The sequence below is a fragment of the Mesorhizobium sp. ISC15 genome, from assembly GCF_037162615.1.
In the GTDB taxonomy this organism is placed as follows: Bacteria; Pseudomonadota; Alphaproteobacteria; order Rhizobiales; family Rhizobiaceae; genus Mesorhizobium; species Mesorhizobium mediterraneum.
Genome location: NZ_JAVSPX010000001.1, coordinates 2,801,143 through 2,858,813 on the forward strand (window position 1 = coordinate 2,801,143; position 57,671 = coordinate 2,858,813).

Sequence of the window (57,671 nt, forward strand, 5' to 3'; positions counted from 1 at the left end):
CGCTTCGGTGTCGAGTCGTCGACGAAGCTCTTGTCGATTTTGATCGTGTCGAAGGGGAAGCGCGTCAGATAGGCTAGCGATGAGTAGCCGGTGCCGAAATCGTCCAGCGACAGGCCGATACCAAGCTTCTTCAGCTTGTTCAGCACATGGGCTGTCTGCTCGGGATTGTCCATCACCAGCGATTCGGTGAGTTCGAGCCGGAAGCAGCGCGGCTTTAGATTGGCTCGCGCGATCACCGAGCGGACGTCGCTGACCAGATCGCGGCGGATGAGCTGACGGCTGGACAAGTTGACCGAAACCGACAACGGCGCATCGCCGATCTGCTTTTGCCAGCCCGCCAGATCTTCGGCGGCCTGCTGCATGGCGAACAAGCCAAGCTGCACGATCAGGCCGCAGCTCTCGGCGACCGGGATGAAATCGCCTGGTGGAATCATGCCGCGGCGCGGATGGTCCCAGCGCAAAAGCGCCTCGAAGCCGGCAACGCTGCCGTCTTCGAGCCGCACGATGGGCTGGTAGGCTAGTGTGAATTCGCGCCGTTCGATGGCGCGGCGCAGGTCGGACTCGAACTGCAGCCGGTCGGTGCCGACGGTCCGGAAGGCGGGGCGGAACGGCTCGATCCTGTCGCCGCCGAAACGCTTGGCCTGGTGCATGGCAAGCTCGGCGTCCTTGACCATGTCCTCGGCTGAGCTCTGCGCCGAGGTCCAGGTGACCAGTCCGATCGAGGCGGTCAGCACAATCTCGCGTTTGGCAAAGGTGATCGGATTGTTGATCGCATGCTTGATGGCGTCGGCGACCGCCGCGATGCGGGCCGGGTCCTGTTCAGAAAGCAGCATCAGCGCGAACTGGTCGCCGGCAAAGCGCGACAGCGAATCCTTCGGCTTGAGCAGCCGGTGCAGGCGGCGCGCAATGGTCAGCAGGATGGTATCGCCGGCCGAGATGCCGAGCCCGTCATTGACCTGCTTAAACCGGTCGATGTCGATGACGAAGACGGTCGGACGCACCTTCTCTTCCGTGCGCGCGATCGAGATGATCGCCTCCAGCCGGTTCATCAGCAATTCCCGGTTCGGCAGGCCGGTGAGATTGTCATGCACGGCATCGTGCAGCAGCCTCTCCTCTGACTTTTTCTGCTCCGTCACGTCGACCATGGTGCCGACGCAGCGGATGACCTCGCCGTCCGATCCGATCACCGGCCGAGCGCGCAGCGAAAACCAGTGATAGTGCCCGTCGGCGCCGCGCAGGCGGAAGTTCTGCGACACGCGGCCGCGCCGGTGTTCGAGCACCACGTCGAGCGTCGTGCGGAACGTGTCGCGATCGTCGGCATGCAGCACCGGCAGCCAGTTGCGGGCGGCCCCGCCCAGACTGTCGGGCGCAAGGCCAAGCTGGATGCTGACATCCGGCTTGGTGACGACGCGGTCGCGCATCACGTCCCAGTCCCAAACCGTGTCGCCCGATCCGGCGACGGCCAGCGCCTGCCGTTCGAGATCGGAGAAAAGGCCCTGATGCAGCGCGCCACCGGCAAAGGCGTGCTGCATGACGGTGAAGCCGATCAGCAGGATGATGAGGATCAGCCCGCCGCCCAGCGCCGGCTGGGCAATGTCGTTGTCGAGCATGCCGGTGATCGCCATCCACGACCCGCATAGCCACAACAAGACCATGACCCAACTGGGCACCAGCATGATGGCACGGTCGTAGCCGCGTATGCCGAGGAAAATGATCAGGCCGAGGCCGGTCAGGGCGGTGGCGGCGAAGGACAGCCTGGCGATGCCGGCGGCGACCGCCGGATCGACGATGGCCACACCCGCGATCAGCACCAGCCCAAGAATCCAGACCAGCGCGCCGTAGCTGAAATGGCCGTGCCATCGGTTGAGGTTGAGGTAGGCGAACAGGAACACCACGAAGGTCGCCGCAAGCGCCACCTCCGTTCCGGCTCGCCACATCTGCTCGTTGCCGGGCGATATTTCCAGGACCTTGTTGAGAAAGCCGAAATCGATGCAGATATAGGCGAGCACCGCCCAGGCGAGTGCAGCGGTAGCCGGGAACATCGAGGTCCCCTTGACGACGAAAAGGATGGTCAGGAACAGCGCCAGAAGGCCGGCGATGCCGATGACGATGCCGCGAAACAGCGTGTAGGAGTTGACCGAGTCCTTGTAGGATTCCGGATCCCACAGATAGACCTGCGGCAGTTTGGGCGAGGCAAGTTCGGCAATGAAGGTGATCACCGTTCCGGGATTCAGCGTCACCCGGAACACATCGGCGTCGGGGCTGGTCTGGCGGTCGAGCGCGAAGCCCTCGCTGGGCGTGATCGCGGCAATGCGGGTCGAGCCGAGATCCGGCCAGAAGATGCCGGAATTCACCAGCCGGAAATGCGGTGCGACGATCAGCCTGTCGAGCTGCTGGTCGGTGGTGTTGGCTAGCGCGAACACCGCCCAGTCGCCGGTCGAGCGCGCATCATTGGCCTCGACCTCGATGCGCCGCACGATGCCGTCCGGTCCCGGCGCGGTCGACACCTGGAAGTTCTCGCCCTGGTTGCGATAGATTTCGACCGCGCCCGAAAGGTCGAGCGCCACGTCGTCGCGGGCGATCTTGATCGGTTCGACGGCGAAGGCCGAGGACGCCGCGCAGAGCGTGACGATTGCCGTCAGGACAAAGGCGAACAGCGACCCGATTCGCAGGAAATTCGTCAAAAATCAGTCCTTCGTTCCCGCGCCGGGCAGATCGTCCCCGATCCGGGCGTAGAGGTAATGGTCCTGCCAGATGCCATTGATCCTGAGATAGGATCGCAGAAGTCCTTCGCGCCGGAATCCGGCTTTTTCAAGCACGCGGATCGACCGGGCGTTGTCGGGAATACAGGCAGCTTCGATCCGGTGCAACCTCAGCGTATCGAAGGCGAAGCGCGTCACCACCTTGACCGCGTCGGTCATCAGGCCGTGGCCGCTGTAGCGCTCGCCGATCCAGTAGCCGATATGGCCGCTTTGCGCGACGCCGTGGCGGATATTGCCGAGGGTGATTCCGCCGACAAGCTTGCCGCTGCTTTTGTCGAAGATGAAGAAGGCTATGGCCGTTCCCTGCGCGTAATCTTCGCGGTAACGGCTGAGGCGATGCCGCCAGGCCGTGCGGTCGAGCTCGTCGGGGTTCCACCGCGGCTCCCACGGCTCCAGGAAGCGGCGGCTTTCCCCGCGCAGCACCGACCATTCGCGATAGTCGTTGGTCAGCGGCACGCGCAGCGTGACGCGATCGCCCTTCAGTGCCGGCAGGTCACGGCGAAAGAAAGGGAGCGCGAACATGACGCTTTGATGGACTTAGCCGGCGAGCTTTCGGGCCGTGGTCTGCGTGCCCGAAAGCGACTCAAGGACCGCCTCATAGGGAGCGAGCGTGCCCACCGGTCCGACGGCAGTCAGCGTCGGCTTGGTCGAAAACAGCCGTGACGACAGGTCCGTCAACCGCTCGACCGTCAGCGCCGACAGCCGTTCCATCAGCTCTTCCTTGGCGATCGGCCGGCCGAACAGAAGCATTTGCCGGGCGATCTGCGAGGCGCGGCTGGCCGGGCTCTCGGCGGACATGATCAGGCCTGCGCGGTACTGGGCGCGTGCCCGGTCGAGTTCCTCCTGCAGGATGTTCTCGCCGGCCTTCTGCAACTCGTCGATGACCACCGGCACCAATTCGGCGATGTCGCTCTGCCCGGTCGCGGCATGGACGCCGAATATGCCGGTGTCAGAAAAACCCCAGTGGAAGGCATAGACCGAATAGCACAGCCCGCGTTTTTCGCGGACTTCCTGGAAAAGGCGCGACGACATGCCGCCGCCAAGGATCATCGACAGGACCTGCGAAGCGTAGAAGTCACGCACATGATAGGCGCGGCCCTCGAAACCCAGCACGATCTGCGCGTCCATCAGGTCGCGGTCCTCGCGGAAATCGCCGCCGACATATTGCGCATATTGCGGCATCGTGTTGTCGGACTTGCTGCGGAAGCCGCCGAGATGCTTCTCGACCTCACGCACGAAATTGTCGTGCTTGATGTCGCCGGCGGCGACGACCACCATGCGTTCGGCGCCATATTGCCGTTCGATGAATTTGTGCAGTTGCTTCGAGGTGAACGATTTGACGGTTTCCGGCGTGCCGAGGATGGAACGGCCGATCGTCTGGTGGCGGAAGGCCGTCTCGGTGAAACGGTCGAAGACGATGTCGTCGGGCGTGTCGTGAGCGGCGCCGATCTCTTGCAGGATCACATGCTGCTCGCGCTCTAGCTCCTGCGGGTCGAACTCGGATTCCTGCAGGATATCGGAGAGGATATCGACGGCCAGGGGCACGTCGTCGCTCAGCACCCTGGCATAATAGGATGTGGTCTCGACACTGGTGGCGGCATTGATCTCGCCGCCGACATCCTCGATTTCCGAGGCGATCTCGAAGGCGCTGCGCCTTCTGGTTCCCTTGAACGCCATGTGTTCAAGCAGGTGGGCCATTCCGTGCTCTTCGTTACGCTCGTTGCGGGCGCCTGATTTGACCCAGGCACCAAGAGCGACGGATTCGAGGCTTGGAAGGGTTTCGGTGGCGACTGTCAGGCCGTTCGACAGACGGCTTACCTCAACACCCATATAGCTAATACTCCCTAACTTGCCGCCCGCGTGTGACGGCTAACATAATCTTCCACCATTTTCAGGTCGGATGGAAGTACCGTGTATTTTTCCTCTGATGTCATCAACCCGCCTAGCCACGCGGGCAGGGCAGGCGACACGCCGCTGGCGGCTCCGACGGCAGCCGGGAATTTTGCCGGATGGGCGGTGCCGAGCACCACCATGGGCACGGCCTTGGTGGCCTTCGCACCCGCAACATGCATGGCCGCGGCCGTGTGCGGGTCGAGCAAATAATCACTGGCGTCGAGCGTCGAGCGGATCGTGGCGGCGACTTCGTCCATCGTCGAACGGCCAGCATCGAATTCGGAGCGGATCCTGGCGATCTCGCCCGCTTCGATGGCGAAGGCGCCGGACTGCTTGAGGCCGCTCATGTAGCGCCGCACGGTCGAGGCATCGCGACCGGCCGCCTCGAACAGCAGGCGCTCGAAATTCGACGAGACCTGGATGTCCATCGACGGCGACGTGGTCGAAAAGACGCCTTTCGTGCGGTACTCGCCGCTCGACAGCGTGCGCGCCAGAATGTCGTTGTCATTGGTCGCGATGATAAGCCGCTCGATCGGCAGCCCCATCTTCTTGGCGGCGTAGCCGGCGAAGATGTCGCCGAAATTGCCGGTCGGCACCGTGAAGGAAACCGGCCGGTCGGGCGCGCCGAGCGACAGCGCCGATGAGAAATAATAGACGATCTGGGCCATGATGCGCGCCCAGTTGATCGAATTGACGCCCGACAGCGACACCCGGTCGCGAAAACCGTGATCGTTGAACATGTCCTTCACCAGGCCTTGGCAGTCGTCGAAATTGCCTTCGACCGCCAGTGCATGGACATTTGCCGCGGTGGACGTCGTCATCTGCCGCTGCTGCACCGACGAGACCCGGCCGTGCGGGAAAAGAACGAAGATGTCGGTCCGATTGCGCCCGGCGAAGGCATCGATGGCAGCCCCGCCGGTATCGCCTGATGTGGCGCCGACAATGGTGGCGCGCTGGTCGCGTTCGGCAAGCACATGGTCCATCAGCCGGGCGAGAAGCTGCATGGCGACGTCCTTGAAGGCAAGTGTCGGGCCGTGGAAGAGTTCCAGAACGAACATGTTCGAGCCGGTTTGCACCAGCGGGCAGACCGCCTCGTGGCGAAAGGTCGCATAGGCTTCACGCACCAGGCGTTCGAACACCGGCATCGCGATCTCGTCGCCGAGAAACGGCGACAGCACGCGGATGGCGAGGTCGGGATAGGCAAGGCCGCGCATGGCGCGGATCTCTGCCGCCGAAAACTGCGGCCAGGCATCAGGCACATAAAGTCCGCCATCGCGTGCCAGACCCACCAGCACCACGTCGGAAAATCCAAGCACGGGCGCTTCCCCGCGGGTACTCACATATTGCATCGTTACATGTCCATTGCTGCCGGGCGGCTTCATCCGCGGCAAAGTGGTTAATTTCCGCGCTTGCTCAGTCGCATTTTTGCCGCGCGGTTGATATACGTCACCCGCTTTGCGAGAGGGAAGTGCAGTTCATGGCGTTTCATTCATTCAACGGTCGTTTTGTCGCGGGTCTGGCCCTCGCTGGCTTTATGCTTACCGCCGCCGGCTGCCAATCAGGCGGCAGTAGCATTCTGGGCTTCGGAAAAAAGGACTCGACACCGCCACCACCTCCGGACCCGAAGGTTCTTTCCAGCCAACTGCTGGCCTATTGTCCGAAAGTGACGCTGCGCGACGGCACCGCTTTCTTCAACACCTATGCCAAGGGCAACCAGAAGCCCAAGAAAAAAGCCGCCGCTCAGGACGCCGAGGCTGCTGCGCTCGACGCGAGCAGCGATCAGCAGGACGATTCGGCGAAGGTCATCTATCAGGCCTCGATCACCGATGTGACCCGCGACTGCAACCGTGCCAACGGCTCGCTGACGATGAAGATCGCCGTCGCCGGCAAGGTCGTTCCGGGACCGATGTTCAGCCCGGGCACGATCACAATGCCGATCCGTATCGCAGTGATGCATGGCACCGAGGTGCTTTACTCGCAGCTTCATCAACATCAGGTCCAGGTTACCAATCCCTCGAGTGCCACCCAGTTCGTCTTCACCGATTCGAACGTCGTCGTTCCCGAGCCCACTGCGCAGGACTATCAGGCGTTCGCCGGCTATGACGAAGGCCCGGCGAAGAAGACCGACAAGAAGATTGCCGCAGCCGAATAGCGGCGGCATTAGGGCCGCCTCCGGTCGGAGGCGTATGCATCACGCATCCGACCATTCCGACAGGGCGGCGATCACGCTTTTCAGTTCTGCCCAGCGGCGGATGACCGTTTCGGCGCCGGCCTCGGTCAGCGCGTCGGCATGCCCGGGATAGCTGTGCGCCGCGCCGGTAAAGCCGATAACGCGCATGCCGGCTGCCCTGGCGCCGGTCACGCCATGCACGGAATCCTCGATGACGAAGGTGTTGGCCGGATCGGCCTTGAGCTTTGCCGCGGCAAAGAGAAACACGTCTGGGGCAGGCTTGGACTTTCCGCTCGGTGTTTCCAGAGAGGAAAAAATCCGGCCGTTGAAAAACGGCAGCAGATGCACCTTCTCCAGCATGAATTCGATCCGCTCGGAGCGAGAATTCGAGCAGATGCAGCGCGGTGCAGTCACCGCGGCGACCGCCTCGTGCACCCCGTCGATGGCGCGCACATCGCTGCGCAGCCTGCGGTCGACCAGGTCTTCGGCGCGGTCGATCAACGAGGCTTGGAATGGGATGCGGGACTTCTCCTCGACCCGCATCATGATGTCCTTGAAGGTCAGCCCGGCATAGGTTTCGGAAATCTCCTCGGCCGATATCTCGTAACCGGCCGATGTCAAAAGCTCGGCTTCGATGCGCGCGGCGATGATTTCGGAATCGACGAGCACGCCGTCGCAATCGAAGATGACAAGGTCTGGCTGGGGCATTGGCGATCCGGAAAGCGGGAGGGAGGAGGCTGAGACGCTCAGGCGGCGCGGCATACACCAACAGGCCGGCCTTCGCAAATTACCTGTGGTCCGAACCCTCAACCTTCATCGAATATTTACGCTGATCGGTAACCATAACAGGGAGTAAACAGTAACGCGTGCTTTGGGTGTCACAATGTCTGCCGTGCGTCTTCTCGACGACCTTTCCCATGCTCCCCAGCAGTCCGAATGGCTGGATACGATCCTGAAGGGCGATTGCGTCGCCGCGCTCGACCGGCTGCCCGAAAAGTCCATCGACGTGATCTTTGCCGATCCGCCCTACAATCTGCAGCTCGATGGCGATCTGCACCGGCCCGACCAGTCCAAGGTCGATGCCGTCGACGATGACTGGGATCAGTTCGCGAGTTTTGAGGTCTACGACGCCTTCACCCGCGCCTGGCTGCTGGCGGCGCGCCGCGTGCTGAAACCGAACGGCACCATTTGGGTCATCGGCTCCTACCACAATATTTTCAGGGTCGGCGCCAAGATGCAGGATCTGGGGTTCTGGATCCTCAACGATGTTGTGTGGCGCAAGACCAATCCGATGCCGAATTTCCGCGGCCGTCGCTTCCAGAACGCCCATGAGACGATGATCTGGGCCTCGCGCGATCAGAAGGGCAAGGGTTATACCTTCAACTACGAAGCGCTGAAGGCGTCGAATGACGACATCCAGATGCGCTCCGACTGGCTGTTCCCGATCTGCACCGGCGGTGAGCGCCTGAAGAACGAAAATGGCGACAAGCTGCATCCGACGCAGAAGCCCGAGGCGCTGCTCGCCCGCATCATGATGGCCTCGACGAAGCCCGGCGATATCGTCCTCGATCCCTTCTTCGGCTCCGGCACCACCGGCGCGGTAGCCAAGCGCCTCGGCCGCCATTTCGTCGGCATCGAGCGCGAGCAGACCTATATCGACGCCGCCAACGAGCGCATAGATGCAGTCCGGCCGCTGAATGGCGCCGATCTTACCGTGCTTACCGGCAAGCGCGCCGAGCCGCGCGTTGCTTTCGTCAGCCTCATCGACACCGGGCTGATGTTGCCGGGTGCCACGCTTTATGACGCCAAGAAGCGCTGGGCGGCCAGGGTACGCGCCGATGGCACGGTGGCGATCGGCGACAGCGCCGGATCGATCCACAAGATCGGCGCGGAAGTGCAGGGGCTGGACGCCTGCAACGGCTGGACCTTCTGGCACTATGAGCGCAGCGGCGGCCTGACCCCGATCGACGAGCTTCGCCGCATAGCCCGTCTTGGCATGGAGCGGGCAGGGGCCTGACGACGGATTCTATGGATCCGTCATGTTAAAGCGGATTATCGATCGGCCTGTCGAAGTGATTCAAATCACACTCTGATCCCCAGCTCTCTAAGGTCCGCCTTGAGCGTCTTGGCGTCGGTGAACAGCACGGACTGCCAGCCGGCCGCCTTGGCACCTTCGACATTCTTCTGGCTGTCGTCGATGAACAGCGTGGCCGCGGGCTCGAGGCCGAAGGCGGCGACGTGATGATCGTAGATGCCGCGATCAGGCTTGATCAGGCCGATCTCGCCCGAAATGGTCACCCCGCGCGGACGGTTGAGGAAATCGAAACGCTGCCGGGCTTCGGCGAGCGTATCGGAGGCGAAGTTGGTCAGCATGGTGACGTCGTGGCCGGTGTCGATCAGCTTCTCCATGATCTCAACGCTGTCCGCATAGGCGTGCGGCACCATCTCGTGCCAGAGGCGGCGGAAGCTGCGGATGTTTTCGGCATGGTCGGGATGTTCGGCGATCAGCAGGGCTTCGGCTTCCTCCCATGTCCGCCCTCGATCCTGCTCGATGTTCCAGTCATGCGTGCAGACATTGTCGAAGAACCACTTTCTCTCCTCGGCATCCGGAATGAGACGGCTGAACGGAAGGTTCGGGTCATAGTGGATCAGCACTCTGCCGATGTCGAAAACGATGTGGCGGATTTCAGTCATTCTGTCCTCATTCAATGCAATTCAATGCGGGCGCTGCTTTTTGGTCGCGCCCGGTATCGCCGCTTCGATTACCTTTTTCATGACAGTGGGTAAGGCTTCCCCGGAAATTTCATGGGCCAGTGACCAGAAATGCCCCGCCGGAGCAGCGCCTTCTGTCACCGATTTGAACACGTCGAGTTCAAGCCCGAAATGGGTAAAGACGTGGCCAATCCGCCCGGCGGGCCGCCAGTCGCCGGGAAAGGGGGCTGCCGCATCCGTGGTGGCGCCGTCAATCCGTGCTGTCCAGCCGGTCGTCGGCACCTCGGTCATGCCGCCGAGCAGGCCTTTTTCCGCACGTTTTCGCAAAAGAATGGCGCCGTCGGCCCTGACGGCGACAAAGGCGGCGCCACGCCGCAATGGCTTTTCCGCCTTCGGCAGGCGCACCGGAAAATGCTCGGGGTCGCCCGAGACAGTGGCGCTGCAATCGTCTCGCAGCGGGCACAGCATACAGCGCGGCCGGCGTGGCGTGCAGATCGTCGCGCCCAGATCCATCATCGCCTGGGCGAAATCGCCCGGTCTGGTCGCTGGAACCATGCGCTCGACATAGGCGCGTATGTCTCCCTTGGCTTCGCTTAGCGGCGTGGCGATCGAGAACAGCCGGGAAACCACACGCTCGACATTGCCGTCGACGACCGCGGCTGGCTGGTCGAAGGCGATCGCCGCGATCGCCGCCGCCGTGTAGGCGCCGATGCCGGGCAGCTCTCTCAAGGCAGCTTGCGTATCCGGAAACCTGCCGCCTTGCCGTGCGACGAGATCGGCGCAGGCCTTTAGATTGCGCGCGCGGGAATAGTAGCCGAGCCCGGCCCAGGCCTTCATGACATCTTCGGTCGGTGAAGCGGCCAACGCCTCGACATCCGGCCATTTCTGGACAAAGGCCCGGAAATACGATTTTACCGCTTCCACCGTGGTCTGCTGCAGCATGACTTCGGAAAGCCAGATGCGGTAGGGATCGGGACGCACCCCGCGTGCCAGCTCGCGCGGCGCAATGCGCCACGGCAAGTCGCGGTGATGCGCGTCGTACCAGGCGAGCAGGCGGGACGCGATCTCGGCGCTCTCCCCCGATGCAGCCTTGCTGCTATCGTCGGACGCAGCTTTGCTGCTGTCTCTAGACGCGGCTCCGCCGCTGTCTCCGGATGCGGTCTTGCGGGTCTGGTCGTGCAGTGCCATTGATCGAGGACAGGCCTAGCCGATGCTTGGTGAAGGTCGTGACTGGAGAACGCACATGGCAGGGAAAAGGCCCTTCGGCAATCCCGTTCCGGTGAGTGATCTCGCAACCCAGATCCTCGATCCGGTGTTGCGCAAGCGGGCCGGCATGTCGATCGGGCTCGTGCAGTCTTGGGAGGAGATTGCCGGGCCTCGGCTCGCCAGCCGTTCGCGCCCTGAAAAGATCCAGTGGCCGCGGCGCATGCATGAAGACGATCCGTTCGAGCCGGCGGTGCTGGTCATCGCCTGCGAAGGCATGGCCGCGCTCCATCTGCAGCACGAAACCGGCGAGATCATCAACAGGGTCAACGCCTTCCTCGGCTTCAACGCTATCGGCCGGATCAGAATCGTGCAAAAGCCGGTGACGGCGGACAAGGGGCGGCCTAAACCAAGCTTCCGGCCGCTGACTGCGGCCGAGAAGGTGAAGCTGTCAGGCACTGTCGGAATGATCGAGGATGACGGGCTGCGTGCTTCGCTGGAGCGGCTCGGCGCCACCATTCTCGGTCAAAAGAAGGTATAATCTCGCGCTTTCGTGATCGCGCACACAAAGTTTGGCGATTGGAATGGGGACGGCGATGCCTTAATTCGCGCCAACTCTCGCCTTTTCTAGTCTTTGCATTGCAAAATCCAACTATTGTCAGGTGATTCGTATGACCCGTCCTTTGTCCCGCAGAAACCTCCTGTCGTCGCTGGCCGCCATTCCGGCGGTGGCTCTGCTCGCCGCCTGCAGCGACTCGGGCGAGAAGGCCGTCGCGCAGGATGCGGCTCCCGCCGATGCGATGAAGCCGGCCGATCCGGCGAAGCCGGCAACGCCGGCCGCGGTCAAGGCGCCTGAGGCCCAGGGCACGGTGGACATGGCGGCCTTGCTGAAGCCAGGCGCGCTGCCCGACGCGCAACTGGGCAAGGACGACGCGAAAGTCACAATCGTCGAATATGCCTCGATGACCTGCCCGCACTGCGCGCATTTCCACGAAACCACCCTCCCGGAGCTGAAGACGAAATATATCGACACCGGCAAGGCCCGCCTTATCCTGCGCGAATTTCCGTTCGACCCCAGCGCTGAGGCCGGTTTCATGCTGGCGCGCTGCTCCAAGGACAATTATTTCCCGATGGTAGACGTTCTGTTCAAGCAGCAGGCGAACTGGGCAGGTGTTGCCAATACCAAGGATGCCCTGCTGCAAATCTCCAAGATGGCCGGTTTTACACAGGAGTCCTTCGAGGCCTGCTTGACGGACCAGAAACTTCTGGACGATGTGAGGTCGGTCCAGAAGCGCGGCGCCGATGAATTCAAGGTCGACTCGACGCCGACCTTCTTTATCAACGGAAAGACCTACAAGGGGGCGCTGTCGATTGAGGAAATATCGGCCATCATCGACCCTCTGCTCTGACGTTTCCGCAGCGCCGAAGCGGCTGCGCTTCGGCGTGCGCAGCTTTTTGCTGTGCCGCGGATTCTCTTCGCAAAACCGCGGAACACTTTTGCGGAACTTGGCTATGGGGCGGCGCGAATGAAGTTCTCGCGCCTTCGCCTGCTCGGGTTCAAGTCCTTCGTCGAACCCGGCGAGTTCGTCATCGAACGCGGCCTGACCGGCATCGTCGGGCCGAACGGCTGCGGCAAGTCGAACCTTGTCGAGGCTTTACGCTGGGTGATGGGCGAAAGCTCGTACAAAAACATGCGCGCGTCCGGCATGGACGACGTCATCTTTTCCGGTTCCGGAACGCGTCCGGCCCGCAATACCGCCGAAGTCACGCTTTTCCTTGACAACAGCGACCGTACTGCGCCCTCGGCCTTCAATGATGCCGATGAGCTGCAGGTTTCGCGCCGCATCGAGCGCGAGGCCGGTTCGCTCTACCGCATCAACGGCAAGGAAGCCCGCGCCAAGGACGTGCAACTGCTTTTCGCCGACCAGTCTACCGGCGCGCGCTCGCCTTCGATGGTCGGGCAGGGCCGCATCGGCGAGCTGATCCAGGCAAAGCCGCAGGCGCGCCGCGCGCTTCTGGAAGAGGCGGCCGGCATTTCGGGCCTTCACACACGCCGCCATGAGGCCGAGCTGCGGCTGAAGGCGGCCGAACAGAATCTGGAACGGCTGGACGACGTCGTCGGCGAACTCGAAAGCCAGATCGAAAGCCTTAAGCGCCAAGCCCGCCAGGCGTCGCGCTTCAAGAACCTGTCGGCCGATATCCGCAAGGCCGAAGCGACGCTGCTGCACCTGCGCTGGACGCTGGCCAAGACGCAGGAAGGCGAGGCCCGCTCGGCGCTGGCGATCGCCACGGCGCTGGTCGGCGACCGCGCCGCCGCCCAGATGGCTGCCGCCAGGGAGCAAGGGATCGGCGCGCACCGGTTGCCGGACCTGCGCGATGCGGAAGCCGCCGCCGCTGCCGCCTTCCAGCGCCTGTCGATCGCCAAGACGCAGATCGAGGAGGAAGCGGGCCGCATCCGCGCCCGCCAAGTGGAACTCGACCGCCGCCTCCAGCAGCTCGACGGCGACATCACTCGCGAGGAGCGGATGGTCCGCGACAATGCGGATATCCTCGAACGCCTCGCCACCGAAGAAGCCACGCTCAATGCCGAGAATGCAGGCGCCGCCGAGCGCGAGGCCAGTACCCGCGCCGCGGTCGAACAGGCAGCGTCGACGCTTGCCGCGAGCGAAGCCAAACTCGCCGGGCTGACGGCCGAACGGGCGGAGGCCGCCGCCTCCCGCAACCAGATCGAGCGAACGCTGCGCGATACCGCTGAGCGCCGCGACCGTTTCGCCCGCCAGCTCGCCGATGTCGACCGGGAATTGTCCGACATCGCCTCCAGGGTCGCCGGCCTGCCCGATCCCGCCGAAAAGCAGCTTCTGGTCGAACAGGCGCTGGCGCTGCTGGAGGAGACCGAAGCCGCGGCGATTGCCGCCGAACAGGCTGTCGCCGAGGCGCGTACGGCGGAAAGCGCCGCCCGCCCGCCGGTTCAGGATGCGAAGGCCGAGCTGGCGCGGATCGAAACCGAGGCCCGCACGCTGGCCAAGATCCTGAATGCCGCCAGCGGCGACCTCTTCCCCTCCGTCCTGGAGCAGATCAGCGTCGAACGCGGCTACGAGACGGCGCTGGGAGCGGCCCTCGGTGAGGATCTCGACGTGCCGCTCGACCGCAGCGCACCGGTGCATTGGGGCCAAAGCGAGGTCCAGCCCGGCGACGCCGCTCTGCCCGAAGGCATCAAGAGCCTTGCCAGTATGGTGCGCGCGCCGGCGCAACTGGCCCGCCGATTGGCGCAGATCGGCATCGTCGAGGCCGGCGACGGAAAGCGGCTGCAGGCGCTGCTCGCCCCCGGGCAACGGCTGGTAAGCCGCGAAGGAGCGCTCTGGCGTTGGGATGGGTTCACCGCCAGCGCCGACGCGCCGACCGCGGCCGCGCAGCGGCTGGCGCAGAAAAACCGGCTGGCCGAACTCGACGCCGAGGCGGTCGACGCGATCCGCATCCTGCGCCAGGCCGAAGAGGCTCTCGCTCATGCCGAGCAGGCGCTTACCCAGGCGAGCGAGGCCGAGCGCTACGCCCGTCAAGCCGGGCGTGATGCCCAGCATGGGCTGGACGCCGCCCGCAGCGTGCTGGCCGAGGCCGAGAAGGCCGGCGGCGAGCTGTCGAGCCGACGCGCAGCACTTGACGAGGCGCGCGCGCGCATCGTCGACAGCCATGAAGAGACGGCGGCGGCCTTCGTCGAGGCGGAGATGCTGCTGCAAAGCGCTCCCGATCTCGGTGATCTCCAGTTGCAGCTCGAACAGTCGGCCGCCAACGTTGCTCGCGACCGCGCCACCCTTGCCGATGCACGCGCCGTCCATGAAGGCTTGAGGCGGGAAGCCGAAGCGCGAACGCGCCGCCTTGAGGCCATCGGCGCGGAACGCCGCAACTGGCTGGCGCGTGCCGAAAACGCCTCGACGCAGATCGCCGCACTCGGCGAACGCAAAGCCGAGGCCGAGGCCGAGCGTGAAAGACTGGCCGACGCACCCGATGAGATCGACGCCAAGCGGCGCGCTTTGCTGTCGCAGCTTGCCGAAGCCGAAAGTCTGCGCCAGGCAGCCGGCGATCGTTTGCAGGAGGCGGAGAACCGGCAGTCCGAACTGGACAAGGCCGCGACATCAGCAATCCAGTCGTTGGCCGAAGCGCGCGAAACGCGCGTCCGCGCCGAAGAGCGGTTGACCGCAGCCGACGAAAGACGGCTCGAGGTCGAGGCCCGCATCCAGGAGACGCTGAACACGCCGCCGCATCTGGTCATCCGCCACACCGGCCTGGAGGCCGACAGCCCGATGCCGGAGATGACCGAGATCGAGCGCCAGCTCGACCGGCTGAAGATCGAGCGCGAACGGCTGGGCGCCGTCAATCTGCGCGCCGAGGAAGAACAGAAGGAACTGTCCGACCGGCTGGAGACCATCGTTTCCGAACGCGAGGACATCATCGAGGCCATTCGCAAGCTGCGGCAGGCGATCCAGAGCCTGAATCGCGAAGGCCGCGAACGGCTGCTGGCTGCCTTCGACGTGGTCAATGGCCATTTCCAGCGGCTGTTTTCGCATCTGTTCGGCGGCGGCACGGCGGAACTGCAACTGATCGAGTCCGACGATCCGCTCGAGGCTGGTCTCGAAATCCTTGCGCGGCCGCCCGGCAAGAAGCCGCAGACGATGACGCTGCTTTCCGGCGGCGAGCAGGCGTTGACGGCGATGTCGCTGATCTTCGCCGTGTTCCTGACCAATCCCGCGCCGATCTGCGTGCTCGACGAGGTCGACGCGCCGCTAGACGATCACAATGTCGAGCGTTTCTGCAATCTGATGGATGAAATGGCAGCCACCACCGAGACGCGCTTCGTCATCATCACGCACAACCCGATCACCATGGCCCGCATGAACCGGCTGTTCGGGGTGACCATGGCCGAGCAGGGCGTGAGCCAGCTCGTGTCGGTCGACCTGCAGGCTGCAGAGGCCCTGCGCGAGGCGAGCTGACGCGTCGACTAGACCGCTTGTCGGTAGCGCTTACAGGGACTCTCGGTTGTAGCACGAACTGAAACGGTCGGTTCCGTTCATTCGGATGTAGCATTTTGATGTTGTGCATGATCCTTTCCGAAATCGATCTCGATTTTGCGATCATGTGCCGGCATATGCGTGGAGAACCTTGTTGCCTATACTTGTCACTGGAGCCGCGGGATTCATTGGCAGCCATGTTTGCCACTACCTCCTGAACAGGGGGGAAGCAGTCGTCGGCGTCGACAACATGAACGACTACTACGACCTGGCGCTGAAAAAAGGACGGCTCGCCCGCCTTCAGCCTGACAAGAAATTTTCATTTCATCAGATCGAGATCGCCGAACAGGGCGCGCTCGCTACCGCTTTGGCCGGGCAAGGCATAACCAGGATTGTCCATCTCGCTGCTCAGGCGGGTGTGCGCCATTCGATCGACAATCCGCGCCTCTATGTCCGTTCCAATGTCGTCGGCCATCTCGAAGTGCTTGAATTCTGTCGCGCGCAGCCCGCATTCGAGCATCTGGTCTATGCCTCGTCGAGCTCGGTCTATGGGGGCAACCGCAAGGTGCCGTTCAGCGAGACCGATCAGGTCGACAGGCCCGTCTCGCTCTACGCCGCCACCAAGAAGTCAGATGAATTGATGAGCCATACCTACGCCCATCTCTTCGGGGTGCCGCAGACCGGCTTGCGGTTTTTCACCGTCTACGGTCCCTGGGGCCGGCCCGATATGGCCTATTGGATATTCACCAAGGCGATGCTCGAGGGCAAGCCGATCCGGGTGTTCAACAACGGCGAGATGTGGCGGGATTTCACTTATGTGGACGATGTGGTGAGGGCGGTCGTTGCCGTGCTCGACCAGCCGCCCGTGGCCGAGGTTCCGCCGAGCAGGGTTTACAATGTCGGCAACAACCGGCCGGTGCGGCTGGGCGATTTCATCGACACTCTGGAGAAACTGCTCGGTGTGAAGGCGATCCGCCACAGCGAGCCGATGCAAAGCAGCGACGTCGAGCGGACCTATGCCGACATGACCGCCATGGAGCGCGATTTCGGCTTTAAGCCGAGCGTTTCAATCGAAGACGGGCTGAAGAAATTTGTCGACTGGTACCGGTCGGAATGGGCTGCGGGATCAACGACAAGATGATGGCGGCCTGAGTATCGTCATCGCCGGGTTCTCCGCGCGTCAGCATATACCGAAGAACTTGCCGGTGATACGCGCCACGTCCCACCGAGGCTCCGTCGTCTGCATTGTGACGTGGCCGGTTTGTAGCCTTGAGCCTCGCGCCATAACCAGCCCAGCTCGATCATCGCCTCAGCCCGGCCATGAAGGCCTTTACTCTGGCGGGGTCGACCTGGTTCCACCAGACGCCGTCATGCTTCAGCGCGCTGGCGATGATGACGCCATCGACGATGCCAAGAATATCGTTTGCATTGTCGGGCGTCACGCCGCTGCCAACCAGCGTCGGTAGGCCGGCAGCCTCTTTGATCATGCGGATGTAGCTCAGATCCGCAGCGTGCCCGGTGCGCTGACCGGTCGCTATGATGGCATCGGCATCGAAGAAGACCAGATCCTTGACCAGTTCCTCCACCGGGCGGTCGGCAACGATCGCGTGCGCGCCATGCTTGACATGAGCATCAGCGAAAATGCGGATGCCGTTGGCGCGCAGCTTGGCGCGGTAGCGTGCTGCGCGACCCGATTCCCCCTCGACAAAACCCTCGTTGGCGACATAGGCATTTGCCCATTGATTGACGCGGATGAAGCCCGCGCCAGCGGCACTGGCGATGGCAAGGGCCGGGATCGCGGCGTTAGCGAGCACATTAATGCCGACCGGCTTGCCGAGTTCGCGGCGAATACGGTCGGAGATAACAGCCATATAGGCCGCTGTCTCCGGCCCAATATCGTCAGGTTTGGCAAAGGGGATGTCGCCATGATTCTCGACGATCACCCCGTCACATCCGCAATCGAGATAGGATCTCGCATCATCGAGGCCCCGCTGATAGATCGCCTCGACCGCCTCGCCGTCAAAGCGCGGCGCGCCAGGAAGCGGCGCAAGGTGAACGACGCCGATCACCACCTTGGTGCGGCCGAAAAGTTCTACGAGCGCGTCGCCGCCTGATTGGCCGAGTTGGGTCATGAGAACTCCGTTTGATCGATGAGCGCCGCCATTTCAGACGCGGAAGGACAGGATATCAGTGTGCCCGGGCGAGTCACTGCAATTGCCGCCGCCGCGAGCGCGAACTTCAGCGCTGAGATAACCGACATTCCCTTGGCAAGCCCGCCGGCCAGACAGCCGCAGAACACATCGCCGGCACCGCTGGTGTCGAGCGCTTCGACGCGCGGCGCCGGCAAACGACGCGGTCCTGCCTGGTCCGGGCCAAGCACGAGACAACCTTCAGCGCCAAGCGTGACCACAACTGTCCCGGCGCCTTTGGCCGCGAGCGCGTCGGCCGCGGCTGCCATATCACCCTGGCCTGTCAGTGCTTTCGCCTCGGACTGATTCACCACCAATAACTGCGCCAGACCGAAGTCAGGCAGAGCCGCCGCATCGATAGGGCTGGCGTTCAGGACGGTGCGCGCGCCATTTTGCCGTGCTGCCCGCAGGCAGGCATTTATCGCGGCGGCTCGCAGGTTTCCTTGGCAGACAAGGATGTCGCCAAACGCGATCCGGCGGGCAAGCGCAGTTTGCGCGATCGGATCGAACGCCTCGCTGCAGGCGACACCGCTGACGATGAAATTCTCGCCGCTAGCCTCAATGACGATAGTCGAGCGGTCGCTTGGCAGGTCAAATTCGCTCGCCTCGAGGTCAGACAACTCCCTGTCGAGGCGGCTCCTGATCCATGCGCCTGCGCGGTCCTTGCCGAGCGCCGTCCAAAACGTCACCGCAGCACCCGTGCGCGCGGCCGCAACCGACTGGTTTGCGCCCTTGCCGCCGAGGCCGTCGGCGTAGCTGCTGGCGTTTAAAGTCTCGCCGGCGGCAGGGAAGCGGCCGACGCGAAACATCGTGTCGACACAGGCATTGCCCACGACGTGGACGTGCATCGCTCAGCTCTCGCCGGTCGCCCAGCTCAGCATCTGTTCGAACAGGGTTTTGTAGCCTTTCCAGGCGATGAACTCCGGTGGCAGCCAATGCGGCCCGACATCGGATGTCCAGGCCACAGTGCGGCCCCTGCCATAGTGGCCGGTGACGAGCAGCGGCAGCGATCCGTAGTCCGACGACACGGTCGCCAGAACTTCCGCCCCGTCCTTCAGCGTCACCTCGTTGAAGCCGAGCAGGATCGGCCAATCCGCACCGAGACCCTTCAGGATGGGATGGCTGGACGAGGCTTGCGGCATAGGCGAAAAACCTTCCGGCACCTCGACGCGGTCGTCGAACGCGAGGCAGTTCACCGGCAGGACCTCCTCGACCGGCGTCTTGCGGTAACGCGCGCCGCCATTGATGCCTTGGAAGCTATAGTAGCCGCCGAACATCAAAAGCCCGCCGCCATCGCGCACGTAGTCGCGCAGCAGGCGCAAGCGGTTCGGCGTCGGCTTCGAGTGGACCCAGGTGTCGGGATGCAGAAGCAGCGTATTGGCGCCGATGTCGGAGAGCACCACCGCGTCATAGGCCGAAAGCGCCTCCATCGTTTGCGGAAAGCTGCGCTGTGCCTCATGCGCCGGCATGAAGGTCACGTCGAAGTCGGTCGCCTTCAGGGCCGTCAGCAATTCGTCCGCGCCGGTGTGATAGGTGACCGTCGGAAACTGGTCGAAACCCTTGATATGGGTCGCGGTCGACACCCAGGATTCACCGGCAAGCAGGATCTTTTTCTTGGACATTTGAACTCCGTCGTAAGTGTAAGCCGTAAGTCTGCGCTTAATTCTGCCGCGAGAACACGGCCTTCGGATTGGCGATCAGCATGCGGTCGATGGCTGGCCGCTCGACGCCATGCCGTTTCAGGCGCGGTATGAAATGCTTCAGGATATAGCCGTAGCCGAAACCGCCGAAGCGGGTCAGCATGATCTTGAGGAACACATCCTGCGACAGCAGCAGGCGGTCGCCGAAGCCGGCCTCGATAAGTGCCGCAATTGCCCGCGCGTTCTCTTCGTCTGAGGGCGACTGCGCGTCCTGATCGGCATAATAATAGTCCATGCCGATCATATCGTATTCAAGGAATGCGCCGCGCCGGGCGAGGCTTGTCTGGTAGTCGAGATCGTTGTGGCTCGGATTCATATGGCACAGCACGGTGTGGCGGAGATCGGCGCCCTCGGCCTCGACGACATCGAGGACCTCGTGCGCCAGCCGCTCCCAGCCCGGCAGGTGGATCGATAGTGGCACGCCCGTGATGCGCGAGGCCCGCGCCGAAGCGCGCAGCGACTTTCGTTCCTCGGCGGTAAAATCCTTGCTGACGCCGACCTCGCCGATCAGGCCGGCCAGGATCGGCGGCTGCGTCTCGCCGCCGCCGACGTCGTCGACGATGAACTCGGTCACTGCGTCGACATCCATGGTCTTCAGCCATTCGGGATGGGTGTGCTCAAGATAGAAGCCGGTGCCCATGACGATCTTCAGTCCGGACACGCGGCCGATGCGGGCGAGTTTTTCCGGCTCGCGGCCGATGCCGATATTGGTCGCGTCGACGACGGTGTGCCCGCCGAGCGCACGATAGCGCTGCAGCTCCGATAGCGCGAGATCACTGTCGTCGAGCGAAACATTGTCGCGGTTGACGTAAGGGTTCATGCGCAATTCGCCGATGATCTCGATGTTAACCGGCTGCTCGGCGAGCGCCAGGTCGTCGGGATGACAGGGACATTTCCAGGTGCGCGCGCCGTCGAGCAATATGTGCTCGTGCATCAGCGTAATGCCCATTTCTTCGACCGGAACGGGGCCGAGCACGGTCATCACATGGCCGGTTTCGACCCCGATCGCCAGCCGCTTCCTGGGAGCCGCGTCATCGAAGAGATCACTCATAGGCTCAGCGGCTCCGCACGGCGCCGCGGAACAGGCGGAAGTTCAGCCAGATGGCGATCAGGATGATCGTTCCGGTCACGATCGGCGTCAGGAAGGGCGACAGATGCGCCAGGATCAGGCCGTTGCCGATGACGGCCACGGTAAGCGCGCCGAGCACCGTGCCGACGATCGTTCCGCGGCCGCCGAACAGGCTGGTGCCGCCAAGCACGACGGCAGCGATCACTTCGAGCTCAAAGCCTTGCCCGGCATTCGAGGACCCGGATCCGAGCCGGGCAGCAATGATGATCCCCGCAAGCGCTGCCGCGGCCGCGGAAATCACGTAAACGAAAAGCGTCGTCAGCCGCGTGTTCACGCCGGCGCGCCTAACCGCTTCGGCGTTGGCGCCGATGCCGGTCACGTAGCGGCCGAACGGCGTCTCGTTGAAGGCGATATAGGCGATCGCGAGGATCGCCAGCGCGATCAGCGCCGGCGCCGGCACGCCAAGGAGCCAGGCGCGGCCCAGCACCGTGAAAGGGCTTCCCGGCTCGATAGGGATGGAGTAGCCGCCGGTGATCAGCAGCGCCACGCCACGGATCACCGAAAGCCCGGCAAGCGTGACGATGAAGGCCGGGATGCCCTCATAAGCCACGAAATAGCCTTGTATCGCGCCAAGCAAGGCGCCCAGCGCAAGCATGGCGATGATGACCACAGGCCATGGCAAGCCGAGCTGCAGCAGTGTTGCCGACAACGTTGCCACCAGTGCCAGCACGGAGCCGACCGAAAGGTCGATGCCACCCGTGGTGATGACGAAGGTCATCGCCGCGGCGACGATCAGCAATGGCGCCGACTGACGCAGGATGTTCAGCAGATTGGGCGACGTCAAAAAGGCGTCCGTCGCCACCGAGAAGATGACGCAAACGGCCAGAAAGAACAGCGCAATCGACACGACACTGCCATTGGCGAGCACCGCATCTCGCCATGTGCCTTCGCGGACCCTCCGAGACTGAGCGGAGTGGGTCGAAGTCACCTCGCTCATGCTGATGCTCCATCGCGATGGGCGTTGTTGGCGGAACGAGCGTTGAACTTGCGGCCCACGATCAGGTTGACGACATCCTCGATATTGGTTTCGCCGATCAGCCGCTCGGCGACGTTGCGTCCTTCGTACATGACCTGAATGCGGTCGCATACGAGGAACAGATCCTGCAGGCGGTGGGTGATCAGAATGACGCTGACGCCGCGGGCGCTCACGGTGCGGATCAGGTCCAGCACAGCCTCGACCTCGGCGACGGCAAGCGCTGCCGTTGGCTCATCCATAATCAGCACGGACGGCTCGAACGAGGCGGCGCGGCCGATCGCGATCGACTGCCGCTGTCCGCCGGACAGGTTTTCGACCTTGAGCCGCGTGTCGGCGATAACGATGCCGAGTCGGTCGAGCATCTGGCGCGTTTGCTCGTGCATGCGCTTCTTGTCGAGAAAGGAAATGCCGGCGATGCGGCGGCGCGGCTCGCGGCCGAGAAAGAGATTGCCGGCGACATCGACCGTGTCGCAGAGTGACAGATCCTGATAGACCATCTCGACGCGCGCTGCGCGCGAATCCGCCGGCGAGTTGAAGGTCACCGGCATGCCATCGATCTCGATCGTGCCGGCATCGGGAACCACCGCCCCCGACAGCACCTTGCTCAACGTTGACTTTCCCGCGCCATTGTCGCCGACCAGCCCCAGGACTTCGCCCGGCCTCAGCACCAGCGACACGTCATCGAGCGTCTGGATGGCGTTGTAGCGCTTTGAGATACCGCTCATCCGCACCCGATAGGTCTCGCCACTGCTCATCTTGGATCCACCGGATTTGCAAAGCGTCCGCGGCGTAGCCTCAAGCGGCGCCGCGGACCGGTCATCGATGCAGTTTACTGGAACATCGCGCGGTATTGCTCGACATTGTCCTTGGTCACGATCGTCACCGGAATATTGATGATCGGCTCGACCGTTTCGCCCTTCTTGAGCTTGGTCAATGCTTCGACAGCGGCCTTGCCTTCACCGGCCGGATCCTGCTGGACGACCGCCGCCACCCAACCATCGTCAATGCCCTGAATGACCTGCTTGGTCAGGTCCCAGCCGAACACCTTGACGTCGCCGGTGCGGCCTTGGCTGGTTACGGCCGAAACAGCGCCGAGCAACGCCGGCTCGCCGGTCGCATATAGCGTCGTCATGTCCGGATTGGCGGTCATCAGATTCTCCGAAGCGCTCATCGCGGTCTCCTGAACGTTCTGGCCGTCGACAGTGTCGAGGAACGTGATCGCCAAGCCGCTGTCCGTGACCGCCTTCTTGAAACCGTCGAGCCGCTGGTTCTGGATGAACGAATTGAGCGCGCCGACAATACCGATCTTCGCGGTGCCGCCCATCTCGGACTTCACATAGTCGGCGTAGAACTTGCCGATATCTTCGCCGGCCTTGGCGTTGTCGACTCCGATGAACGCAACGTTGTCGCCGTCGGGGATCTGCGCGTCGATGGCGATCACGGGGATGCCGGCCGCCTTCGCGGCGGTGATTGCAGGCTTGACGCCGTTCACGTCGATGGCGACCAAAATGATGCCGTCGACTTTCTGTGTGATGTAGTTCTCGATCGCGTCATTTTGCGCGCTCGGCACGTTGTTGGCATTGAAGATGACCAGCTTGGCGCCGGCGGCGTCGGCCGCTTTCTGCGCGCCCTCGTTGATCTGGTTGAAGAAGAGGGCCTGCTGGTTGATGTTGACGAGAGCGAACGTATCGGCGAACGCCGATCCCATTGCCGTCGAGCAAATGGCGATGACGGCGGCGCAACGGACGAGAAGTTTGAACGGACGCATTTACGGTTCCCCTTGCTTGCGGGCCAAACCTGTTCGGCTGGTCCCATTGGTGCTACAGGCACGAGACAAACATTCAAGAGACTTGAATGTTTGTCAACTCCTTTGAACTCGTGCGCAGGTCAGAAGGTCGCCGGCGTGTTGACCCAGAAAATGCTGGCTCTCTCCTTGCCGATGTTGCGGTAATGGTGCGGCAACTCCGACCTGAACACGAATGCATCGCCAGTGGCGAGATCATGGCTCTTGCCATCGACGATCAGCTTGATCCGGCCGGCGAGCACATAGCCGACTTCCTCGCCGACATGCTGGATGGGACCTTCGCTCTCGCCGTCTGCCTCGATATGATGGATATTGCACTGCAGCAGGTGACCGGGCGAATACGGAATAATGCGTTCGAGCGAGATACCCTCGCCGCGCCTTAGCGCGTCGAGCGAGATCAATGGCCGCGCGCCTGCGCGGAACACGATCGCCTCGTCGTCGTCGACCTGTTCGAACATCCAGCCGATATTGGTCTCGAGAACTTCGACCAGGCGGTGAAGCATAGGCAGGGATGGCGAAGCCTTGCCGTTCTCGATCTTGGACAAAAGGCTTTCAGAGCAGTTGGCAGCTGTCGCCAGCGTCTTCAGCGTCATGCCACGTGTCTGGCGGGCGAGGCGCAACCGCGTTCCAAGCCGCGCAGCATTTACGGTGGCGGCCATTTCGGACTCTGGCCGTCGCCGATCGATTTTGTTCATCCGTTCGCCAACCATTCAACAGTCATTGGACAACTGTCGCGCGAGCAAAAGACAGCGGCGACCGATTTGCAAGTGGTGATCTGTCAATTTCGACGCTGCAGTGCCGCGACCAGGTTTTGATAACACGGATAAAGCAACTCAGCGTCAAAAACACTCGCCAACGGGCGAACGGACGGTGATGCGCGAGGCGCCACAGCGATATCGGCCGTGCCTCGACAAACCAGCGCTGACTGGAACAAAAAGCTTTCCTGCGTTGTTCTCCAACCGTCCTGACGTTCGATGAGGCTGGTTCATACGCCGGCCAAGGACAATCCTCGCGGCAGGCACGCGAAGAAGGGATGGCGAGGCAAATGGATCCCGACGATCTCAACACAAAACGGATCGTCACCGTGTTCGGCGGAACAGGCTTTCTCGGGCGAAGGATCGTGAAGCGGCTCCTGGAAAGGGGTTTTACGGTCCGCGCCGCATCCCGCCAGCCGGCTCGCGTAAGCCAAGTTTTTTCCTCGACTGCAATGATGCCCGAAGCCGTCGAGGCGGATGTATTGGATGCGTCCTCGATCGGCTCGGCCATTGCCGGATCACAGGCCATTGTGAATGCTGTCAGTCTTTATGTCGAACAGGGCGCCCAGACGTTTGAACGGGTGCATGTGGAAGCCGCCGCTGATCTCGCCGCCGCGTCGCGCGATGGCGAGGTCGACCAGTTCGTCCAGATTTCGGGGATTGGCTCCGATCCTCAATCGGATTCGAATTATATTCGGGCACGTGGGCAGGGAGAAATTGCCGTGGCGAGCGCATTTCCCGGCGCTTTCATTGTGCGTCCCGCCGTCATGACCGGACCTGACGACGTTTTCCTCACGACGATTGTGAGGCTGATACGCCTCCTGCCGGTCTATCCGCTGTTCGGCGACGGCGGCACACGGCTTCAGCCGGTCTATGTGGCAGACGTCGCGGAAGCAGTGAGCCGGCTGATCGACGGGCGAAACCACAAGGGTTCATTCATATTCGAATTCGGTGGCCCGCGCATCTACACCTATACGGAGCTGCTGCGGGAGGTCGCCCGGCAACTCGACACCCACATCAGGCTGATGCCGGTCCCCTTTGCGGCGTGGGACGCCTTGGCTGGCCTCGCGGAACTCCTTCCGGCCGCGCCCATAACGCGCAACCAGGTCGATCTTATGCGGCACGACAATGTGGCAGCAATTGGCGCGCCGGGCCTGAAGGAACTCGACATCGAGCCGCGGGACATCGACGAGGTGATCCGCTTGATCGAACGGCGCGCGTGATGCCGGCGCGCGCTCGTCTCCTGCTCTACGACCCTGACGGGAACCTATCGCGATGCGGCGGGTTGGTCGAGCTTGAGCCAATGAAGAAGGAAAAGAGCTATGGCCAGATGCGACCAGTGCGGGAATGACTATGACAAGGCTTTCGAAGTGAAGCTAGCGGAGGAAACCTATACGTTCGACAGCTTCGAATGCGCGATCCAGAAACTCGCTCCGATGTGCCCGCATTGCGGATGCCGGATCATCGGACATGGCGTCGAACAAGATGACATCATCTACTGTTGCGCCCATTGCGCCGCGGAGGAAGGTGCGAGCGCGCTGACCGATCGCGCACCATGATGCAACGCAACCGGGATCATGGCCCCCAAGAGCCAGGACTCGGCACGGGCTTATCGGCAAGCATGGAAGTTCAGCATTCAGAAGCGTGCTAGCAAAGCCGTGATCAGCGAAAGCAACTAAAGGGCGGATTGGCCGTTCTGATCAGCCGTATTAGCGGCGGGGCATCCGAAGACATGACTACGCCGCAAATTCTGTCGTTCGCCGTTACCTTCGTGATGATGGCAGCGTTCGTTTGGGGTCGATATCGATATGATCTGGTCGCAGCCGCGGCACTGTTGCTTGCACTCGCGGTTGGCATTGTGCCTTTTGACGAAGCCTTCAGCGGGTTCAGCGACGATATCGTGATCATTGTCGGCAGTGCCCTGTTGGTGAGCGCGGGCATAGCACGCTCGGGCATCATGGAAGTCGCCATCAAGCGCTTTGCTCCGAATTTATCGGGCGTTCGGTCGCAACTGGCGCTGTTGGTGATCGTGGTCACGATCCTGTCTGCCTTTGTTAAGAATATCGGTGCGCTCGCTATCATGATTCCGATCGCATTCCAGTTCGCGCGCCGGTCGAGTATTTCACCCTCGATATTCCTGATGCCTATGGCGTTCGGGTCACTGCTCGGCGGACTCATGACGCAGGTGGGGACATCTCCCAATATCGTTGTGTCCCGTGTGCGGGAGGAACTGACCGGAACCGCCTTCACGATGTTCGACTTCACACCTGTTGGAGCTGCGCTGGCCGCCGCCGGAACGATCTTCCTGCTGTTTTTCTATTGGCTGTTACCGGTGCGCGAAAAGCTCGGCGGGTCGCTGAATGAAGCCATCGACATCAAGAATTACCTGACAGAGGCTCGAATTGTCAGCGATTCCACGGTGCTCGGGAAAACCGTCGCAGACCTCATGAAGCTTTCCGGCGGCGATGCTATCGTGACGTCGATTCTGCGCAATCGGACTATGCGGATGACGCCGCTGCCCGATGCTGTCCTCAAGGTGAACGACATTCTGCTGCTCGAAGGCGACCCAGAGGCGCTGGATCGCCTTGTCTCCCAGGGCAAGCTCAGCGTCACGGGCAATAGGGTCGGCGGTGGCGACACCACCAGCGAGATGGTAGCCATCGAAGCCGTAATCGGTGAAAGCTCCTCCTTGATCGGCTGGACAGCCCAGCGCCTTGCCCTTTACGACCGGTTCAACGTCAACCTCCTGGCCGTCAGCCGTCGCGGCGAGCGCCTCGACCGCAGGCTGGCCGAAATCGAGCTAAGGCTCGGCGACGTCGTCGTGCTGCAGGGCAATGCAGCGACGATACCCGAGATACTGCGTGAACTCGGCTGCCTGCCGCTGGCAGAAAGGGCTATCCTGCTTGGTAGTGTCCGCAAGGGGATCGTGCCGGTAATGATCCTTGCTCTCGCCATTGTGGCGACAGCGTTTGGGCTGCTCCCGGTCTCCGTCGCTTTCTTTGCCGCCGCGGTCGGGATGGTGCTTTTCAAGGTCATCCCGGTCCGGGAGGTCTACCAATCGCTGGATGGCCCAATCCTCCTCATGCTCGCCGTTCTCATTCCTGTGAGCGATTCGCTACGCAGCACAGGGGGGACGGGAGTAATTGCCGGCGAGCTTGCCAAATTGGGAACCATTCTTCCGGCGCCCGGCGCATTGATGCTCATCCTTGTCGCCGCCATGGCCGTTACGCCATTCCTCAACAATGCCGCCACCGTTCTTGTCATGGCGCCCATCGCCGCCGCATTTGCCGGCGATCTCGGCTACAGGCCGGAAGCATTTCTAATGGCAGTCGCCATTGGCGCCGGCTGCGATTTTCTCACCCCGATAGGCCACCAGTGCAACACGCTCGTCATGGGGCCGGGCGGCTACCGTTTCAGCGATTATCCACGCCTGGGGCTGCCGCTATCGTTCCTCGTCGTCATTGTTGCTGTGCCGATGCTAATGATCGTATGGCCAATGAACTGATATGCGATACAGGGACCTTTCGCCGGCCGACGAAAACAACCCTCGCTGCCGAATCGAGAAGGCTGGCACATCAGCATAGCGAACATGGACCTCGCGCGCCGGCGACGGATTGTTAACCACACCGGAAGCACAACACTATCGGAGGTGATGCGTCAGCCAATCAAATGGCGTGATGATAGAGGGTAGTCACCCGAGCGCAAGCGGTTACAATTAGCGATCAGATCAGTTATCAACCGAACGCAGGCGCTAGTGACCAATCGATTGAAAAAATTTCTGGCCCTGACGGCCGCACAACGCAGGACGGTGATCGCTGCAATGTTGCTGTTACCATTCACTGCAATGGTTTTGCAGATGTTTGGTTTCCGACGTGCAAGAATTATACTGATCTGGATTTGCGATCTTCGAAGCGTGAGGGGGGGTGCAACCCTATCACTCACGCCTCGTAAATCACCGCCGCCTCCAAACGTTCCGGTTGCGGTTTGCAACCCCGACCGGCTTCACTCAATGGATGGGGAGACCGATTTTTATGGACAGGCACAAGAGACCGCTCGTCTGGTATCCATTGCCGCGTATCGTGGTTCATACTCCGGCAACTGCCTGAAGCGTTCCATGACGCTTTGGTTTTTGCTGCGCCGGCAAGGCATCGAAGGAGAACTGCGCATCGGCACGCGGAAGGCTGATGGCAAATTTGAAGCCCATGCTTGGGTCGAATACCGGGGCAAGGTTCTTAACGACACGGTCGATGTTGGCGAGCGCTTTGCCGCATTCAAGCGCAATTTTGGTTGATGCCATGGGGATGATATGAGCGGCATCGCCGGGATAATTCATTTTGACGGTAAGCCGGTCGAACCCGGGTTAGTGGAAAAAATGACCACGGCCATGGCGCACCGGGGCCCGGATGGCATCCACCATTGGGTGAAGGGCTCCATCGGGCTCGGCCAATGCATGCTTCGCACCACGCCAGAGTCGCTGGAAGAAACCCAGCCGCTGACGAATGAGGATGCAAGCCTTGTCCTGGTCATGGACGGGCGGGTGGACAACTGGGAGGAACTGCGGGGGGAACTGCTGGGGCGCGGCGCCGTACTTCGAGATCGCTCGGATGCTGAACTGGTGCTGAGAGCCTACCAGATTTGGGGGCGGGAATGTTTGCCGCATATCGACGGCGATTTCGCACTGGTAATCTGGGATGCGCGGCGACAAGAGGCCTTTTGCGCCCGCGACCGCATGGGCAACAAGCCTTTCAATTACCATTGGGACGGCAAAACACTGGCCTTCGCCTCAGAGTTGCAAGCGATCCTTGCGCTGCCTTGGGTGAAGCAGGAACCCAATGAAGGCATGTTGGCCGAAGTCCTAGCGTGGGAATGGTATTCCAGGGATGAGACTCTATGGAACGGTATCCTGCGCCTGATTGCAGCACATCGAATGGTAGCCGGGAACCAAGGGCCGCGACTCGAACAATACTGGGAACCGAATCTTTGGGCGATGTTGCCGTTTCGCAAGGACGAAGAATACATTGAGCATTATCGCGAATTATTGTTCGAGCGCGTCAGGCGTTTGTCCCGGTCGCATCGGCCGGTCGCCATTGAGGTGAGCGGCGGACTCGACTCCTCCGCGGTGTTTTGCGTGGCGGAACACCTGCGCCGCTCGAACAGACTGCTCACGCACGGCATAAATGGCTACACGTTTGGCTTCACGGAGGAGGAAGGCGAGGCCAGCGAGCTCCCCTACGCGCGGGCCGTGGGCGAGTATTTAGGGCTCCGGATTCATGAGACTCCTCCTTCCAGGATGCCTCTTTCATGGTTTGCGGAACGCGCCCGGTCCGGCCGGCAGTTTCCGGGGTTTCCGAACACGTCAATGTTTGCTGGCCTATGGCAGCAAACCGTTGCGCACGGGAGCCGCGTTACGTTGAACGGTCAAGGAGGAGATCAATGGCTGCAAGGCTCCCGTGCATATTACGCAGAGGCACTGGCGCAAGTGCATCTGCGTACGCTCTATGACTGCGTCAAAACCGACGCGACGACATTCGGCACGCGGCAGGCGGTGAGTTGGCTCATACGGCAGGGGTTTTTCCCGCTACTGCCAATCGCCCTCCAGGAGGGTCTCCGCCGCCTGGTTCGTAGGGTGCGCGGGAGCGCGTCCATCAACGCTTGCTACTGGCTCTCGCCGCGGATGGAGGAAGTGATCCGGCTGCGTCGCGAGCGTATTCTCCCATCACACCATAGGCGAGTGCGCAGCGTCGGCCAGAGGGAGCTACTTGAGACTCTATACGATGTTCGCAGTGCCCAGGTGATGGAGGATCTTGAGTGCCTGGGCGCCCATTGCGGGAGCGAAATGCGATACCCGCTCCACGATCCCAAGCTCGTTCAGTATGCGTTTTCGCTACCGGAACGGCTGCGGCTGCGTGGGGATAGAACCAAATATATCCATGTCCAAGCTTTGAAGAATCTACTGCCGAAGACGATCCTCGAACGGAAAAGCAAGGCAGAATTTTCAATCGTGCTCCTTGAGCATCTGGACCGGATGCAAGCCATATTGACCGAGACGATCCCCCATGAGCGTAGCACCTGGGTTGATCGGGACGGGATGGCCCGGCTATTCCGGGCTTATCGAGACAATCCACGGGCTGGCTGGCCGAAATGGATTTTGTGGGGAATTTATGGATGCCATGTAACGTATCGTTGATGCCATATAAGGGACTGTTTAATGGTCATATAACGTACTGTTAATGGATGCCATGTAACGTACCGTTGAAGCCATGTAGCGTACAGTTAGATATCTTGATCGTCACATCGGTTCAATTTTCGATGAATGCTGCGCGTCAGGGTTGCGCCCGTTTTCGATTGGTGGCAAGGTGCCATCTTGCTCAAAAGTCACCGAGAACGTCCAGATAGTTCATCTGACGGTTTCCTGAGAGATTTCCATTCAGCGTAAAGGCCGAGTAAAATGAAAAGCAATCTGAACGAGCAGCAGACGCCATCCCACCTCACCGTTGAAAACAAAGCTGCCGAGCCAAACAAGGCGCCCTATTCGACTCCCACATTGCAAATCTACGGTTCTGTAAGCGCGATAACTAGGGGCGGTCCAGGAAGCGGGGTAGATGGTGGCAATTTTACTATGATGGCGTAGTTCACCCTCTTGTAACCGTCAGGATGAACGCTTGCGGCTTCCGGCATGACCGCTCAACCTCGTCGGCCATTACACCAAACTGCCTGCCAAGGCCCCACTGTTCGCGGTATTCAGGTTTGTAGTCGAACAGATAGGGGCCGATTCCAAGCGAGTGGGTGCCAATGCGGATGACGTTCTCTTTGGCGCGCCGGTCGGACGGATACGGCACCCCTCTATTCATCGAGCTGTGCGGCGGAATGCCGTGAGTTCCGTGCTGGAGGAACACTTGGGGTATGTCGGCGATTCGGTAAGACTTGAACAGTTCAAGTCCGCTGTCGCCCAAGTCGTCAAACATGGGGATTACATCACGGATCTCGGTTGTGGCACCGGGATTCTGGGGCTGTTGTGCTTGCAGGCGGGCGCGTCCCGTGTGTACGCCATCGACGCAACCGACATGATCGAGGTCGCACGGGAATCCTTCGTTCGCGCGGGATGGGGTGGCCAGGCGATTTTCATGGGGGACTACTCAACGCGGGCCAACCTGCCCGAACGGGTTGATGTGGTGATCTGCGATCAAGTCGGCTACTTCGGCTTTGATGCTGGCATCATCGAGTATCTCGCGGACGCCAGGCGGCGTTTCCTGAAGCCGGGGGGGGGCATTGATCCCCGCCAGGCTCAGGCTTCAACTCGCCGCAGTGGAATCGGAAACCAGTTACGGCTTGGCCGACGGGTGGCGGCGAGAGGGCGTACACAGCGAATTCCATTGGCTGGGCCAATACGCCGTCAACACCAAGTATGCGGTCAATCTTCAGCGGGAAGAATTGCTTGGCGCCCCCGCAGAGCTGGGCAGCATCGATTTTCGTGAAGACAATCCGGACTTTTTCTCCTGGGATGCGGAGTTGCGCATAGAGCGCGATGGCGTCGTGCACGGACTCGGCGGCTGGTTCGATTGTGAGTTGGCCGAAGGGGTGTGGTTGACGAACTCGCCGCTTGCCGATCGTCCAATCAAGCGCCCTCAGGCTTTCCTGCCCATCGGCGAAGCCGTCGAGGTAAAATCCGGCGATGTGGTGAGGGCGAGGGTGATGGCGCGCCCGACGGATTCGGTTATCGCGTGGGAAATCGAAATCCCTTCCGGAGGGCGGAAATTCAGCCATTCGACCTGGCAGGGCGAGTTGCGGACGCCGGCCGAGATCATGAAACGGAATCCCGCGCATGTGCCCCGACCCAACTGCCGAGGGCAGGCAAGAATGATTGTGCTAGGGCTTTGCGACGGTCAAAGGACCGTCAGGCAGGTTGAAGAAGCCGTGCTGCGCGAACACCCCGGCTTGTTCCCTTCCGTGGAAGAAACAGCGCGATTTGTCGCCCAGGTGCTGGGCAAGGACACGGAATGACGGTGGACTTTCAGATCGAGGACGCTCGCCCGCAAATGCCACTTGACGCCACCTTGTTTCACCAGTGGGTTTTCCCAGACGGAACTTTGTGGACGGACTTCTACCGCATCGGGGGAGCCTACCTGCTGCGTTTTCCCGAACTGGCGGATTTCCAGCTGAGTCAAGATGGCGGACAGATCCAAGCATGGCCGGTGCAGGGAGTCTCCGGCGCAACCATTCAGCATCTTTATCTGAATCAGGTTTTGCCCTTGGCGCTCAGCAAACAGGGGAAGCTGGTTTTGCACGGCAGCGCGGTCGAAATCAGCGGCGAGGGCATCGCATTTATCGGCGAGTCAGGCCGAGGCAAGTCCACGCTGGCGGCAAGCTTTGCAACCGACGGGTTCCGCTTCCTGACGGATGATGGGCTGCTGGTAGAGCCTTGCGACGGTGGGTTTCAGATTATGCCGAGCCATCCTTCGATCCGCTTATGGGGAGACAGTGAGGAAGCCTTGGTCGGCAAGGATGGTGTTCGGAAAGCGCCCCCGGTGCAGTTCACATCGAAGGCGCGTTTTCTTGCGGGCGATGAGATCGCCTTCTGCGGGCAACCCCGGCGCTTGCGCCGGGTGTATTTTCTTGGCGAGGGTGTTCAGCAGGAAGCGGTGTTCGAGGGTATGACCGGGCGCGAAGCTCTGATGGAACTAATGAAGCATTCTTTCTTACTTGAAATTGAGGCACACGAATTGCTTGCCGCCCATTTCGATGAATTGTCCAGCCTGGCTGGGCAACCAATTTTTTACCGCCTGGATTATCCCCGTCGCTTTGAAGACCTGTCGCGGGTCAGGCAGGCCATTGTGAAACACGCGTTTAAGGTGGGTGAACCGGCATGAATTTGACTGACAGAGTGGCGATTCCGGCGCAAGTGATGGCGCGACAGGTGGGCAATGAAACAGTGATCCTGGACCTCGCCAGCGGAACGTATTTTGGGCTGGACACGGTCGGAGCACGTATCTGGATACTACTATCCGAAGGAAAAACCATCGGCGAAATCTGCCGAACCATGCTCGACGAGTACGAGGTCGAGCCTGCGCCCTTGGAGAAAGACGTATTGAGCTTGTTGCAAACGCTCGAACGCCAGGGGCTGATCAAGATTGAAGAGCTATGAGTGGATAAATTTGTATGTCTAGCAGCAGGCGCGCGATAGCCGGATCCGAAGCACGAGTTCAGTTGAGCCGGACTGGGTGATGGTGAGGCTGGACTTACTCGGCGCTTGTCATGATGCCGTCATCCAGCTTGAACACCCGATCAGCCAGCGCCAGGCTCGCCGGTCGGTGGGTTATCAAAAGCACCGTCCTCTGTCGCAGCACATCGACGCATGCCTGCAAGAACTCGCGCTCCCCCTCCGGGTCGAACATAGCGGTGGCTTCATCAAGTATTAGAATCGGCGGATCTTTCAACAGCGCCCGAGCCAACGCCAACCGCTGCTGTTGCCCTCCGGACAGCCTCACGCCCCGATCGCCGATCGGCGTCCGGTAGCCCTGCGGCAATTGCATGATGAAATCATGCGCGCGGGCCGATCGCGCTGCTGCCTCGATCTCATCCTGGGTGGGCTCAGGCCGCCCATATGCGATGTTGTCGCGGACGCTGGCGTTGAACAGCAACACGTGCTGAGGCACAACCCCTATCTGGCTGCGCAGGCTATGCAAGGAGACCGTGGAAATATCCACGCCATCGATGAAGATGCTTCCCTTGGAAGGCTCATGCAATCGCATGAGCAAATGCGCCACAGTGCTCTTTCCTGCGCCGTTGGGACCTATGATTGCTATTGTCTCGCCCGCGGCGACGGATAGATCGAGGCACCTCAATGCAGGCTCACGCCCCGGGTACCTGAACGTGACGCCGCGGAATTCGATGTTGCCGTTTATTTTACCCATCTGCTTGCCCGCATGCCAGCTCGGCTCAGGTTCTTCGGCCAAGGCTGTCGCGAGCCGGCTTAGCGCTCCGCGCGCGCGTTGGGTCTGTCCATAGACGTCGGCGAGCCCGGCCATCGGTCGAGCCATGACTTGGGCGTAGAGGAGAAAACTCACCAATTGAGGCACGGTGAGAGCCCCATCGCCAATTTGCCCTTGGGCCAACCAAAGCATAAGAACGATCGCAGTCGCCGTTACAAGCTGAACCCCCGGCCCCAATGCGGCATGGATAGCGCGCTCCTTGGCGCTCAGGCTGACGACGCGCTCGATCTGGTTCCGATAACGCTGCGATTCTTGCTGTTCGCGCGTGAAGGTCTTGATGGCGGGAAGCATGCCGAGGTTTTCCTCAGCAATGGCGATGGCAATGGCGTGCTCCTCCTGAAGTTGGAGCGCCAATGGCCGCATGCGCCGTCCGAAAATTTTAAGCAGTAGATAGAGCAAAGGAATCATGATTGCAGCGGACATGGCAAGAAGAGAATCAATTCGGAACATTAAAGCCAATGCCCCACTGACGGTGAAAAAGAGCGGCAGGGCAGCAAGTGCGGTGCCGCTGATGTAATCGCTCACGACGTGCACATCATGGGTGAGTAGCGCGAGCGTATCGCCGTGACGCCGCCGATGGGAGAAAGCAAGCGGTAAGGCCTGAAGGTGGTCGTAAATTCGAATTTTCAAGTCCGCCAGTATTTGTGTAGTCGTCCCACCAATCAGGTATATATTGCTGAATTTTAAAACAGCCTGAACCGCGAACAGCGCCAGTGCTCCTAGAAAAAGTACCTGAATATCGATCGTGCTGCTGCTTGCGCGTTCTTGGAGAAACGTTTCAGCAAGCCTGCCACCAAGCCAAGGCATAACCAATAAAGCAGCGCTTTCGCATAGCATTAATACCAGACCAGCGGCCAATGCCAGGCGATAAGGTGCCGCTAAATTCAGCAGAATGGTTGTCTCACTAATTTTCGATAATCTGTTCATAGTTCCACAAGAGATAGATCGATATGATCTGCTGGAGCAGGCACCAATAGTCAGGCTGCATCATCAATCGCGGTAGATTTTCTTACGATTTTGCGGGATCATACCCGCAGATAGCAGTCACCTGTTCGGGGTGTGTAAGTACTTTAAAAACCCGGCCGTGGCCCGGCGTAAGTAGAGCCAAGGTAGCCAGGATGTGTTTGCCTGGCGATATTTTTGCCGCATATGAATTGCGGGCGGGAAGAGGAGTTCGGCCAGAAAACCGGACTTGTTCCGTACGCCTCTCGCGGCCTGGAAGTCCATCCATATTCGGTTCACCCTGGATCCGCTAAGATAGCACGAAGCGGTTTCTGTCGGCCCAGGACGGGAAAGCGCGCCAGACACGGCTTCGGGTATAGTGGTATGAAAACGGGTTCGGGTCGCCTCGATGCCGTCCAGGCAGGCCGCCCGCAGTCCTTTACGCTCGGCAAATTTCACAAACTCATTGCGTTGCGACGGCGATAGCATCGAAAACAGAAGCTGAATATCGTAAAGCCAGATCAGTCGATCGCCGCCATAATATTCCACGCCATCGACATAATACAAAGCGTGTTTGTGGACCGCTCGATGCATGCAGGCGAGCACGAGCGCGTTCACTGGATCAGCTGCGAGGGCATTCGCGCTCAAGTTCGGCAGTGGCCGGGCCACGGAGCGCAATTCTTCATACGAGAACAGATTTGACAGGAGTGTGGAATTGGTGATCCGCCAATGCAAATCGAGGGCGTGTTCCTGATTGGAGGCGGGGTCTGTCCAGCTATAGCTCGTCTGGCCGCGGATGACATCCGCTCTTGTTCCCAGTTCACGAAACCCCAGGGCCTCTAACGCTTTGGCTACCCGATCACGCGTGTCCGACGGTACGAGGAGGTCCGTGTCACCTCTTGTACGAAGGAAAGACGTCGGATAGACACTGTAGGCTAAGGCCGTGCCTTTGAACAGAATTGGATGGATCCCAATAGCCGCTAGCCGCTCCAGTACTTGTTTCAGCATGTACTGGTGGCGCATCTCCCACAATGCTTGAGCAGTGGCCTGCTGACGACAAGTAGCCAGGATAACTTCCGGCCAACCCATGTCAACGCGTTCGCGATCTGCAATATAGTGATGAAGTAACGCCTGTACCCCGTGATAAGCACTTCGCTCGATGAAGCGGGCCGCGAAATTATTGTCGCCGTATTCCGGCCAAGTCGGATTTTCGCCACGTAAGGTAGCACAAAGCAGCTCTTCAATTCCCTGCATGACTAGAGCTCCGTTGCAGAGATCCAACAGCGCCCTTGAGCCCGGCGCTCTGGCAGATTGTTGTCATTCGTTCGGGCCTAGCCATCTGTTCGCTGCTGCGTTCATCGCAAGCTTTGGTCGTGACATGGTCCTGATGGGCATTGGCGACGAGGCTGTCAAGTTGGCATCGACGTAGCGTGCCGGCATTACGAAGTGGCTGCTGCACATGTGTCCGGAACGGACCCTGTGAGCGATGGCTGGGGCGCCAGGATTCGAACCTGGGATTGTCGGTACCAAAAACCGATGCCTTACCACTTGGCTACGCCCCAGCAGCGGGAACATGCCCGTTGCGCGCGGCCTTATAGGACGAGCCGACGGAAAGCTCAATGCCGAGAATAGCGGTGCGCGGAACTGATCCATCGGTTCCCGCAGATAGGAGTTCGGACATTATCCCCTGCTGTCAGGCCATGGCGTCTACTCGCCCCAGACGGCCATTTCGTTGCCGGCCGGATCGACGAAATGGAACCGCCTGCCACCAGGGAACGAAAAGATCGGCTTGACGATCGTGCCGCCGGCATTTTCGACGGCGCCCAGGATTTTTTCCAGGTCCTCGGAATAAAGCACCGGAAGCGGCTTGGCGGGCGCTTCGCCGGCATCAGCCTGGAAGCCTCCGTCAAGACCTTCCGAAAAGGCCGAATAGGTCGGCCCATAGTCGGCGAACGACCAGGAAAAGGCGGCGCTGTAGAAAGCCTTCAGCCTGTCCAGCGTTCCACCAGTTGCCGGCATTTCCAGATAATCGAGTTTTCCGGTCAGTCTCATGGCGCCACCTCATGTTCCTCTTATGTTCTAGTTTGGTGGCCGATAAGCCGCAAGTCTTTTTGGCATGGCTTTTTCTTAATCGATTGTAGAAGCCGGCTGGCTTTGCCGACGCCTTGCCTTTCGCACTGCAGCATCATATCGCTCGGGTAGGGACACGGCGAAACTTCGGCTTCGTCAATCTTTTCAATCTCCTGCAACCGGAGAGCAAGCATGACCAAATGGGTCTACACCTTTGGCGACGGCGCCGCAGAAGGCCGTGCCGGCGACAGGAACCTCCTGGGCGGCAAGGGTGCCAATCTCGCCGAAATGTGCAGCCTGGGCCTGCCCGTGCCGCCGGGATTCACCATCACCACGGAGGTCTGCAACGCCTACTACGCCAATGAGCGCTGCTATCCGGCCTCGCTGGAAGCGGATGTCGCGGTCGCCCTCGATCATATCGGTCGGCTGACCGGGCGCCGTTTCGGCGATCCCTCGAAATTGCTTTTGGTGTCGGTGCGTTCCGGTGCCCGCGCTTCCATGCCCGGCATGATGGACACCGTGCTCAATCTCGGTCTGAACGACGAGACGGTCGAGGCGCTGGCCGCCGATTCAGGCGATGCGCGCTTTGCCTATGACAGCTATAGGCGTTTCATCCAGATGTATTCCGATGTCGTCATGGGCCTCGACCATGAGGTGTTCGAGGAAATCCTCGAAGACCAGAAAGGTGGGCTCGGCCATGAGCTCGACACCGAACTGACCGCCATCGAATGGCAGGGCGTGATTGCACTCTATAAGGCCAAGGTCGAGGAGGAGCTCGGTAAGCCGTTTCCGCAGGATCCGAACGAGCAGCTCTGGGGCGCGATCGGCGCCGTGTTTTCGAGCTGGATGAACAACCGCGCCATCACCTATCGGCGCCTGCATGACATCCCCGAAAGCTGGGGCACGGCGGTCAACGTCCAGGCCATGGTCTTCGGCAACATGGGCGAGACTTCGGCCACTGGCGTCGCCTTCACCCGCAATCCGTCGACCGGCGAAAAGATGCTCTATGGCGAGTTCCTGGTGAATGCGCAGGGCGAGGATGTCGTTGCCGGCATCCGCACACCGCAAAACATCACCGAGGCGGCGCGCATTGCCGCCGGCTCCGACAAGCCGTCGCTGCAGAAGCTGATGCCGGATGCGTTCCAGTCTTTCGTCACCATTTCCGACCGTCTGGAAAAGCACTACCGCGACATGCAGGATCTCGAATTCACCATCGAGCGTGGCAAATTATGGATGCTGCAGACGAGGTCCGGCAAGCGTACCGCCAAGGCCGCGCTCAAGATCGCCGTCGAGATGGCGCAGGATAAGCTCATTTCGAAGGAAGAGGCCGTCGCCCGCATCGATCCGGCCTCGCTCGACCAGTTGCTGCATCCGACGATCGATCCGGGGGCCGCGCGCGATGTGATCGGCATCGGCCTGCCGGCTTCTCCGGGTGCTGCCACCGGCGAGATCGTCTTTTCCTCCAACGACGCCGAGGAGCTCAAGACGCAAGGCCGCAAGGCGATCCTCGTGCGCATCGAGACCAGTCCCGAAGACATCCACGGCATGCATGCGGCAGAAGGTATCCTGACCACGCGTGGCGGCATGACCAGCCACGCCGCGGTGGTGGCGCGCGGCATGGGCAAGCCTTGCGTGTCGGGCGCGGGCTCGCTGCGCGTCGACTACAAAGCCGGCACGCTGATGGCGATGGGGTCGACGTTGCGCAAGGGCGATATCATCACCATCGACGGCGGCAACGGCCAGGTGCTGAAAGGCGCCGTGCCGATGCTGCAGCCGGAGCTTTCAGGCGATTTCGCCGCCATCATGGAATGGGCCGACGCCGTGCGTCGCATGAAGGTGCGCACCAATGCCGAAACGCCGCTCGACGCGCGCATGGCGCGTTCCTTCGGCGCCGAAGGCATCGGGCTTTGCCGCACCGAGCACATGTTCTTCGACGGCGACCGTATCGTTGCCATGCGCGAGATGATCCTGGCCGACACTGAAAAGGGCAGGCGGATGGCGCTCGCAAAACTCTTGCCCATGCAGCGCTCGGATTTCCTCGAACTGTTCGAGATCATGGCCGGCCTGCCGGTGACGATCCGGCTGCTCGATCCGCCGCTACACGAATTCCTGCCCAAGACCGAGGAAGAGGTGGCCGAAGTCGCCGCCGCCATGAACGTGTCGCCCGACAAGCTCCGGCAGCGCACCGAGGCTCTGCACGAATTCAATCCGATGCTTGGCCATCGTGGTTGTCGGCTTGCGGTTTCCTATCCCGAAATCGCCGAGATGCAGGCGCGCGCCATTTTCGAGGCCGCCGTCGAGGCCGGCAGGAAGGCCGGCGCGCTGGTGGTTCCGGAAATCATGGTGCCGCTGGTCGGCCTGGTGAAGGAGCTCGATTATGTCAAGGCGCGGATCGATGCCGTCGCCAAGAGCGTGATGGAGGAAACCGGCGTCAAGATCACCTATCTTACCGGCACGATGATCGAATTGCCGCGCGCGGCGATCCGCGCCCATGTCATCGCCGAGGCGGCCGAATTCTTCTCTTTCGGCACCAACGATCTGACCCAGACGACCTTCGGCATCTCGCGCGACGATGCGGCCTCGTTTCTGGAGACCTATCGTCAGAAGGGCATCATCGAGCAGGATCCGTTCGTGTCGCTCGACATCGAGGGCGTCGGCGAACTGGTACGGATGGCGGCGGAAAAGGGCAGAGCGACACGGCCGGAGATCAAGCTCGGCATCTGTGGCGAACATGGCGGCGATCCGGCATCGATCCATTTCTGCGAAAAGGTCGGCCTCGACTATGTGTCGTGCTCGCCCTACCGCGTGCCGATCGCCAGGCTGGCTGCCGCTCAGGCGGCGGTGCAGGTTGCGAAGACGTTAGCGCCGCGCTCCGTTTAATTGGGACGCAAACGATGCTCCGGCACCTGGTCTTTGCGCATGATTCCCTCGAACCGAATCGCAGCGTAGCGAAAAACCGATTCGGATTTTCGCTGACGCGTACCTTCTCGGGGGCATGGTCTCTGGAGGCGCATTTCCGTTGGCACTCGCCGGTGCCGCAACGGTCCGCGCCAGAATATCCGCGCTCGCCAAAGAGACAGGCTTCAGATGCAGTTTTTGTCCACCTGTTTCTGTTGGCGACCGTGGCGCGCTGGCGCGCTCTCGTTTTCCGCTAGCTCCTTCAGGTCACAAAGAAAGCACCTGCCGTAATCGAGAGACCTGGAGAAAGGGTGGCGAACTGTGTTTGAGCTGCGCCGCCGATGCCGTCGCTGTCGAAGGAGAGCGCTCCAGTTGAACTGTTGTAGATGATATGGTCGGAGCTATCATGCGCAGCCGCACCCGCAAAGAAAGCGGCGGATGTGAGCGCGCCCGCGCTCAGCCCGGCAAAGATGGCGTTGTCGATGTGGATCTTGTCCTGGGATTGGTTGAAGTCGGTGACCCTGTCGATATTTCCGCTTCCAAGAGAGGTATTGAAAACGAAAGCATCATTGCCACCGTTGCCGGTCAAGATGTCGGCACCACGGCCGCTATTGATGACATTGGCGCCGGCATTGCCCTGGATGGTCTGGGCGAACTCGTTGCCGGAAAGGTTGATTGCCATCGTGGCGGACGGGTTGGTGGTGGCCAGAAGCTCAATCTGCGAATTGGCTGATAGGGCATGGCTCACCGAGGCAAGCACCGTGTCGGTGCCACCGCCGACCGCCTCGTACACCCGGTCGCCGACATTGTCGACATAGTAGGTGTCGTTGCCGCCGTAGCCGAACATCGCATCGGCACCGCCGCCGCCGTTGATAATATTGGCAGCAGCATTGCCCCCGATGGTCTGAGCAAACTCGTTGCCGGTGAGGTTGATTGCTGTCGTGGCGGATGGGTTGTTGGTGACCAGTGACTCGACCTGCGAGCCGGCCGCAAGGGCATAACTCACCAATGCGAACACCCGGTCGGTGCCGCCACCCGCCGCCTCGAACACCCTGTCGCCGGCATGGTCGACATAGTAGGCGTCGTTGCCGCCATAGCCGGTCATCGTGTCGGCGCCACCACCGCCATTGATCACGTTGGCGCCGGCATTGCCCTGGATGGTTTGCGCGAACGCGTTGCCGGTCAGGTTGATTGCCGTGGTGGCGGACTCATTCGTGGTGCCAAGGACTTCAATCGACAAGCCAGCCGAGAGCGCATAGCTCACAGAGGTCCACACCCTGTCTTGACCTTGGCCAGAGGACTCGACCACCTTGTCGCCGACATTGTCGACATAGTAATCGTCGTTGCCGCCATAGCCGATCATCGTGTGGGCACCGGTTGCCTTAAGTACATCGGCGCCGCTGGTGCCGTAGAGAATATCCCCGTCTGGGGGCGGGGTGGTCGGAGGCGGGGTGGTCGGAGGCGGGGTCGTGGTGCTCGTGTTGTGCTGCAGGAAAAAGGATTGCATTGACGGAGTGTTGCCAAGCGAGGTTTCGCCGTTCTGCGAGGCCCATTTATAAGCCATGTCAAAGGCGGGATTGGGAACCAGCCTTTCCCAGTGGTCCATCATGGTCTGCATCTGAGACGTCGTGGGCATGACATACGATCCGCCCGTATTGGTCGCCCAGCCGCCGCCGCCAAACGCCTGATAGACCGGAATGATCGCGCTCTGCGGGATGCCTGCTTCCAACGCCGCAGCCACGGCTCTATCAATGTAGTTGAAGTCCACCGCAGTCGTGCGCACCGGATAAGGGTTTATTCCATAATAATCGATGCCGGTGTTGGCAGGATTGTAGGTATTGGAATAGTCCGAATCTGCGAACGATCCCATGTCCATCAGGGTGATGAAAGTCTTGGCGCCCGGAAAATGGGAATGGATCCAGTCGGATTCCGCCTTCAGGTTGGCAGCGCTCACTTGGGTATGGTATCTGCCGGTGGGATCAGGCTCATCAGTCAGGAAAAATCCAAGAACCTTCGGATTGCCGATGAGAGGCGTTACCTTGTCGATAAAGGACTGGGTTACCCCATTGCTCTCGCCGAGCCAGATCAGGGCCTTCGAGCCATCCGGCAATGCGTTGACCGATGATGCGTATTGGAGATCAACCAGGTTGAAACCAGCGGCCTTGGCCTGGGCCGCTGACGCGCCCCAGGTGAAATGCATTGTGGCCATGCGAATATCCTCGTCTGATTCGGTAGCCCCCGATCCCTGCCTACTCGACGGCCCATATTAGCGCCTAATCAATTAGCGATACGCCATTGATAGAATCGTTGAACTTCGATGGAGCGCCAATTGTCATGTGATTGACTGCACGGGCTTTGTGCGAACCTGCGCGAATCTTAATGGCGGCAATACGATCTTCTGGCGCTGAAGGACAGGAGGCTGACCTTCGTGCGGCTCGACCTCGGCAGCGGTGGCCCCGACTGATCGGCAGGACAGGTCTCGAGCCGTCCCCGCTCAGGCTGGTTTGGCTTCGATCGTCACCTTGTTGGGATAGAACGCGCCGTGATCGCGGATTTCGACCATCTCGTCGAAAGGCCGCTCATACGCCCACATCGCATCCTTGCCTGCTTCGGCGGCAGGCAGCACGCTCCAATAACTCGCAGCGCCCTTGTAAGGGCAATGAGTCGAGAACTCCGTCTTGCGAAGCTGGTCGAAATCGATGTCCGCAAACGGAATGTAAAAGACTGAAGGATAGGGGGACTCGGTCAGTACCTTTGCTTTAGTGGACGAGGCGACGACCGTTTCGCCGCTGCGCACCGTGACGGTGCCGCGATAGGGCTCGACGGTGATGACCTTGCCGGGATTGCGTTGAAAGCCCGGTGCGGGGTTTGCGATCTGGTCCATTGGCGGGATTCTCCTTGTCTGGCATGCGCCCCGAAATAAGTGTGGCGAGCGAGCGAATTGCGCAAGGTCGCCCTCTAGGAATGACGCACAGCCAGCCGTGCGGCTCAGGTTTCGGCCTGGTCTCCCGTTAAACCGGTCTGGAAACGATCAGGCGGCGGCCTGAAACGCATCCATCAGCTCGGCATAAGCGGCGGCGATACCGGCGACCGGATTGCTGCTTCTCGATGCGGTCTCGACCTTCAGCGCACCGCCGCCGGTCGGCAAGGTGAGCAGAAGGAACTGGCGGTTGCCGCCATCGCCGACGCATGCCGCGGCAACGTGCTGGCCTTCGCCTTCGTTCTGAACGCACATCTTGAACAGCAGCGTGCCGCCGACCGCCTCAAGGGCGCCGCCGACAACTTCGACAAATTCGTCTTCGGAAACGGTCTTAGTGTCCGGCACCAAATCAGCCAGGCTTTCGGCGAGCGTATTTTCGAGAGTCTCGTCGTCGAGCTGCGCGTCCATGCGAACCTCTTTCATTCGCCAATCGCACCCTTGCCCATTAATCAAAGTTAACCCCGAGGATGGCCGGATTGTGGCGGTTTTCCTGTCTTTTCGATCAATGCATCGCTTCTGCCCGGTCATGGCTGGACAATCAGCTGGTTCGCCCCACAATGGAACGAAAAACCAATGGGAGGAAAAAATGCTCGGACTGATGCAGGAATGGCCGCTGCTTTGCCACAAGCTCATCGACAACGCAGCCAGGCAGCACGGCGAACGTGAGGTCGTGTCGCGTTCTATCGAAGGCCCGATCGTCCGGACCACTTACGCCGAAATTCAGCGCCGCGCCTTGAAAGCCGCCCAGCGGCTCGAGCGAGACGGTTTTGGGCTTGGCGACCGCATCGCCACATTGGCCTGGAATACGGCGCGCCATATCGAGGCCTGGTACGGCATCATGGGAGTCGGCGCGATCTATCACACGCTCAATCCGCGCCTGTTTCCCGAGCAGATCGTCTGGATCATGAACAATGCCGAAGACAAGGCGATCTTCGTCGATCTGACATTCGTGCCGCTGCTTGAGAAGATCGCCGGCGCGGTCAAATCGCTGAGAAAGGTGATCGTGCTGACCGACAAGGCGCACATGCCGCAAACGGCGCTGCCGAACGTCGTTGCCTATGAAGAGTGGCTTGACGAAGCCGATGGCGCCTTCGCCTGGAAGAAATTCGATGAAAACACCGCCGCCGGCATGTGCTACACCTCGGGCACGACAGGCGATCCGAAAGGCGTCCTCTACAGCCATCGCTCGAACGTGCTGCACGCGATGATCGCCGCCATGCCCGACGCCATGGGCCTCTCGTCGCGCGATACCATACTGCCGGTCGTGCCGATGTTCCACGCCAACGCCTGGGGCCTTGGCCAGAGCGGTCCGATGATCGGCGCCAAACTGGTCATGCCTGGCTGCAAGATGGACGGTTCCTCGATCTATGAGTTGCTCGACACCGAAAAGGTGACGTTCAGCGCCGCCGTGCCGACAGTGTGGATGATGCTGCTCCAACATCTGGAGGAGACCGGCAAGAAACTTCCTTATCTGAAGAGGGTCGTCATCGGCGGCTCGTCCTGCCCGCGTGCGCTCACGACGAAGTTCCAGGACAATTACGATGTTGAGGTCATCCATGCCTGGGGCATGACCGAGATGTCGCCGCTCGGCACCCTGTGCACCCTCAAGCCGGACCGTGCCGGGCTCGAGGGCGAAGCTCGGCTCGATGTCCAGAGCAAGCAGGGCTATCCGCCGTTCGGTGTCGAAATGAAGGTGACGGACGACGACAATAAGGAACAGCCATGGGACGGCAAGACATTCGGACGCTTGAAGGTCCGCGGACCGGCAGTCGCGCGCGCCTATTATGGCGGCGTTGGATCCGAACAGTTCGATCAAGAAGGCTGGTTCGATACCGGTGATGTCGCCCATATCGACCCGGGCGGCTATATGCAGGTCACCGATCGCGCCAAGGACGTCATCAAATCGGGCGGCGAATGGATTTCGACGATCGAGCTCGAGAATCTCGCAGTCGGTCATCCGGATGTGGCGGAGGCGGCCGCCATCGGCATCCAACATTCGAAATGGGGCGAACGGCCCTTGCTTGTCGTCGTCCGCAAGCCGGGCCGGGAGCCGACCAAGACGGATATTCTCGCTTTCATGAACGGCAAGGTGGCGAAGTGGTGGATGCCGGACGACGTCGCCTTCGTCGGCGAAATTCCCCACACCGCCACAGGCAAGATCCAGAAGACCACCTTGCGCCAGCAATTCAAGGACTATCGCCTGCCGACGGATTGACGGAGATGACGTCTTTCGCCTTCAAGCCGCCGCTAAGGGGCTCTAAACGCCCGTTCGGGTTGGGGCAGTGCGGATAATGGAAACTCCCGAGCGACAGACGTCGAAGGCGGCCGGCTGGTCGCAGCGGGCAGGCGCTTTCTCGGCGGTCCTGCTTTTGACCGTTCTCATCGGCCATCGATATGGCCTTGTTGAAACGCCGGCTTTCCTCTGGGTGCTCGGCATTGTCGCGTTGCTTGCTGCTTTTGCCTTGTTGTTCGCCGGATTTGCCTTTTCGAGACTGTGGAATTTCGGCGACCGTGGCGGTCGCGATCTCACCGTCGGTACGTTGCTGGCGCTGCTGGTGCTTGCTCCTTTTGGCATTGCCGCCTACTGGGCAGCGACTTACCCGCCGCTCAGGGACATCTCGACGGATTTCGACGATCCGCCGATGCTCGACACCAGCACCCGGACCGGGGATATGAACGCGCTTTCGCCATCGACCCCGGGCGAGTCGCGCCTGCAGACCGAGACCTATCCGCTTGTCACCGGACGCAGCTACAATCTGCCGTTCGATCGCGTCCTGGAAGCAGTCGAAACCGTGCTCGATCGGCGGGATTGGCAGCTTACGGCGCCGTTTCCCCGTGCGATCGGGCAAAGCGAGGTGACGATCGACGCCCTGGCCAAGAGCTTCATCCTCAGCCTTCCCGCCGATGTCGCCATCCGTGTGGCCGACGATGGCGATGCGATCATCGTCGACATGCGTTCGGCGTCCCGATACGGCCGCTACGACCTTGGCGACAATGCGGCCCGCATCGTGGATTTCCTCGCCGAACTGGATCAGGAAGTTGCCGGCCAGGTCGGCACGACCCCGGCCGAGTAGCGGCTAAAGCACGTCGCGTGATTCACGCGACGTGCTTTTAGGCCTTTGTTTCTATGCATGTCGTTGTCCCAAAACCGCGGTGCACTTTGGGCGACATCCATCAAGCGATGGGGATGAAAATGCCGTCGATCGCCGGGTCGCCGTCGGTGGTCACCAGGCCGCGCGCCACCAGGTCCTCCAGATGGGCAAGCACGGACAATCCGGCAGCGCCATGAAGGCGCGGATCTGTATCGCGATAGATAGCCTTGACCATGTCCTTGATCGTCCGGTCGCCGCTTCTGATCCGTTCGAGGATCGCTTGTTCGCGCATCCTGCGATGCGTCTTCAACTCGTGCATGAAACTGCGCGGTGCGGTCACCGGCCCGCCATGACCGGGCAGCAGCAGGCGATCGTCGCGCTCGATCAGCCGATCCAGCGAGGCCATATAGTCGGCCATGGCGCCGTCCGGCGGGGCGACGATGGTGGTCGCCCAGGCCATGACGTGATCGGCCGAGAACAGGATGCCGGTTCCTTCCAGCGCAAAGGCTGCGTGATTGGCGGCATGACCTGGCGTCAGCACCGTTCTGATCGCCCAGCCGTCGCCGTTGACGACCGTGTCGTCGGGAAACGCGATATCCGGATTAAAGGCGGTGTCGGCGCTGGCGTCGAGCGGATTGATCTCACCAATGCGCAGCGGCCTCGCCGGGCGATGCGGACCTTCGGCCAGGACAATTGCGCCGGTGTGCTGCTTCAGCCGCGCTGCCAGCGGAGAATGGTCGCGATGCGTGTGGCTGACAAAAATGTGGCTGACCGGCCTGTCTGCGATAATTTCGAGCAATGCCTTGAGATGCGCGTCGTCATCCGGCCCCGGATCGATCACCGCCATCGTGTTTCGCCCGACGATGTAGCTGTTGGTGCCGTGAAAGGTGAACGGGCTGGGGTTTTTGGCGGTAATCCGAAGCACGTCGGGCGCTACGGTCACGCTGTGGCCGTAGGACGGGTCGAAGTCTGTGTCGAATTTCAGCGCCATGGCAAATGTCGTGACCTTTATTGGGGGACGGCAAAACCGATTGCCGCATAGCACGGAAGCCAATATAGGAAAACGCAAAGCCGCAATGCGGTCATCTGGAACGGAGAAGATCATGGCAATTGCAACGACGACGCGTCCGCTTGTTTCTCTCGCTTTGCCTGAAAAGGGCGTGACCCGGCTAATGACGCAGCTTTTGCTTGCGATCGTTGGAACGCTGGTGCTGACCTTGTCGGCCAAGACGAGGGTTTTGCTCGGACCGGTCGACATCTCGATGCAAACCTTAGCCGTCTTCCTGATCGCCGCAGCATTCGGCATGCGCCTCGGCGTCGCCACGCTGCTTCTTTACATGGCGGAGGGCGCCATGGGCTTCCCGGTCTTCCAGGGCACGCCGGAAAAGGGCATAGGCATCGCCTACATGCTCGGCTCGACCGGCGGTTATCTTGCCGGCTTCGTGGTCATGGCCGCGATCGTCGGCTGGGCTGCCGATCGCGGTTGGGATCGCCATCCGGTCAAGCTCTTCAACGCGATTCTGGTTGCCGAAATCGTCATGATGGCGATGGGCTTTGCCTGGCTGGCACTGCTCATCGGCCCGGAAAAGTCATGGCAGTTCGGTGTTGTGCCCTTCATCGTCGGCGACCTGATCAAGGTCGCCCTGGCGGCGAGCCTAGTGCCAGCCGTCTGGTCGCTGCTCAAACGCTCCTGAACTCTGGTCGATAGATCGGGCGCGGCACTGATCGAGTCCACGCAACCACAGGCCTGTGATTGCGTGGTCCTGTTTCGCGACGGCCTGGCCGCGAGTTCTCGTCAAAGCAGGCCGCCGCCAAGTGGTCGGTAACGCTTTGCTAACGATAACCGTCACACTATGTTCAAATCGACCGATTAAGGACCAGAAGAGCCCGCGGTTCGTCGCGAGTCAGCGTAACCAAGCAGCTACATATCGACGCAATTGCTCGATACCGCTGCTGGATAGCTAAAAAAGAAAGCGGCTCGATGACTTTTAGGTGCAGCCAAAGTTGGTGGACAATTAACAGGATTTTTTCGACCAAGCTTGATTCTCGCGAGATGGTTGCTTCCTGGTATCTTCACGCTTTCATAACCCTTGCCGTCAGCCATGCCGAAAACCGCCGAGAGCGAGACGTGTGATTAGCCCGGAAAAAATAACTGTTAAGGCGACTGTATCGTTGCAACGGCCCGCAACCGGCACCGCAGCACGCTGGTATGCCGCCAGCGTATTTCCGGGAAAAGAAGACGTCGCCGAACGGCATCTCCGGGTGCAGGGGTTTCACCCGTTTACGCCTCGCTGCGAGAAGACCACACGTCATGCCCGGCGCATCGAGACGCGACCGGCGGCCTATTTTCCAGGGTATATGTTCATCTCCCTCGATGTCGCGCTGCAGCGGTGGCGCTCGGTCAATGGAACGTTCGCTGTGCGCTCACTCATCATGCAGGGCGAACGGCCATTGCCAGTCCCCTTGGGGTTGGTGGAGCGGTTCATAGCTCTGACTGGCAGGGACGGCCTGCTTGATTTCAGCGGAGGCCTCGCTGCGGGCGCAGCGGTTCGGATTCTTTCAGGTCCTTTCGCGGAGATGATCGGCCGCCTTGATCGGCTCGATCCAGCTGGAAGAGCCCGGGTTCTGGTTGCCATCATGAATGGCGAGATCCCTATTGACATGGATTCAAGGGAACTCGTCGCGATCGCATAACCGCAATTGTCGCTCGGTCATGCGGTGTAGACTGTTGCAAAGTCAGCTCCCGGGTTTCACCCGGGAGTGCGGTAGCCATTGTTGGAGATTGTGCCTTTGACCGAAGCAGGCGAAAACAGATGGGCAACCGAGGGCTGCTGCACCGGCTCCGTCGGTATTCGGTTGACCGGTCGATGAATTTTGATTTGAAATCCTTTTTGTCGGATCGAAGAATTATCGATCTCCGAAAATTGAGAATGGTCGAATTATTTACCGATCTGCCAGTGAGTGGTTGAATTGAATGCTCCCATCATAAAGCCGCAAACCCAGCGGCACCTGCTGCATCGGATTAGGTTTCAGCTTCTTGGTGGATTGGCTTTTGCGATTCTAACGCCTGCGCTAGTTAGAATGCTGATAAATACTGATATATTATACTATTCAAACATTCAGATTACGATTTTCGCAGGCATCGTCGCGCATACTGTAGGTTTCTTTTTCTTTCGACGAATAATCAATTTACCCGGCGTCGCGGCTGCCGGCTATATCATGCCCACCTTTGCGCTGTCCTACGGACTTGTATATTTGGGAATTTTCCTGTTCCGAATTGACTATAGCGCGTTCCAGGCAGCCGGCAGTTTGACGCTGTCAATCTGCTGGTATTTCGGTTTGAGCGTCCTGAGCCGGCGCCTGGACCCGTACAGTCTCGCCGTGGTTCCAGGCGGGGCTGTCAGTCGTCTTGAAGAGATTAGCGGCGTGAATTGGCATTGGCTCCGCTCACCCGAGACGGTCATTGACCGCGTGAGTGGCGTCGTGGCCGACCTTCGTGCCGAGCTATCCGATGATTGGGAGCGCTACATAGCCGATCAGGCCCTCGCAGGCATCCCTGTCTATCACGTCAAGCAGATCAGTGAATCTCTGACGGGTCGCGTCGAAATCGAGCATTTGTCCGAAAACACGCTGGGGTCGCTTAACCCCAACCAGGCCTATATCAAGATCAAGCAGGTGATCGACTGGGTTTGCGCCATGTTGGCCCTGATTGTGCTGGCGCCGTTCTTGTTGTTGGTTGCGCTGATGATCAGGCTGGAATCTCCTGGGCCCGCCATATTTCGCCAGGAACGCCTAGGCTACGGCGGGAAATCATTTACAGTCTATAAGTTCCGAACGATGACCGTCAGCGTGCCTGAGGCGGCGAACGTTCGCAGTCTTGCAGTGACGAAGCCGGGCGATAGCAGGATTACCCGCCTCGGCCGCTTCCTTCGCAGGAGCCGAATTGACGAACTGCCGCAGTTGATAAATATCGTTCGCTCGGAAATGAGCTGGATTGGGCCCCGCCCCGAAGCGACGGTGTTGTCTTCGCATTATTCGATGGCGCTGCCGTTCTATCGCTACCGAAATATCGTTCGTCCAGGAATTTCCGGGTGGGCTCAGGTGAATCAGGGATATGTGTCGGACGACGACGACGAGATCGAGAAGCTGCACTATGATTTCTATTACATCAAGAATTTCTCGCCATGGCTCGATATCGTTATTGTGCTGAGGACCCTAAAGACGATGCTAAGCGGGTTTGGGTCCCGATAATAGCCGAGTTGAATTAGTCTGCTCCAGGGTCGAATGCCGCCGTTCGATGGAGAATATGGTTGTGTTTCTAAAACTGCCGAAGGGAACGAAATGAGCCGAAAAACCGCATTGATTACCGGCATCACCGGTCAGGATGGCGCCTATCTGGCGGAACTTCTTCTGGCAAAGGGCTATGACGTCCACGGCATCAAGCGGCGTTCCTCGTCGTTCAACACCGGTCGCATCGATAATCTCTACCAGGATCCGCATGAGAAGGACGTGAGGCTGTCGCTGCATTATGGCGACATGACCGACGCCACCAACCTCATCCGCATCGTCCAGGAAGTGCAGCCCGACGAGATCTACAATCTCGCCGCACAATCGCATGTCCAGGTGAGCTTCGAGACCGCGGAATATACCGCGAATGCCGACGCGATCGGCACATTGCGTCTCCTCGAAGCCATCCGGCTGCTTGGCCTGACAAAAAAGACGCGCTTTTATCAGGCGTCGACTTCCGAGCTCTACGGCAAGGTGCAGGAGATTCCGCAGCGGGAGACGACGCCTTTCTATCCTCGCTCGCCTTATGCGGCGGCAAAGATCTATGCCTACTGGATCACCGTGAATTACCGCGAAGCCTACGATATCCATGCGTCCAACGGCATTCTGTTCAATCACGAGAGCCCGATGCGCGGCGAGACGTTTGTCACCCGCAAGATCACGCGCGCGGCGGCTGCAATCAGCCTCGGTCTTCAGGACAAGCTCTACCTCGGCAATCTGTCGGCTGAACGGGATTGGGGGCATGCCCGCGACTATGTCGAAGGCATGTGGAGAATTCTTCAGCATGAAATGCCCGACGACTACGTCCTTGCAACCGGAGTGAAGAACTCCGTCCGCCGCTTTGTCGAGCTTGCATTCAGCGAGGTTGGGATCGAGATCGAGTGGGTCGGTTCCGGCATTGACGAAAAAGGCTTCGATGCAAAATCAGGCGCTGTCCTGATTGAGGTCGATCCGCGCTATTTCAGGCCGACGGAAGTTGAGCTTCTGATCGGCGATCCTTCGAAAGCGGAGCGCGTTCTCGGGTGGAAGGCGACAACGTCGCTCCCCACGATGGTCCAGGAGATGATCCAGTCCGACCTCGAAACGGTAAGACGGGAATCCGAACACCGGCGCCTGGATGAGGATCGCATTCGCGTTGCGGTACAGTAAGCGACGCTAGGCCGCTTCAACATGAAAATCTCGGTATTGACGGTCTGCTGGAATTCAGCGGCAACGATCAGGCACACGCTGGACAGTTTTTTTGCCCAAAATCATCAGGACAAGGAACTGGTCGTTGTCGACGGAGCCTCGACCGACGAAACGCTCGCGATCGTTCGTTCCTATGCCGGGCAAGGGCTACAGATCATCAGCGAGCCAGACCGCGGCATGTATGACGCGCTGAACAAGGGGCTTGCGCTTTGCACGGGCGAAGCAATCGGGGCTCTCAACGCGGACGATGCATTTCACGACCGGTCCGTGCTTGGCAAGATCAGCGCGACGCTCGCTGACGCCGATATCGTCCATGGCCATCTCGATTTTGTCGACAACCACGACAGCAAGCGGGTGGTTCGTCGCTGGCGGGCAGAACCAAGACCTCGCAATGGTTTCCGTTCCGGTTGGATGCCTGCCCACCCGACCTTTTATGTTCGGCGTGCCGTTGCCGAAAAGGTCGGATCGTTCGATCTGGCCCTCAAAGTCTCCTCGGACTACGACTGGATGCTGCGGGCCGTCGAGCTTCACGGCTTTAGGGTCGCGACGATGGATCAGGTCCTTGTTGACATGATGGTGGGAGGCGCAAGCACCAGGAGCTTGCGTTCCCACATTGGACACAATTTGGAAGCGCTGCGCTCTCGACGCCGTTGGCTTGGGTCAGGGTTCCTCGACTACGCGCTGGTTGCGAAGCCGGCGCGAAAGGTAAGACAATTTCTCCTACGTGGCAGTAAGTCGCCGGCATAAAACAGGGACCGATTCTCTCGTTTGAGAGCAAATGAGTGTGGCAGCCTTTCATTTGGAATGGTCTGCGCTCGGGTGAGTATCAAAGGCCTTACTTTCGGAAGGATTGAGAGCTAAGCATCGCGGATCGTCCAATCTAGATCCTGGTTGCGTAGAAACCTCGCATCGTTGGAACATGGGAATTATATACGTCAAATCGAATTCTGGGCATAGGCAGTCTTATGTGGACCTGTTGGGGCCAATCTTGGGCCTGTCACCTGTCATGGAGCCGATGTCGAAGTTGTTGAAGGAGCGGTTGGTAGCAGCTGATCGGCTTTTATTCGCGACAGTTGATGACGATTTGGGATCTTTTATCTCAATATCTGTCAAACGGGCGGTTCTCGGACGGCCGACCGTGGCATTGTTTTTGGGTCCGCAATCCTGCTTCGGAACGCTCACGGCAAAAAAATTCTTCAAGAGAGGTATATTTATTGCTCTGAGGCATGCGCCAGGGATATCTGTCGCAAGTATCGTTCCTCTCTGCCTGGCGCCGGAATATGCTAGAGTCGTCCGTATCGGGCTTCATGATCCACAATGGTGGGACATGCATGACGGCCATACCCTAAGACAACCCGGCGACACGCCAGTCGCATCTGAAGTCCGTCAATTGGCTGGTGGTGGTCGGCCAATTGTCTGTTGGCTTGGCGCCGTGTCCGTGCACAAGGGCTTTGCCTTCATGGTTGATAGTCTTGAGGCCAATCCGGATCTCGCCAGACAGATATGTTTCGTAAGCGCTGGAGTTGCGGGCTCCGAGCAAGCGCTGACTTCTCGATTTAGGTCGATCGGGGGAATTCATCTTGATCGGCGCCTTAAGGATTCAGAATGGGAAAGTCTATATGGCGTCGCCGACGCGGTGTGGGCTTGCTACGATCCAAGATATGACCAGGCGTCGGGAACTTTTGGCCGCGCAGTCCAATTCGGCGTACCGGCGATCGTGCGCCGTGGCTCCTTGATCCACATGGCGGCGATGAAGTTTGGCGCTCCAGTCGTTTCGGTCGATTTTGGCGACTGCAACGCGGCTGCAAATGAGCTAGGTAAAATTGCCAAGGCAGATCGGGGAACTGCGGCAACAAAAGAACGTGAGATAAGGATTGGGTCTTGGCGCAATGATTTCATCTTGTCCACAATGCGAGCGTTGGGGGGGGCAAAACCTACCGATGTCGAATTCTGTGAGGGCGCGGCATGAATACGCCCGCTGCTCTATCTCACAACCCGGGCCGGCATTGGGACTGCTCATATACAGAGGGAAGAGGAGGCCAGTTGTAGTGATACTTTTGGCCAGCGATGTCACTCGAGCCCATGCAATTGCAGCGCGTTGTAGATACGCTATCGGAAAGCAAAGATGATAATGAAAGCCAGAATAAAAAATATTGCCGAACGGGCTGCTGGTCACCGATTTTGGATCGAGCGGGCGACTCCCAGAGATCGAGTATTGCGCCTTATCCGGTCTTTGCGTCCGATTAGCACGGTTGCCCCCCTCATTCGCCTTGGCCCTAAAGGGGATGGTGGGTACCTTGTTCCCGACGACCTGGACGGAATATCCGCGTGCGTCTCTCCTGGAGTGTCCACTGAGGTAGGTTTTGACAACGCGATGGCAGATCGAGGTATCGATGTGTATATGGCGGATGCGTCGGTCGATGGGCCTCCAGTGAACAACAGTAAGTTTCATTTTATCAAGAAATATCTTGGTGTTGTTGATGACGAAGTGAATATTAGACTTGACCAAATTGGAAGTTTAATTTCTGATGATGATCTTATTCTTCAGATGGACATCGAGGGTGCAGAATGGCGTGTCCTCCTGGACACAAGCTCACAAATGCTAAACAGATTTCGAATTATGATTATTGAGTTCCACGATCTAAAGCAAATGTTTAGCCATTTTTCATTTGATTTGATGGAAGCTACTTTCCACAAAATTCTCCAAACCCATTCTGTAGTTCATCTCCACCCGAATAACATATTAAAACCATATTTATTCAACGGAGTGTTGATTCCGTCGATTATGGAAGTAACATTTTATCGGAATGATAGAGAATTTCTGAGGGAAGTCCAACCTATTTATCCGAATTCTCTTGATTGTGATAACGTACAAACAAAACCATCCATTGAACTTTCTGAGATTTGGCGATAAATTTTGTAATCACTTGAAGTCAAGTCCAATCTTATAGAATCCATTTTTGTGAAGAGGCTGGCGTGTAAATATGGGCATTGAGAGAATCACGCACACTGCGAAATCGGCAATTAAAAACCTGGGCCACCGTTTTGGGCTGGAATTGAGAGTGAGCGGTCCCCGTTCGCGCCCCGAGTTACGTCTTGTTAAGTTCTTGAATCACCACGGTATTGATTTGATCATAGACGTTGGCGCTAACCGGGGGCAGTTTTCTAAGGAGATTTTTCACGCAGGCTACTTGGGGGAGATAGTTTCGTTTGAGCCGTTGCCCAACGCGCATGCTCAATTGATCCAGGCGGCTAGACCGTTCAACGGGCGGTGGAAGATCGCACCGCGAATGGCCCTAAGCGATCGAGCCGGATTGGCTGAGATGCAGATTACGAGATCGGACACCAGCAGTTCACTCCTGGAGCCGACAAAAAAGTTTGTAGAGACCGTTTCGAGGGTCGAGGTGGTTGGACGTACGTCCGTCCCGACCGAGCGCCTTGACGTTGCCATCAAGGACTATCTTTCCGCCGCAAAGAAAATATTCCTCAAGATCGATGTCCAAGGGTTTGAAAAGCAGGTCCTGGATGGCTCCAAGGAAACAATTTCTATTATCGATGGAGCTATTGTGGAGGTATGCACTGATAAACTATACAGCGGCCAGAGCGATATTGCTGAGATATTAGATGTGTTCTCTTCAGAAAAATTTGAGCTGTGGGACATTAATACGGTCTTTAGGGATCCCGACACGTTGAGGATGGCGGCGGTGGATATGGTTTATTTCAAGGTCCCAGGAAGGGAGAGTTAATATTGGGGTATGGAGTTGACTAGAGGAAACTTCCGCAGAAAGTAGATCGCCTTTTGGAAAAGCCTAGTCGTCTCGCCTTTATATCTAGCGGTAGTTTTTCCAGAAATGCAGTGTTTGCAGCTGCTCAGAGTCTGATTGTCTCGCTATGTTTATTTTTGGCGTATCGATTGGTCATTGGCCATGCTGGTCTAGAACAGCTCGGCGTCCTATCTTTGCTTTTCGCCGCGACGGCGTTCGTTCGTATTGGTGACGTAAGCGGAGCTGCCTCCCTGGCTCGTTTTGTCGCAATGCGAGCGCCGGATGGTGAGACTCATGCAGCAAGCGAAATTGTGCACACGGTCTTGCTCACGAGCTTCGCGTTTAATGGAGGCTTAGGCTTTGCTATATGGATCTTCGCTCCTGTGGCGATACCGAGCTTCATCCCGCCGCGGCTTTTAACAGAATCTCACATGCTATTGCCTTGGGTAGTCGCTACGATGGTGCTTGGTTCCATCGCCGTAGCAGTTACTTCTGCCATTGATGGCACCCAACGCGCAGATCAACGGGCAATTGTGGTGACAGCGTCTGCCGTCATTTTTCTTGTCGCCTGTTGGATCCTTGTTCCGCGCTTTGGGGTAATCGGGTATGGTGCTTCGCAGGTCGTGCAACAAGCCTCCATTTCCGTCTTCGGTTGGATTACACTTAGGCGTCATATAGAGGGCTTGGGCTGGCTACCTTTTCGGTGGCGGAAAGATCTATTCATTAAAACGACGGGATATGCATTAAGATTAAATGCAACCGGCGTTGCAGCATTGATGTTTGAGCCTTTGGCAAAGTTTGCGATCAACGGCGCTGAGGGCCCCGCCTTGGTCGCCCTGTATGAACTGGCCTCGCGTTTGATCGTACAGATACGTGGCATGGTAATTTCCGCTGCCGCTCCGATAGTTCCAGCATTCGCGGCGTTGCCCGGGCCAGACGCCCCGCAATTTCGAAAAATGTTAACAAAAGGCGTGAAGATTGTATCTGTGGCATCTGTCGGTGTTTGCGTCTTGACATTCTTAGCAGCTCCAATCGTGAGTATAATTGTTCTTGGGTTTGTCTCAAAAAAGATGCTATATTTAAACGCGGCTTTGAATATGAGTTGGAGTATACAAATGAATTGCTTGCCGTTCTATATGGCAGGGCAAGCTTTTGGCATACTTCGGTGGAATTTCATAAGCCATGCGTTTATTGCCGTGAGCGTAGCAACATGTGCGTTGTTATTGGTACCGTCGTTCGGTCTGACGGCAGCTGTTGCTGCAATTGTTGTTGGTCTGCTCGGCAGCTTGTTCCCCTCACTCCTCGGAAACGCGTATTCCATGCGGGCACTAGATATTCTACATTCGTTGCGTTGGTGGATCGTTGGCTCAACGGTGACTACCCTGCTAACATATGCATTTGCGATATTTGCTATTTCTTCAATTTCGTAGATTGTGATCTCTAGGCGACGGCAGGTGATCTGAAGACGTTTACGTCGTCACGATATCGACTTTGAGCCTGTCATGTATTGTAAGAAGCGCTCATCGACTGGGATTATTCAATCGGCCCAGAGAAGTTAAGATCGGCGGAATCGGCTAACAGTCGTAAGCCGGCTCTGGCGACCGGGTCTCAATCGAAAAGCCGATATCTCGAACATAGGCCTGTGATAGGCGTCGACGTAGAGATTTGGGACGAATCTCGTGCAGCCGTCTATGTCCCATATCTGCTGGGACGCAGCTATCTGCAGTAAGACCGGTTGGCCGGAAAAGGGAGTGCAGTGGTTCTCAAGACATTTATTGGCTGGAACAGGAATGCCGCGACATGGTTCGAACGTCGCTTTCCTCGAGTTTTCGGCGCACCGTCTTACAAGGCGGAGCTCGAACGTCGTATTGCTACTGACATTGGGCGCCTAAGGCCATCGGCGATTCTCGAAGTCGGCGGGATCGACCGGCCGCTCCTGCGGCGGAGTACTGGTTTCACCTATATCGGTCTCGACATCGAGGAAAAGCCAGACTGCTATCGGATCTACGATCGATTTGTTGTCCAGTCGATCGAGCAGCCCGTCGACGTTCAAGCAGACATGCTCATTTCGATCACCTTGATGGAGCATGTGCCGGACAACAAGGCGGCGGCGCGTTCGATGTTTTTGGCGCTGCGGCCAGGTGGCGTGATGCACCACTATATTC

51 protein-coding genes, 1 tRNA gene and 1 pseudogene (2 of these 53 only partly in view) are annotated in these 57,671 nt (G+C 59.7%); 29 read left to right on the plus strand and 24 right to left on the minus strand.

All coding sequences use genetic code 11. From position 1 onward, the window contains the following. The 4 genes in view from RPG13_RS13495 to thrC are tightly spaced (at most 15 nt apart) and all read right to left on the minus strand, a layout consistent with a single transcriptional unit that may run on beyond the window. A protein-coding gene (locus RPG13_RS13495; RefSeq protein ID WP_095486163.1) for an EAL domain-containing protein crosses the window boundary here: on the minus strand, positions 1-2,684 show its 5' portion. Its footprint begins 205 nt before the window's first position; only the first 2,684 of its 2,889 coding nucleotides appear in the window; its start codon is at positions 2,682-2,684; the stop codon falls past the left edge of the window. A 3-nt stretch (positions 2,685-2,687) separates the two neighbouring features. Beyond that, positions 2,688-3,284, minus strand: a complete 597-nt coding sequence (locus RPG13_RS13500; protein ID WP_337125229.1) for a GNAT family N-acetyltransferase — start codon at positions 3,282-3,284, stop codon at positions 2,688-2,690. 15 nt (positions 3,285-3,299) lie between these two features. Then, entirely contained in the window at positions 3,300-4,592 is a 1,293-nt protein-coding gene (locus RPG13_RS13505; protein WP_126103224.1) for a M16 family metallopeptidase, read from the minus strand. A 14-nt stretch (positions 4,593-4,606) separates the two neighbouring features. Beyond that, a complete protein-coding gene (thrC, locus tag RPG13_RS13510) occupies positions 4,607-6,004 on the minus strand; it encodes a threonine synthase (protein WP_337125232.1) in 1,398 nt (465 codons plus the stop codon). Positions 6,005-6,132: 128 nt separating this feature from the next. Between thrC and RPG13_RS13515 the strand changes: the two genes are divergently transcribed. Then, a complete protein-coding gene (locus RPG13_RS13515; RefSeq protein WP_127206240.1) occupies positions 6,133-6,807 on the plus strand; it encodes a hypothetical protein in 675 nt (224 codons plus the stop codon). A 39-nt stretch (positions 6,808-6,846) separates the two neighbouring features. Here RPG13_RS13515 and RPG13_RS13520 read toward each other — a convergent pair whose 3' ends face one another. After that, positions 6,847-7,533, minus strand: a complete 687-nt coding sequence (locus RPG13_RS13520; RefSeq protein ID WP_095486159.1) for an HAD family hydrolase — start codon at positions 7,531-7,533, stop codon at positions 6,847-6,849. A 175-nt stretch (positions 7,534-7,708) separates the two neighbouring features. On the opposite strand from RPG13_RS13520, the gene RPG13_RS13525 reads away from it, so the two are divergent. Beyond that, positions 7,709-8,842, plus strand: coding sequence for a site-specific DNA-methyltransferase (locus RPG13_RS13525; RefSeq protein ID WP_095486158.1), 1,134 nt, complete (start codon positions 7,709-7,711; stop codon positions 8,840-8,842). A 65-nt stretch (positions 8,843-8,907) separates the two neighbouring features. Here the strand turns inward: RPG13_RS13525 and RPG13_RS13530 are convergent, their stop codons facing one another. Together RPG13_RS13530 and mutY are read right to left on the minus strand one after the other, a co-directional pair. Further along, on the minus strand, positions 8,908-9,519 hold the full coding sequence (locus RPG13_RS13530) for an HAD family hydrolase (protein ID WP_126103221.1): 612 nt from the start codon (positions 9,517-9,519) through the stop codon (positions 8,908-8,910). A gap of 21 nt (positions 9,520-9,540) precedes the next feature. Next, entirely contained in the window at positions 9,541-10,725 is a 1,185-nt protein-coding gene (gene mutY / locus RPG13_RS13535) for an A/G-specific adenine glycosylase (protein ID WP_095486156.1), read from the minus strand. 55 nt (positions 10,726-10,780) lie between these two features. Between mutY and RPG13_RS13540 the strand changes: the two genes are divergently transcribed. The 4 genes from RPG13_RS13540 (at position 10,781) to RPG13_RS13555 (ending at position 16,884) form a co-directional block, all read left to right on the plus strand. Continuing rightward, positions 10,781-11,281 (plus strand): DUF721 domain-containing protein, encoded by a 501-nt coding sequence (locus RPG13_RS13540; RefSeq protein ID WP_095486155.1) that lies wholly within the window; start codon positions 10,781-10,783, stop codon positions 11,279-11,281. A gap of 130 nt (positions 11,282-11,411) precedes the next feature. Continuing rightward, the gene (locus RPG13_RS13545; protein ID WP_095486154.1) at positions 11,412-12,149 is read left to right on the plus strand and encodes a DsbA family protein; all 738 of its coding nucleotides are present in this window, start codon (positions 11,412-11,414) and stop codon (positions 12,147-12,149) included. Positions 12,150-12,266: 117 nt separating this feature from the next. Then, a complete protein-coding gene (gene smc / locus RPG13_RS13550; RefSeq protein WP_127288635.1) occupies positions 12,267-15,725 on the plus strand; it encodes a chromosome segregation protein SMC in 3,459 nt (1,152 codons plus the stop codon). A 172-nt stretch (positions 15,726-15,897) separates the two neighbouring features. Continuing rightward, entirely contained in the window at positions 15,898-16,884 is a 987-nt protein-coding gene (locus RPG13_RS13555) for an NAD-dependent epimerase/dehydratase family protein (RefSeq protein ID WP_337125247.1), read from the plus strand. 160 nt (positions 16,885-17,044) lie between these two features. Here the strand turns inward: RPG13_RS13555 and RPG13_RS13560 are convergent, their stop codons facing one another. The 8 genes from RPG13_RS13560 to RPG13_RS13595 all read right to left on the minus strand — a co-directional run bounded on the left by RPG13_RS13560 (position 17,045) and on the right by RPG13_RS13595 (position 24,236). Continuing rightward, a complete protein-coding gene (locus RPG13_RS13560; protein WP_095486151.1) occupies positions 17,045-17,875 on the minus strand; it encodes a BtpA/SgcQ family protein in 831 nt (276 codons plus the stop codon). Continuing rightward, the gene (locus RPG13_RS13565) at positions 17,872-18,780 is read right to left on the minus strand and encodes a ribokinase (RefSeq protein ID WP_337125250.1); all 909 of its coding nucleotides are present in this window, start codon (positions 18,778-18,780) and stop codon (positions 17,872-17,874) included. The genes RPG13_RS13560 and RPG13_RS13565 overlap by 4 nt, the downstream gene beginning before the upstream one ends. 3 nt (positions 18,781-18,783) lie before the next feature. After that, on the minus strand, positions 18,784-19,554 hold the full coding sequence (locus RPG13_RS13570; protein WP_095486149.1) for a glutamine amidotransferase: 771 nt from the start codon (positions 19,552-19,554) through the stop codon (positions 18,784-18,786). A 37-nt stretch (positions 19,555-19,591) separates the two neighbouring features. Next, complete coding sequence (locus tag RPG13_RS13575) at positions 19,592-20,683, minus strand: phosphotriesterase family protein (protein WP_126103218.1); 1,092 nt, start codon at positions 20,681-20,683, stop codon at positions 19,592-19,594. Between the two features lie 4 nt (positions 20,684-20,687). Further along, on the minus strand, positions 20,688-21,698 hold the full coding sequence (locus RPG13_RS13580; RefSeq protein WP_337125251.1) for an ABC transporter permease: 1,011 nt from the start codon (positions 21,696-21,698) through the stop codon (positions 20,688-20,690). Then, the gene (locus tag RPG13_RS13585) at positions 21,695-22,492 is read right to left on the minus strand and encodes an ATP-binding cassette domain-containing protein (protein ID WP_126103216.1); all 798 of its coding nucleotides are present in this window, start codon (positions 22,490-22,492) and stop codon (positions 21,695-21,697) included. Before RPG13_RS13585 ends, RPG13_RS13580 begins: the two co-directional genes overlap by 4 nt. Before the next feature lie 74 nt (positions 22,493-22,566). Then, a complete protein-coding gene (locus tag RPG13_RS13590; protein ID WP_127205517.1) occupies positions 22,567-23,505 on the minus strand; it encodes an ABC transporter substrate-binding protein in 939 nt (312 codons plus the stop codon). A gap of 119 nt (positions 23,506-23,624) precedes the next feature. Further along, positions 23,625-24,236 carry a cupin domain-containing protein gene (locus tag RPG13_RS13595; RefSeq protein ID WP_337125254.1) on the minus strand — a complete coding sequence of 204 codons (612 nt, stop codon included), beginning with the start codon at positions 24,234-24,236 and terminating at the stop codon, positions 23,625-23,627. Positions 24,237-24,586: 350 nt separating this feature from the next. Here RPG13_RS13595 and RPG13_RS13600 point away from each other — a divergent pair, with 350 nt between their 5' ends. The 6 genes from RPG13_RS13600 (at position 24,587) to RPG13_RS34935 (ending at position 30,927) form a co-directional block, all read left to right on the plus strand. Next, positions 24,587-25,519: a complex I NDUFA9 subunit family protein gene (locus RPG13_RS13600; RefSeq protein ID WP_245461501.1), complete on the plus strand. Its 933-nt coding sequence runs from the start codon at positions 24,587-24,589 to the stop codon at positions 25,517-25,519. 99 nt (positions 25,520-25,618) lie between these two features. Continuing rightward, on the plus strand, positions 25,619-25,855 hold the full coding sequence (locus RPG13_RS13605; RefSeq protein ID WP_127205514.1) for a hypothetical protein: 237 nt from the start codon (positions 25,619-25,621) through the stop codon (positions 25,853-25,855). A gap of 173 nt (positions 25,856-26,028) precedes the next feature. Then, positions 26,029-27,801, plus strand: a complete 1,773-nt coding sequence (locus RPG13_RS13610) for an SLC13 family permease (protein ID WP_127205526.1) — start codon at positions 26,029-26,031, stop codon at positions 27,799-27,801. A gap of 249 nt (positions 27,802-28,050) precedes the next feature. Further along, positions 28,051-28,587 (plus strand): lasso peptide biosynthesis B2 protein, encoded by a 537-nt coding sequence (locus RPG13_RS13615; protein WP_337125257.1) that lies wholly within the window; start codon positions 28,051-28,053, stop codon positions 28,585-28,587. 15 nt (positions 28,588-28,602) lie between these two features. Continuing rightward, complete coding sequence (gene asnB / locus RPG13_RS13620) at positions 28,603-30,483, plus strand: asparagine synthase (glutamine-hydrolyzing) (protein ID WP_337125259.1); 1,881 nt, start codon at positions 28,603-28,605, stop codon at positions 30,481-30,483. A gap of 261 nt (positions 30,484-30,744) precedes the next feature. Continuing rightward, positions 30,745-30,927: a lasso RiPP family leader peptide-containing protein gene (locus tag RPG13_RS34935; RefSeq protein WP_442921337.1), complete on the plus strand. Its 183-nt coding sequence runs from the start codon at positions 30,745-30,747 to the stop codon at positions 30,925-30,927. Position 30,928: 1 nt separating this feature from the next. Here the strand turns inward: RPG13_RS34935 and RPG13_RS13625 are convergent, their stop codons facing one another. Further along, positions 30,929-31,261, minus strand: coding sequence for a tail fiber domain-containing protein (locus RPG13_RS13625; protein WP_337125261.1), 333 nt, complete (start codon positions 31,259-31,261; stop codon positions 30,929-30,931). On the opposite strand from RPG13_RS13625, the pseudogene RPG13_RS34940 reads away from it, so the two are divergent. The 4 genes and pseudogenes from RPG13_RS34940 to RPG13_RS13640 form a co-directional block, all read left to right on the plus strand. Further along, positions 31,178-31,549: pseudogene (locus RPG13_RS34940) on the plus strand (methyltransferase domain-containing protein); the annotation flags it as partial. The gene RPG13_RS13625 and the pseudogene RPG13_RS34940 overlap by 84 nt on opposite strands. 16 nt (positions 31,550-31,565) lie before the next feature. Continuing rightward, a complete protein-coding gene (locus RPG13_RS13630; RefSeq protein WP_337125263.1) occupies positions 31,566-32,297 on the plus strand; it encodes a hypothetical protein in 732 nt (243 codons plus the stop codon). Next, positions 32,294-33,163 (plus strand): hypothetical protein, encoded by an 870-nt coding sequence (locus RPG13_RS13635; RefSeq protein ID WP_337125265.1) that lies wholly within the window; start codon positions 32,294-32,296, stop codon positions 33,161-33,163. Before RPG13_RS13630 ends, RPG13_RS13635 begins: the two co-directional genes overlap by 4 nt. Beyond that, positions 33,160-33,438 carry a PqqD family protein gene (locus tag RPG13_RS13640; RefSeq protein ID WP_292710265.1) on the plus strand — a complete coding sequence of 93 codons (279 nt, stop codon included), beginning with the start codon at positions 33,160-33,162 and terminating at the stop codon, positions 33,436-33,438. Before RPG13_RS13635 ends, RPG13_RS13640 begins: the two co-directional genes overlap by 4 nt. A 94-nt stretch (positions 33,439-33,532) precedes the next feature. Here the strand turns inward: RPG13_RS13640 and RPG13_RS13645 are convergent, their stop codons facing one another. From RPG13_RS13645 to RPG13_RS13660, 4 genes are all read right to left on the minus strand, one after another. Continuing rightward, positions 33,533-35,212, minus strand: a complete 1,680-nt coding sequence (locus tag RPG13_RS13645) for an ABC transporter ATP-binding protein (protein ID WP_337125268.1) — start codon at positions 35,210-35,212, stop codon at positions 33,533-33,535. Between the two features lie 117 nt (positions 35,213-35,329). Beyond that, positions 35,330-36,481: a nucleotidyltransferase family protein gene (locus tag RPG13_RS13650; RefSeq protein WP_337125270.1), complete on the minus strand. Its 1,152-nt coding sequence runs from the start codon at positions 36,479-36,481 to the stop codon at positions 35,330-35,332. A 233-nt stretch (positions 36,482-36,714) separates the two neighbouring features. After that, positions 36,715-36,789 (minus strand) — tRNA-Gln (locus tag RPG13_RS13655). Between the two features lie 145 nt (positions 36,790-36,934). Beyond that, on the minus strand, positions 36,935-37,279 hold the full coding sequence (locus tag RPG13_RS13660; RefSeq protein WP_337125272.1) for a VOC family protein: 345 nt from the start codon (positions 37,277-37,279) through the stop codon (positions 36,935-36,937). 210 nt (positions 37,280-37,489) lie between these two features. Here RPG13_RS13660 and ppdK point away from each other — a divergent pair, with 210 nt between their 5' ends. Then, positions 37,490-40,177, plus strand: coding sequence for a pyruvate, phosphate dikinase (ppdK, locus tag RPG13_RS13665; protein WP_337125274.1), 2,688 nt, complete (start codon positions 37,490-37,492; stop codon positions 40,175-40,177). A 280-nt stretch (positions 40,178-40,457) separates the two neighbouring features. Here ppdK and RPG13_RS13670 read toward each other — a convergent pair whose 3' ends face one another. The 3 genes from RPG13_RS13670 to RPG13_RS13680 all read right to left on the minus strand — a co-directional run bounded on the left by RPG13_RS13670 (position 40,458) and on the right by RPG13_RS13680 (position 43,583). Continuing rightward, positions 40,458-42,404, minus strand: coding sequence for a calcium-binding protein (locus RPG13_RS13670; protein ID WP_337125276.1), 1,947 nt, complete (start codon positions 42,402-42,404; stop codon positions 40,458-40,460). 285 nt (positions 42,405-42,689) lie between these two features. Then, the gene (locus RPG13_RS13675) at positions 42,690-43,079 is read right to left on the minus strand and encodes a DUF427 domain-containing protein (RefSeq protein WP_337125278.1); all 390 of its coding nucleotides are present in this window, start codon (positions 43,077-43,079) and stop codon (positions 42,690-42,692) included. 147 nt (positions 43,080-43,226) lie between these two features. After that, positions 43,227-43,583 (minus strand): hypothetical protein, encoded by a 357-nt coding sequence (locus RPG13_RS13680; RefSeq protein ID WP_337127017.1) that lies wholly within the window; start codon positions 43,581-43,583, stop codon positions 43,227-43,229. A 178-nt stretch (positions 43,584-43,761) separates the two neighbouring features. Between RPG13_RS13680 and RPG13_RS13685 the strand changes: the two genes are divergently transcribed. Together RPG13_RS13685 and RPG13_RS13690 are read left to right on the plus strand one after the other, a co-directional pair. Next, positions 43,762-45,390: a fatty-acid--CoA ligase gene (locus RPG13_RS13685; RefSeq protein ID WP_337125279.1), complete on the plus strand. Its 1,629-nt coding sequence runs from the start codon at positions 43,762-43,764 to the stop codon at positions 45,388-45,390. A gap of 76 nt (positions 45,391-45,466) precedes the next feature. Next, positions 45,467-46,249, plus strand: a complete 783-nt coding sequence (locus RPG13_RS13690; RefSeq protein WP_337125281.1) for a DUF1499 domain-containing protein — start codon at positions 45,467-45,469, stop codon at positions 46,247-46,249. A 100-nt stretch (positions 46,250-46,349) separates the two neighbouring features. Here the strand turns inward: RPG13_RS13690 and RPG13_RS13695 are convergent, their stop codons facing one another. Continuing rightward, on the minus strand, positions 46,350-47,258 hold the full coding sequence (locus tag RPG13_RS13695; protein WP_337125283.1) for an MBL fold metallo-hydrolase: 909 nt from the start codon (positions 47,256-47,258) through the stop codon (positions 46,350-46,352). A gap of 112 nt (positions 47,259-47,370) precedes the next feature. Between RPG13_RS13695 and RPG13_RS13700 the strand changes: the two genes are divergently transcribed. The 10 genes from RPG13_RS13700 to RPG13_RS13745 form a co-directional block, all read left to right on the plus strand. Beyond that, entirely contained in the window at positions 47,371-47,961 is a 591-nt protein-coding gene (locus tag RPG13_RS13700) for a biotin transporter BioY (protein ID WP_337125285.1), read from the plus strand. Positions 47,962-48,397: 436 nt separating this feature from the next. Continuing rightward, a complete protein-coding gene (gene nusG / locus RPG13_RS13705) occupies positions 48,398-48,961 on the plus strand; it encodes a transcription termination/antitermination protein NusG (protein ID WP_337125287.1) in 564 nt (187 codons plus the stop codon). Between the two features lie 387 nt (positions 48,962-49,348). After that, a complete protein-coding gene (locus RPG13_RS13710; protein WP_337125289.1) occupies positions 49,349-50,518 on the plus strand; it encodes a sugar transferase in 1,170 nt (389 codons plus the stop codon). A 90-nt stretch (positions 50,519-50,608) separates the two neighbouring features. Further along, positions 50,609-51,703, plus strand: a complete 1,095-nt coding sequence (gene gmd, locus RPG13_RS13715) for a GDP-mannose 4,6-dehydratase (RefSeq protein ID WP_337125291.1) — start codon at positions 50,609-50,611, stop codon at positions 51,701-51,703. Between the two features lie 21 nt (positions 51,704-51,724). Next, complete coding sequence (locus tag RPG13_RS13720; RefSeq protein ID WP_337125294.1) at positions 51,725-52,489, plus strand: glycosyltransferase family 2 protein; 765 nt, start codon at positions 51,725-51,727, stop codon at positions 52,487-52,489. Positions 52,490-52,730: 241 nt separating this feature from the next. Then, the gene (locus tag RPG13_RS13725; protein ID WP_337125296.1) at positions 52,731-53,711 is read left to right on the plus strand and encodes a hypothetical protein; all 981 of its coding nucleotides are present in this window, start codon (positions 52,731-52,733) and stop codon (positions 53,709-53,711) included. Positions 53,712-53,867: 156 nt separating this feature from the next. Continuing rightward, the gene (locus RPG13_RS13730; RefSeq protein ID WP_337125298.1) at positions 53,868-54,656 is read left to right on the plus strand and encodes an FkbM family methyltransferase; all 789 of its coding nucleotides are present in this window, start codon (positions 53,868-53,870) and stop codon (positions 54,654-54,656) included. 70 nt (positions 54,657-54,726) lie between these two features. After that, a complete protein-coding gene (locus RPG13_RS13735) occupies positions 54,727-55,488 on the plus strand; it encodes an FkbM family methyltransferase (RefSeq protein ID WP_337125300.1) in 762 nt (253 codons plus the stop codon). A 110-nt stretch (positions 55,489-55,598) separates the two neighbouring features. Next, positions 55,599-56,936, plus strand: a complete 1,338-nt coding sequence (locus tag RPG13_RS13740) for a polysaccharide biosynthesis C-terminal domain-containing protein (RefSeq protein ID WP_337125302.1) — start codon at positions 55,599-55,601, stop codon at positions 56,934-56,936. A 326-nt stretch (positions 56,937-57,262) separates the two neighbouring features. Then, positions 57,263-57,671, plus strand: partial view of a methyltransferase domain-containing protein gene (locus RPG13_RS13745; RefSeq protein ID WP_337125304.1) — the 5' portion only. Its footprint extends 332 nt past the window's final position; only the first 409 of its 741 coding nucleotides appear in the window; its start codon is at positions 57,263-57,265; its stop codon lies beyond the right edge, outside the window.

Bases quoted from the DNA above. Each gene is read 5' to 3' on its own strand.
- RPG13_RS13585 (WP_126103216.1), bottom strand. From the start codon at position 22,492: ATGAGCAGTGGCGAGACCTATCGGGTGCGGATGAGCGGTATCTCAAAG.
- thrC (WP_337125232.1), bottom strand. From the start codon at position 6,004: ATGCAATATGTGAGTACCCGCGGGGAAGCGCCCGTGCTTGGATTTTCC.
- RPG13_RS13660 (WP_337125272.1), bottom strand. From the start codon at position 37,279: ATGAGACTGACCGGAAAACTCGATTATCTGGAAATGCCGGCAACTGGT.
- RPG13_RS13635 (WP_337125265.1), top strand. From the start codon at position 32,294: ATGACGGTGGACTTTCAGATCGAGGACGCTCGCCCGCAAATGCCACTT.
- RPG13_RS13540 (WP_095486155.1), top strand. From the start codon at position 10,781: ATGGCAGGGAAAAGGCCCTTCGGCAATCCCGTTCCGGTGAGTGATCTC.
- RPG13_RS13580 (WP_337125251.1), bottom strand. From the start codon at position 21,698: ATGAGCGAGGTGACTTCGACCCACTCCGCTCAGTCTCGGAGGGTCCGC.
- RPG13_RS13710 (WP_337125289.1), top strand. From the start codon at position 49,349: ATGCTGATAAATACTGATATATTATACTATTCAAACATTCAGATTACG.
- RPG13_RS13515 (WP_127206240.1), top strand. From the start codon at position 6,133: ATGGCGTTTCATTCATTCAACGGTCGTTTTGTCGCGGGTCTGGCCCTC.
- RPG13_RS13735 (WP_337125300.1), top strand. From the start codon at position 54,727: ATGGGCATTGAGAGAATCACGCACACTGCGAAATCGGCAATTAAAAAC.
- RPG13_RS13595 (WP_337125254.1), bottom strand. From the start codon at position 24,236: ATGAACAAAATCGATCGGCGACGGCCAGAGTCCGAAATGGCCGCCACC.
- mutY (WP_095486156.1), bottom strand. From the start codon at position 10,725: ATGGCACTGCACGACCAGACCCGCAAGACCGCATCCGGAGACAGCGGC.
- smc (WP_127288635.1), top strand. From the start codon at position 12,267: ATGAAGTTCTCGCGCCTTCGCCTGCTCGGGTTCAAGTCCTTCGTCGAA.
- RPG13_RS13640 (WP_292710265.1), top strand. From the start codon at position 33,160: ATGAATTTGACTGACAGAGTGGCGATTCCGGCGCAAGTGATGGCGCGA.
- asnB (WP_337125259.1), top strand. From the start codon at position 28,603: ATGAGCGGCATCGCCGGGATAATTCATTTTGACGGTAAGCCGGTCGAA.
- RPG13_RS13720 (WP_337125294.1), top strand. From the start codon at position 51,725: ATGAAAATCTCGGTATTGACGGTCTGCTGGAATTCAGCGGCAACGATC.
- gmd (WP_337125291.1), top strand. From the start codon at position 50,609: ATGAGCCGAAAAACCGCATTGATTACCGGCATCACCGGTCAGGATGGC.
- RPG13_RS13500 (WP_337125229.1), bottom strand. From the start codon at position 3,284: ATGTTCGCGCTCCCTTTCTTTCGCCGTGACCTGCCGGCACTGAAGGGC.
- ppdK (WP_337125274.1), top strand. From the start codon at position 37,490: ATGACCAAATGGGTCTACACCTTTGGCGACGGCGCCGCAGAAGGCCGT.
- RPG13_RS13560 (WP_095486151.1), bottom strand. From the start codon at position 17,875: ATGACCCAACTCGGCCAATCAGGCGGCGACGCGCTCGTAGAACTTTTC.
- RPG13_RS13695 (WP_337125283.1), bottom strand. From the start codon at position 47,258: ATGGCGCTGAAATTCGACACAGACTTCGACCCGTCCTACGGCCACAGC.
- RPG13_RS13565 (WP_337125250.1), bottom strand. From the start codon at position 18,780: ATGCACGTCCACGTCGTGGGCAATGCCTGTGTCGACACGATGTTTCGC.
- RPG13_RS13505 (WP_126103224.1), bottom strand. From the start codon at position 4,592: ATGGGTGTTGAGGTAAGCCGTCTGTCGAACGGCCTGACAGTCGCCACC.
- RPG13_RS13570 (WP_095486149.1), bottom strand. From the start codon at position 19,554: ATGTCCAAGAAAAAGATCCTGCTTGCCGGTGAATCCTGGGTGTCGACC.
- RPG13_RS13730 (WP_337125298.1), top strand. From the start codon at position 53,868: ATGATAATGAAAGCCAGAATAAAAAATATTGCCGAACGGGCTGCTGGT.
- RPG13_RS13530 (WP_126103221.1), bottom strand. From the start codon at position 9,519: ATGACTGAAATCCGCCACATCGTTTTCGACATCGGCAGAGTGCTGATC.
- RPG13_RS13610 (WP_127205526.1), top strand. From the start codon at position 26,029: ATGACTACGCCGCAAATTCTGTCGTTCGCCGTTACCTTCGTGATGATG.
- RPG13_RS13685 (WP_337125279.1), top strand. From the start codon at position 43,762: ATGCTCGGACTGATGCAGGAATGGCCGCTGCTTTGCCACAAGCTCATC.
- RPG13_RS13525 (WP_095486158.1), top strand. From the start codon at position 7,709: ATGTCTGCCGTGCGTCTTCTCGACGACCTTTCCCATGCTCCCCAGCAG.
- RPG13_RS13675 (WP_337125278.1), bottom strand. From the start codon at position 43,079: ATGGACCAGATCGCAAACCCCGCACCGGGCTTTCAACGCAATCCCGGC.
- RPG13_RS34935 (WP_442921337.1), top strand. From the start codon at position 30,745: ATGAAAAGCAATCTGAACGAGCAGCAGACGCCATCCCACCTCACCGTT.
- RPG13_RS13700 (WP_337125285.1), top strand. From the start codon at position 47,371: ATGGCAATTGCAACGACGACGCGTCCGCTTGTTTCTCTCGCTTTGCCT.
- RPG13_RS13625 (WP_337125261.1), bottom strand. From the start codon at position 31,261: ATGTTTGACGACTTGGGCGACAGCGGACTTGAACTGTTCAAGTCTTAC.
- RPG13_RS13605 (WP_127205514.1), top strand. From the start codon at position 25,619: ATGGCCAGATGCGACCAGTGCGGGAATGACTATGACAAGGCTTTCGAA.
- RPG13_RS13545 (WP_095486154.1), top strand. From the start codon at position 11,412: ATGACCCGTCCTTTGTCCCGCAGAAACCTCCTGTCGTCGCTGGCCGCC.
- RPG13_RS13590 (WP_127205517.1), bottom strand. From the start codon at position 23,505: ATGCGTCCGTTCAAACTTCTCGTCCGTTGCGCCGCCGTCATCGCCATT.
- RPG13_RS13690 (WP_337125281.1), top strand. From the start codon at position 45,467: ATGGAAACTCCCGAGCGACAGACGTCGAAGGCGGCCGGCTGGTCGCAG.
- RPG13_RS13670 (WP_337125276.1), bottom strand. From the start codon at position 42,404: ATGGCCACAATGCATTTCACCTGGGGCGCGTCAGCGGCCCAGGCCAAG.
- RPG13_RS13680 (WP_337127017.1), bottom strand. From the start codon at position 43,583: ATGGACGCGCAGCTCGACGACGAGACTCTCGAAAATACGCTCGCCGAA.
- RPG13_RS13575 (WP_126103218.1), bottom strand. From the start codon at position 20,683: ATGAGTGATCTCTTCGATGACGCGGCTCCCAGGAAGCGGCTGGCGATC.
- RPG13_RS13600 (WP_245461501.1), top strand. From the start codon at position 24,587: ATGGATCCCGACGATCTCAACACAAAACGGATCGTCACCGTGTTCGGC.
- RPG13_RS13650 (WP_337125270.1), bottom strand. From the start codon at position 36,481: ATGCAGGGAATTGAAGAGCTGCTTTGTGCTACCTTACGTGGCGAAAAT.
- RPG13_RS13645 (WP_337125268.1), bottom strand. From the start codon at position 35,212: ATGAACAGATTATCGAAAATTAGTGAGACAACCATTCTGCTGAATTTA.
- RPG13_RS13520 (WP_095486159.1), bottom strand. From the start codon at position 7,533: ATGCCCCAGCCAGACCTTGTCATCTTCGATTGCGACGGCGTGCTCGTC.